The following is a 56,029-nucleotide window of genomic DNA, read 5'->3' as shown; positions in this document are numbered from 1 at the left end:
TCAGCAATCCGTCGAGATAGCCGGTGCGGATGCGCGCCTCCGCCGAAAGTTCAACCAGCGAGCGGCCGCCCGTCGGCACGCCGGCGTCGTTGAGCGGGCCGATCTGGCGATAGCCGTAACCGCGCACCGATCCGCCCCCGCCGGCATACAGCCTGCGCGATGGCGCGATCTCGTTCACATCGACACCCGGAATGCTGGCGAGCCGCGTCCGCCCCGCCAGCACGACGTTCTCGCTGACCCGCTGATAGTAGGAGGCATCGACCTGATTGCGGACGTAGAAACTCTGCGTCGCAAGATCGTTGTTGCGCGAAATCTCGGGAGAAATCCTGGCCGAGACGCGGAAGCCCTCGGTCGGGTCGAGCAGATCGTTCGATTCGTCGATCTGGGCATAGAGCGGCAGCGCGGCGATGAAATAGGTCTGCCGATCGAGCGTGTTGCCGTCGATGTCGCGCTCGCTCTCCTGCGTGGCGACCAGTTCCAGCCCCGCCGACCAGCTGAATTCCTTCTGGTAGAGAAGCGTGCTCTTCTTCTCGAACGTGCCGATCGCACTGATCGTGCGGGCATCGTAGAGGTCGTAGTCGATGGTGCTGGCATAGGCGTCCAGCGTCAGCACCCGGTCGCGACCGGTGAAATTGTTCTTGCGGAAGGTGACTCCCGCAAGCTGTTCCTGCGTGCCGAGAATGCCGCGGACCCGCAGCAGGCCCTCGGGCGGGAACAGGTTGCGGTGCTCCCACGATCCTTCGATGCGGATGCCCTCTTCCGTGCCGAAGCCGATGCCGGCGGTGATCGTGCGCAGCGGCGCCTTGGTCAGGTCCGCACGGATATCCACCACGCCCGGTTCGCCCGCGGTCGGTTCCTCGACCACCACCGGCGTAAGCTCGACCGAACCCACCAGGCCCGTGGCCAGGATCGCGCGGCGCAGGTCCATCTCGTCCGAGCGCATGTAGAGATCGCCCTCGTCCCAGCGTGCGATCATCGAGAGATGCTCGCTCGAGAGGAAATCCGGCAGGGTCGAGACGACCGAGCCGAAATTGTACTTGCCCCCCGGCTCCACCGGCATCGTCACGTCGCCTTCGTCGCGGGCGTGATCGACCAGCAGGCTGGGCGCCTCGATCGCGGCGAAGGGATAGCCGCTCTCGCCCAGCGCCTCGTCGAGATCGAACTGCTCGTTCTCGATCGCGTCGAGCGAGATCAGGTCGCCGGGAAATACCTCGTAGGTGGCGCGCAGCTCGTCGTAGTCGGACCCGGTTGCCGCGAGATTGCCGAGGTCGACAGCGCCGATGGTGTAGCGCGGACCGGGAATGATGTCGAAGCGTACCGCCGGCACGTCCAGCTCCGCGTCGGACGCCGCATCGACGTCGCCTACCGAGCGGATGATCTGCGAATCGAAATAGCCGTAGACGCGCAGCAGGCGTTGCAGCAATTCCTCGTCGGTCCGCGCCTGGGCGGCGAGACGCGCGATGTTGTTGTCGTCGTCCAGCTCCTCGATGGTCGACAGGCCCTCGAACCGCTCGAGGAATTCGTCGCGCACGGGAAACAGCGATTCATCCGACGGGAAGACCAGCACGAGTTCGTCCGACAGGCGGTTGTCGCTGCCCATCTCGACCTGCGGCACGTCCTCGTCGAAGGTGACGAACTCGACCGGCGGGTCGTCCGGTTCCAGCGGCTGGATATCGGTTAGCTCGATATCCTCCGGCCAGGGAATGGTGACGAGGGGCATCTCGGCCAGCGGGGCGTCCGCCTCGAGGGCCGGCTGGGCCGTGTCGTCAACCGTGTCGGAAGGCACCCCGCGCGAAGCCCAGTCCTCCGGATTCTCGACCGCCTCGTCGGGGATCAGATCCTCCAGCCTCGGCGTGTCCTGCGTCTCGCCCTGCTCCTGCGCCATCGCGGCGAAGGGCTGCGCACCGAGCGACAGCACCGCGGCGAGCGCGGTGGCGGCGCGCAGGCTTCGCTTGGGCAGGTTTCGTCGAAAAAGGGCGATGCGGTCAGACGAGCTTGTATTCGCGTTGCAGCCCCGGGGTGTTGTCCTTCGATCCACCGTCGACCGCGGGAGCGCGGTCGTGCCCGGCGGCTGCGACGCGCTCGATATGGGCGCGTTGCTCCTCGTCGGACATGCGGTGCCAGCCATCGGGACCGAGCCGCTCGAGCGGGCGGAAACGGACCTTGTACTGCATGCGCTCAGAACCCTCGACCCAATAGCCGAGATAGACGAAAGGCAAGCCTTCGTCCGCCGCCCGCGCGATATGGTGGAGAATGACATAGTTCCCTAGACCCGAACGTCCTTCGTGCTCCGGGTCGTAGAAGCTGTAGATCATCGACAACCCGTCACCCTGCCTATCGGTTAGGCAAGCGGCGACCAATCGTCCAGCTTTTCCGTTGTTTGCGGGTTCGCGGTACTCGGTTACGACGGTGGTGACGCTGGTGTGTTCGACCATGTCGGCATAGTCCACCTCGTCCATCGCAGCCATGCCCCCGCCGGGATGGCGATGCTCCAGATATCGTTGCAGCAGCTCGAACTGCTCGGCCGTCGCCCAGGGACGGCATTCGGTGACGACGAGGTCGCGATTGCGCTTTGCGATCCGCTTCTGCGATGAGGACGGACAAAATTCGTCCGCCACGACGCGCACGGATACGCAGGCGCGGCAATCGGCACATGACGGGCGGTAGGCGACGGTCTGGCTGCGCCGGAAACCGATGCGACCCAGCGCATCGTTGAGCTGTTCGGCATGCGGCCCCTTCAGCTCTGTGAACACCTTGCGCTCCGTCCGGCCGGGCAGATAGGGGCACGGCGCGGGGCTGGTCACGAAAAAGCGGGGGAAGCGTACCGGAGCCGTCACGTAAGTTCTGCCAGTCCTTCTTGTTCAAGATCGGTTCGCGCCTGGGCGCTTCCCGCTGCGCCCACATCTATGGACCCGGGATTCGCCCGATGTGAATCATGTTAACCACAAATCTTGGGCAACGTGGAATTATTTTCCACAGGCCTGCCGTTCCCGAGTCGCAATCGCCCCGAATCGGGGCAGGCCAGACCGGGGAACCCCTCAGTCGAGTGCGACGGAGCTTACCGAATAGCCCTTCTGCGTCAGCGAACGGACGAGGTCCTCGATCTGGCTGCGGTCGCGCGCCTCGCATTCGATGTCGGTCACGAGGCCTTTCGCCGGAAGGCTGGTGAAGATGCGCTGGTGGTAGATCTCGATGATGTTGACATTGTGCGCCTCGAACTCGCCCATCACCCTGGACAGGGCGCCGGGGCGGTCCTGCAACGTGATCCGCAGGCGTGCCAGGCGGCCGGACCGCGCGAGATCGCGCAGCAGCACGTTGGCGAGCAGGCGGGTGTCGATGTTGCCGCCGCACAGGACCAGGCCGATCGTCTGCCCGGCGAAGCGTTCCGGGTAGGACAGGACCGCGGCCAGCCCCGCGGCGCCCGCGCCCTCGACCACCGATTTCTCGATCTGCAGCAGGAGAGCGACCGCCTCCTCGAGATGGGCCTCGTCCACCAGCAGGATGTCGTCCACCAGCCGGTCTATCACGCTCTGCGTGAACGTGCCGGGCTGCTTGACCGCGATGCCTTCGGCCAGCGTGTCGCCCCCGCACGGCATCGCCTCGCCCTTGCGGGCATTGTAGCTGGAAGGATAGAGCCGCGCCTCCGCGCCGATCACGGAAATGTCGCGTCCCGAAGCCTTGGCGACGGTCGACATCCCGCTGATCAGCCCGCCGCCACCTATGGGCACGACCAGCGTCTCGATGTCGGGCGCGTCTTCCAGCATTTCCAGCGCGACGGTGCCCGCGCCGGCGGCGACGCGGGGATCGTCGAAGGGGTGAACGAAGGTCAGGCCCATTTCCTCTTCGAGCCGGCGGGCGTGGGCATAGGCATCGTCGAAGGTTTCACCCTCCAGCACGACCCTGCCGCCCACGCTCTCGGTCTGCATCACCTTCACCGTCGGCGTGGTTCGCGGCATGACGATGGTGACGGGCACGCCCAGCCGGGTGCCGTGATAGCTCAGCCCCTGCGAATGATTGCCCGCACTCGCCGCGATCACGCCGCGCTCGCGCTGTTCGTCCGTCAACTGCAGCAGGGCGTTCAGGGCACCCCGCTCCTTGTAGGCGGCGGTGAACTGGAGGTTCTCGAACTTGAGGTAGATCCGCGCCCCGGCGATCTTGGACAGCGTGATCGAGTGCATGGTGGGCGTGCGCACCACCTGTCCGGCGATCCGCTCCGCGGCGGTGCGAACGTCATCGATGGAGAGGGTGGCGGGATCGGCTGTCGTGCTCATGGCAGCCGCGCCTATAGCAATCGCGCGGGCAAGGGAATTGGCGATCGGCCTTTCGCCACGCGGCCATTGCCTTGCGCCGCGCGAGCGGGCATCGCGCGAGGCCATGAGCACTATCGCATTTCTCGGCCTCGGCGTCATGGGCGCACCGATGGCCGCACACCTTGCGCGGGCGGGTCACCGCGTCACCGCCTATAACCGCACCGCCGCCAGGGCCGAGGAGTGGAAGGCCGCCCTCTCGCGGGAGGGGTTGGAGGTCGCCACCGCCCCCACCCCTGCCGAAGCGGCGCACGGCAAGGATGCGGTGCTCGCCTGCCTCGGCAACGACGACGACCTCGCGCAGGTCGTGCTCGGCGATGGCGGCGCGCTTGCCGCCATGCGCGACGGCGCGCTGTTCGTCGATCACACGACCGTGTCCCCGGCCCTTGCCAAGCGCGTCGCCGCGCGCGCGCAGGAGCTTGGTCTTCTCGCCGTCGACGCGCCGGTTTCGGGCGGACAGGCGGGGGCCGAGAACGGCAGGCTCGCGATCATGTGCGGCGGCGGCCAGCCGGCGATGGCCGCCGCTACCCCGGTGATGGAAGCCTACGCGGCGCGGATCGTCCATGTTGGCGAGGCCGGCGCCGGGCAGGCGTGCAAGGCCGTCAACCAGGTCTGCATCGCCGGCACGTTGGCGGGCCTGTCGGAAGGTGTGCGGCTGGCGCAGGCGAGCGGTATCGACACCGGCAAGGTGCTCGAGGCCATATCGGGCGGGGCCGCGCAGAGCTGGCAGATGGACAACAGATGGGAGACGATGGTGCGGGGAGAGTTCGATTTCGGGTTCGCGATAGACTGGATGCGCAAGGATCTGGCCATTGCCCTCGCGCAGGCGAAGGAGGCCGGCGCCTCGCTCCCCGTCGCCGCGCTCGTCGATCAACTCTACGCGCAGGTCCAGAACGACGGCGGCGCGCGGCAGGATACCAGCGCCCTTGTCCGCCACCTGCCCGAGGTGAAGCCATGATCCGCCGCCTGCTGGGGAGCGCCGCGCTGGCCGCGCTGACTGTCGCCGCGCCAGCCGCGGCCGATACGCTGGTCGACAACGTGCAGGGTATTTCCGTCAATCGCGACGGCACCATCGATCGCTTCACCGGCATGGTGATCGACCCCGACGGGCGTATCTCCGAACTGCTCGACAGCGGCGACCGGGCCACGCGCGACATCGATTACCGGATCGACGGCAAGGGCCGCACGCTGGTTCCCGGCTTCGTCGACGGGCATCTGCACATAATGGAACTCGGCCTCGGCACGCTGACCCTGGACCTGACGGATACGCAAAGCCTGGAAGAGGCGCTGGCGCGCATCGCCGACTACGCCCGCCAATATCCCGATCGCCCCTGGCTGATCGGTCGCGGCTGGAACCAGGAGCAATGGGGGCTGGGCCGCTTTCCCACGTCGGAGGAGCTCGATGCCGTGGTGCCCGACCGTCCGGTGTGGATGGTGCGGGTCGACAACCACGCCGCCTGGGGCAACAGCCTCGCGCTGGCGGCGGGTAACGTCACCGCCGAGACGGCCGATCCCGAGGGCGGCCGCATCGAGCGCCTCGCCGGATCGCGCGAACCGGCGGGCGTTCTGGTGGACGGGGCGCAGGCCTTGGTGGCGAACGAAATTCCGCCGCCCCTGCCGGAAGACCGCGACATCGCCTTCTACAACGCCCAGCAGATCCTCCTCAGCCACGGCGTCACCGCCGCCGCCGACATGGGCACCAGCGTCGATGACTGGATGACCTTCCGCAGGGCGGGGGATGCCGGCCGGTTGCAGATGCGGATCATGACCTACGCCCTATCCGTAGAGGCCATGCTGACCATCGGCGGGCCGGGCCCGACGCCCTGGCTGTATGACGACCGGCTGCGGCTGAACGGCCTGAAGATCTATCTCGACGGGGCACTCGGCTCGCGCGGGGCGTGGCTGCTGGAAGACTATTCCGACGATGCCGGCAATCGCGGACTGCCGCTGCTGAACGGCACGCAGCTGCGCAACCTGATGAGCCGCGCCGCGCTCGACGATTTTCAGGTGGCGATCCATGCCATCGGCGATGCCGCCAATCGTGAGGCGCTCGATGCGATCGACGAGTTGTCGGACGATTATCCGGGCGACCGGCGGTGGCGTATCGAACATGCACAGATCGTCGCTCCGGTCGATATCGCGCGCTTCGGGGCGCACGGGATCGTCGCGTCCATGCAGCCGGTTCACCAGACCTCCGATCGCCTGATGGCTCAGGCGCGGCTGGGCGAGGATCGGCTGACCGGCGCCTATGCGTGGAAATCCATGCTCGGCGCGGATGCGACGCTCGCCTTCGGCACCGATGCCCCCGTGGAGCCGGTCGATCCGCTGCCCGGCCTCGCCGCCGCCATCAGCCGCACCGATGCGCAAGGCCAGCCGTTCGGCGGCTGGCACCCGGAGCAGACGATCAGCCGCGAACAGGCGCTCGCCGCCTATACCGCCGGTTCCGCCTATGCCGGTTTCGCGGAAGGACGCTTCGGCAGCCTGAGACCCGGCGAACGCGCCGATTTCGTCTTCCTTTCCGGCGACCCGCTGATGGCCAACCCGCAGGAGATGCGCGATATCCGCGTTCTGGAAACATGGGTGGCCGGTTATCGCGTCTACGATGCGGCACAGGGCCGCCAGGACATGCGACAGGCGAGCGAGGGGCGATAGCGGTCTTGTGTCTAGCCCGTTGTCTCGCCTTTGTCATCCGCCCGGATTAGCGTCGCGAACACAACCCGCAAGGAAGGTCCGCCGGCCCATGTTCAGCCGAGTTCTCGATGCGACGCTCGCCGTCAGCATCCTTGCCGCGGTGCCCGCATCGGCCAGGGTGGCCGCCGCCGGGCGCGCGCCGGCACCTGTCTCGCACGAGGTCGAGGGGGTCGGCGGCGGCGGGGTGATCGTTGGCCTTATCGCGCTCGCGCTGATCGCGGCCGCGGTGGTCGTCGCGCTTGACGGGGACGGCGACGCCGACCTGCCGACCAGCCCCTGACCGCGCGCGGGCCAACAGCCGGTGGGCTAGTCGCCCTTCGCCTCGACCGCCTCGCCCGGTTCGCCTGCCCCTTCGGCCTCGCGCCGCGCGGTGTCGCGCTTCTCCGTGAACCGCATCAGCATCAGCGACCCCTCGAACAGCAACAGCAGCGGGACGGCGAGCAGCAGTTGCGACCCGGGATCGGGCGGGGTGATGATTGCCGCCAGCGTCACCACCGCCACGATGACGTAACGGCGCGCACCGACCAGCTGCGCCCGCGTGACGATGCCGGCCCGGTTGAGCAGCATCAGCAGCACCGGCAGCAGGAAACTGATGCCGAAGGCGAGAATGAAGCGCATCACCAGGTCGAGATAGTCGCCCGCCGCCGGCAGCGCCTCGATCGCGACGCCCCCGGCCGAACCCTCGAACCCCAGGAACCATCGGAACGCGGTCGGCATGACCACGAAATACGCCAGGGCCGCACCTGACAGGAACAGGATGGGCGTGGCGATCAGGAAGGGCAGGAAGGCCTTCTTCTCGCGCGCGTAGAGACCGGGCGCGACGAATGCCCAGAGCTGGTTGGCGATGATCGGAAAGCTGAGCATGAAGCCGGCGAACAGCGCCACCTTCAGTTCGACGAAGAACACTTCGTAAAGCTTGGTGAAGATCAGCCGCCCCTGTCCTTCGGGAAAGGCATCGTAGAGCGGCCGCACGAGGAAGCCGAGGATGTCGTCGGCGAAATAGAGGCAGATGCAGAACGCGACCGCCAGCGCGAGGATCGCCTTCACCAGTCGCCCGCGCAGTTCGATCAGGTGATCGAGCAGCGGTGCCTGCGTTTCGTCGAGATCGCTGATGCGAAACGCCATCGGCTCAACCTTCCCGCCGGGCGTCGGGGGCAGAACCCTGCGCGCGGTCCACCTCGCCTTCGGTCACACCGGGAATGTTGCCGGTCGTACTCCGCGGCGGGGCATCGACGGGCCGGGCGGCGCTTTCGGCGCCGCTGCCGGAGAGGGTCGACTGCTCGTCGGTCAGTCGTTTCATCTCGACCTGCTTCGCGGGCGGGTAGGCGCCGGTCGGCTCCATGTGGGCGGGGCCGCCGTCGGGATGGTCGCGCATCACCTTCTCGTTCTGCGCTTTCCACTTCTTCTCCATGTCCTCCAGCTCGGCCTCGCGCACCATCGCGTCGATGCCCGCGCGGAAATGGCCGGTAAGCCGGCGGATCTTGCCGATCCAGCGGCCCGCGGTCCGCATGGCGAGCGGCATGTCCTTCGGGCCGATCACCACCACCGCGACGATCACGATGACGAGCAGTTCGGTCGCGCCGACGTCGAACATGGATTACCCCTGTGCCGGCCGGGGGGCAGCCTCAGCCATTGGTGGTATCGCGCGCCTTGTCGGCGTTGCTCTCGACAGTCTCGCCGGCGGGTTTCGCCGGGTGAGAGGGGCCCTCGATACGCGCGCTCGGGGCGGGGGCGGCCGGGGAATGGCGATCCGCCTCGGCTTCCTCGTTCATCCCCTTCTTGAAGCTGGAAATGCCCTTTCCGAAATCGCCCATCATTTCGGAAATGCGCCCGCGTCCGAACAGGACGAGGATAATGACGGCAATGATGAGAAGTTGGACGGGACCGAGACTCATGATCGAAATTCCACAAATTGAACTGCGATCAATCTAGGCGTTTCCGGTCGGATTTTCCAGCGCTTCCCCATCGGGGCCGGCGGTTTCCCCATTATCGCCCGGATCGCCCCTTCCCTCGCCCTCCTCGTCCCTTTCCTGTCCGTCGCCGCCCATCAGGTCGTCATAGGCGTCATCGACCGGATCGAGCAGGCCGGCGGCCTTCAATTCGTCGATCCCGGGCAGGTCGCGTCGCGATTCGAGGCCGAAATGGCTGAGGAAATCGGGCGTCGTCGCGTAGATCACCGGCCGCCCCGGAACCTCCCGCCGGCCGGCTACCCGCACCCACCCCGCTTCCATCAGCACGTCGAGCGTCCCCCCACTGGTCTGCACCCCGCGGATCGCCTCGATCTCCGCCCGGCTTACGGGCTCGTGATAGGCAACGATCGCCAGGACCTCGGTCGCGGCGCGCGAAAGCCTGCGCGACTGCTCCTTCTCGCGGCGCAGGAGATGCGCGAGATCGGGTGCGGTCTGGAACTGCCAGCGCTTCCCGCGCTCGACCAGGTGGACGCCGCGCCCGGCGTAGAATTCCGCCAGATCGGCGAGCGCCTGCCGCACGTCGACACCCTGAAGATGCTCGGAAATCTGCTCCCGCGTCATCGGCTCCTCGGCGGCGAACAGCGTCGCCTCGACCGCGCGCGCAAGGTCGTCCGTCATGCGGTGATGCGCCGCAGGTGCAGCGGTCCGAACGTTTCTTCCTGCCGGATTTCCGCCTTGCCGCGCTTCGCCAGTTCGAGAGCCGCCACGAAACTGCTGGCGAGTGCGGAGCGTTGCAGCCGCGGTTCGGCATCGCCCGGCAGGAAACTGCGGATCTCCAGCCATTCCAGCGTCACGCCGAGCATGGCCGAAACACGGTCCAGCGCCGATTCGAGCGTCATGACTGGTCGCTGCGCAACCATGTGAACCACAGGTTCGGTCCGTAGCTTCATCTGCCCGTAGGCGTGGACGAGGCTGTACCAGTCGCACTTCCAGGCGTTCGTTCTCAGCACCTTGAGACCTTCGGGCGCGCCGCGTGCGAAAACGTCGCGACCCAGCCGGTCGCGCGCCAGCAACCGCGCCGCCGCCTCGCGCATCGCGCCAAGGCGTTGCAGGCGCAATTGCAGCCGCAGCGCCAGTTCCTCCGGCGAGGGGTTCTCCTGCTCCTCCCTCGGCAACAGCAGCGCGGATTTCAGGTAGGCGAGCCACGCCGCCATCACCAGGTAATCGGCGGCAATCTCCAGCTTCAGCGCCTCTGCCCGCTCGATATAGGCGATGTACTGGTCGACCAGTGCCAGGATCGAGATGCTCTTGAGATCGACCTTCTGCCGCCGCGCGAGGTCGAGCAGGAGATCGAGCGGCCCTTCCCAGTCATCGAGTTCGAGATAGAGGGCATCCTCGTCCGACTGTGCGCTCGCGGGGGCCGACCAGTCTGCGGCGTCCTCGTCCGCGGACCGTCCCTCGAACAGGGCCGCGCCCTCGATCATGCCTGCCGCGCGAGCTCGAGGAGGCTGTCGCGCTGGGCCAGTAACTCGGCACGCGGGGTATCGTCCGTCGTCCCGGCATAGGCCAGCGCCCGGTCGAGCCGCTGGCTCGCCTCGTCCGCAAGCGGGGGAAGGGCGTCGGCGATGCCGATCATGTCGTCCATCCTGCCCCAGCAGTTGAGCACGATGTCGCAACCCGCCGCGATCGCACGTCGCGAGCGGTCGGGGACCGTTCCGGACAGCGCCTCCATGTCGATGTCGTCGGACAGCAGCAGCCCGGAAAAACCGATCCGCCCCCGGATGATGTCCTCGATGACCGCGCAAGACTGCGTGGCCGGATGCTCCGCATCCCAGGCGGTATAGCGTATGTGCGCGCTCATCGCCATCGGCGCATCGGCGAGCGTGACGAAAGGCGCGATGTCCGTTTCGAGCTCCTCCGCACTCGCCTCCACGACCGGCAGGTCCTTGTGACTGTCGACCGTGGCGCGGCCGTGCCCGGGCATGTGCTTGACGCAGCCGATGACCCCGCCACGGGCCAACCCGTCGAGCGTGGCACGCCCCAGCGCCGCCACCTGCATCGGATCCGTTCCCAGGGCCCGGTCGCCGATCACGTCATGCGCGCCTGTCACCGGCACGTCGAGCAGCGGCAGATAATCGACGGTGATGCCGACCTCGGCAAGGTCCATGGCCAGCAATTGCGCATTGGCGCGGATCGCCTGGATGGCGCTCGCCGGTGCGGTGTCGTAAAGCGCGGCGAAGGCGCCGGGCGCGGGATAGGCATCCCATTCCGGCGGTTTCATGCGGGAAACGCGCCCGCCCTCCTGGTCTATCGAGATCAGCAGGCGTTCGCGCCCCTGGATCGCGCGCAGATCCTCGACCAGTGCGCGAAGCTGGTCACGATTTTCGATGTTGCGACCGAACAGGATGTAGCCGGCAGGATCGCTGTCACGAAAGAAGGCGCGTTCATCGTCGGTCAGGCCGGTGCCGGAAAAGCTGAATATGGCTGGCGTCATCGGACGATGGGGAATCGCACCAAAGATGTCGGCAAAGCAAGTAATTCCGCGCCTTTCGCGGGGGAAAACGCCCACGGCGCTCAATTGCGCAGGTAGCAGTCCCCGCCATTGTCGCGGATGGCGCGGCACGTTGCCTCCCCGCTTGCCCGGTCTCCGGTGATCGCCTGCAGACGGTAGACGGTCGCGCCATTCACCGTTCCCTGAGCGACACGGTGGCTCTTGCCAGACAGAACCTCGTAACGCCGCACCGCCTCGCCCCAGGCCGAATCGGCATCCGCCCGGGAGGTATAGGCACCGATCTGGACATAGACGGCGTTCGCGGGAGCGGGCTGATCCTCGCCTTCGTCCTCGCCGCCCGAAGCCGATGCGGCGCCCGCCTGCTCGCGGTCGATGCTGGGGCGCGGCGTGCCATCGTCGCTTTCGGCAATGCGGCCCCGGCGCGACTGGCCCTCGGCGACCTCGTAGGCGGTGTCGCCCGTGCCCGCGACCTCGCTGCCGCCGGGATCGTCCGGACGCTGCTTGTAGGGCGTGGCCGGCGCCTCGATCGTGCTGCCGTCGGCCACCACGTCGCCGCTTTCCCCATCGTCGCGCGCGAGCCACCAGCCGCCGACCAGCAGGGCGGCTACCACCAGCAGCCCGACCACCGCGAGACCCACGATGCGCATGTCGACGCCTCGATTGTCCTCGTAATCGTCCTCGGATTCGAGCCAGGGCAGACGCTCGTCCTCGTCGGCCAGGGCGAGCTGCTCCTCCTCGATCGGATGGGGTGCCTCGCGCGGTTCGCCGTATTCGTCCTCGTTTTCGGGATGATTCATGCGCCCTCGCCCTTCACCTGCCGTCCGCCCTACAATTCCTCGACGGCCTCGACCCCCAGTATCGCAAGACCGTTACGAATTACCTGCCCGATTTGCGCGCTCAGGAACAGCCTCGCGGAGGTGACATCGGGCGAATGCGCCAGCATGATACGCTTTTCCGGGTTGTCGATGCCAAGGTTCCAGTAGGCATGGAAGGCGGCGGCGAGGTCGTAGAGGTAGAAGGCGATGCGATGCGGTTCGCGCGCCCGGGCGGCCGCCTCGACCTCGCGCGGGAATTGCGCGGCCTGCTTGACCAGCGCCAGATCGTCCGCGTCCAGTGCCCCCGGGTGATCGCCGGACGGCGCGAAGCCCTCAGCCTTGGCCTTGCGGAGAATGGAGCAGATACGGGCGTGGGCGTACTGCACGTAGAAGACCGGATTGTCCTTCGACTGCTCGACCACGCGGGCGAAGTCGAAATCCATCTGCGCCTCGGGCTTGCGGGTCAGCATGGTGAAGCGAACCACGTCCTTGCCGACCTCGTCCACCATCTCGGCGATGGTGACGAAATTGCCCGAGCGCTTGGACATCTTGGCCGGTTCGCCGTCGCGCAGCAGCTGCACCATCTGCACCAGCTTGACGTCGAACGGCAGCGCTTCGCCCTGCCCCTGCGACAGCGCCGCGACGGCGGCCTTGATCCGCTTGACCGTGCCGGCATGGTCCGCACCCCAGATGTCGATCAGCGCATCGGCCTGTTCGGCCTTCTGCATGTGATAGGCGAGATCGGCACCGAAATAGGTCCATTTGCCATCCGACTTCCTGATCGGACGATCCTGGTCATCGCCGAACCTGGTGGAGCGGAACAGCGGCAGCTCGACCGGCTCCCAGTCTTCGGGCGGCGCCTTGCCCTTGGGCGCTTCGAGGACGCCGTCATAGACGAAATCGTGCTCGCGCAGCCAGGCTTCCGCCTGTTCCGGCTTTCCGGCGCGCTGCAATTCGGCTTCCGAGGCAAAGACGTCGTGCGCGATACCGAGCTGCGCGAGATCGGCGCGGATCATGTCCATCATCGCGGCAACGCTGCGTTCGCGGAACGGGGCGAGCCATTCGCTTTCCGGCGCGTCGCGATACCGTTCGCCGAATTCCTCCGCCAGCTTCGCGCCCACGGGTTTCAGGTAGTCGCCGGGATAAAGGCCCGCCGGAATCGCCCCGATATCCTCGCCCAGCGCCTCGCGATAGCGCAGATGGGCGGAGCGGGCGAGCGTATCGACCTGGCCGCCGGCATCGTTGACGTAATATTCGCGCGTGACCGCGTGGCCCGCCGCCTCGAGCAGGTTGGCCAGCGCATCGCCCACCACCGCACCGCGGCAATGGCCCATATGCATCGGTCCTGTCGGATTGGCGGAGACGTATTCGACGTTCACCCTTCTGCCCTCGCCCAAGCCGGATTTGCCGTAACCGGCGCCCAGGTGGGCGATGGCGGCAAGCTCGTCGGTCCAGTTCACGGCGGTCAGGCGCAGGTTGATGAAGCCCGGCCCCGCGATCTCGGCGCGTTCGATCAGCGGATCCTTCTCGAGGTGAGCGACGATCTTCTCGGCCAGCGCCCGAGGATTGGTTCGAGCGGGTTTTGCCAGCACCATCGCGGCATTCGTGGACAGATCGCCATGCGCCGGATCGCGCGGCGGCTCCACGCTGACATTCGCGCGCGGCGTATCGGGCGGCAGCGCGCCTTCCATCTCCAGCGCGGAAAGGACGGCGTCGATCCGCTCCTGAAAGGCGGAATACAGCGTATGGATCTCGGTCATGCCGGCGCCGTTAGCCTGTTTGCCGGAAGCCGGAAAGCCCGCGATCAGCGTGTCGCGTTGTAAGCCAGCTGATCCTCGGTAAGCTGGAAGCCGACCAGCAGTTCGAACGTCGCGCGGGCGACGGCTGCGCGCACGTCGGGCTCGGTCAGCGGGTCGATCGCCGCCGACTGGTCGCCGGCACGGCGGCGGCGGGTGATGCGGTCGCGGATATCTTCGGGAAGGGTGGCGGCCGCACGGTCGACATAGGCGCCGGCGCGCGCCTGCGCCTGCGCCCGGTACTCGCCGTCCGCGAAATCGATCCGCACCGTGCCCAGCCGCTTCGCGACGACGGCGTTGCCACCGCGCATGACGGTCGAGAAATAGGGCAGCTCTATGCTGCGCGCACCCGCCGGGTCGCGGCGCTGCGCATAGACGTCGAAGGTCGCCTCGGTATAGACCTGGTCGCCGGTGTCGTTGCAGGTGCTGCGCACGTTGGTGATCGCCGCGCTGACGTCCAGCGCGTCGGCGGTGCGCGAGGTTCCCGGCGCGAAGGTCGTGATGTCGCCGGTATAGTCGGGAACGCCCACCGCCGGGCATACCGAACGCAGCGCCGTGATGCCCACGCCCTGCGCCACCACCAGATCCCCTTCCTTGCTGCATCCGGCGAGTGCCGTCGCGGCAAGAGCCAGTACCGGAAGCGCGAAACGTGCGTGCATCGTCAATCCTTACAAAACATGCGTGGCCTTGTGCGCTGGGTCGTCCGACGCCACCTTGGCCCAGCCCCTAGCCCTTTCGCCGGGGAGCGACAACCGCTAGAGATGCCGACATGAACGCCCCCTTTCATCAGAACGACGCGCAGCAGGCCAAACTTTCGCTCACCGTGCTCATCGCCGCGCCCCGCGGGTTTTGCGCCGGCGTCGATCGCGCGATAGAGATCGTCGAGCGCGCCCTCGAACGCTACGGCGCGCCCGTCTACGTCCGGCACGAGATCGTGCATAACCGCTACGTGGTCGATGGCCTGCGGGCAAAGGGCGCGATCTTCGTGGAGGAACTGGACGAGGTGCCTGACGATGCGCCGGTCGTCTTCAGCGCGCATGGCGTACCCAAGACCGTGCCGGCGGAGGCGGAGCGGCGGGAGATGATCTATGTCGATGCCACGTGCCCGCTCGTCAGCAAGGTGCATCGTCAGGCCGAACGGCAGATCGAGAAGGGTCAGCACATCATCTTCATCGGCCATGAGGGCCACCCAGAGGTGATCGGAACGATGGGTCAGGTGCCGGCCGGACGCATGACGCTGGTGGAAACGGTCGAAGACGTCGCCGACCTGCCCTTCGGTCCGCAGGACGATCTGTCGTTCCTTACCCAGACCACGCTCTCGGTTGACGACACGGCGCAGATCGTGGACGCGCTGAAGCAGCGCTTTCCGCATATCGTCGCCCCCAAGGCGGAAGACATCTGCTACGCCACGTCCAACCGGCAGGCGGCCGTGAAGGAAATCGCTCCCGCCGCCGATCTGGTGCTGGTGATCGGCGCCCCCAATTCTTCCAATTCCGTCCGGCTCGTCGAGGTTTCCGAGCGTTGCGGCACCGATGCCCGGCTGATCCAGCGCGCCAGCGACATCGACCCCGCCTGGCTCGATGGCGTTGGCACGCTTGGCCTCACCGCCGGGGCTTCCGCCCCGGAAAGGCTCGTGCGTGAAGTGGTGGACCAGCTTGCCCAGTGGCGTTCGATCGAGGAGCGCAAGATCCGCACCGCGGAAGAAAAGATGGTCTTCAAACTGCCCCGCCAGCTGGTCGACTAGGGTTCGCCCGGGGGCGTGGCGGTCTACACGCAGCTTTCGGCGGGCACGCTGGGCGACCTCGTCGCGCAATACGACGTCGGGCAGCTTGTTTCGGCCAAGGGCATTGCCGAAGGCGTGTCCAACTCGAACTGGCTGATCGAGACGACCGGCGCGGGCGCGGCGGGAGACACGCGCTTCATCCTCACGATGTACGAACGGCGCATCGATCGGGGCGACCTGCCGTTCTTTCTCGATCTGCTGGATTTCCTCTCCGCCCGAGGCCTGCCCGTGCCGCGCACGATCCATGACCGGACGGGCGCGTCCTTTCGCCTGCTGGACGGGAAGGCGGTGGCGCTGATCGAGTTTCTGCCGGGCGTGTCCGTCGATTCGCCGACGGCAGAACAGGCGCACGATCTCGGCGCGGTGCTGGCCCGAATGCATCTCGCCGCACAGGGGTTTTCCGGCACGCGCCGAAACGATCTCGGCCCCGCCACCTCGTCCCGCGTGCTGGCAGAGTGCGGAGCCGATGCCCTTGCCGCGATCGATCCGGCCCTGCCCCGCGCGATCCGGCTCGCCCGCGAGGTCGCAGAACGGTGGCCGGCCGACCTTCCGCAATCCGTGATCCATTCCGATCTCTTCCCGGACAACGTGCTGATGCTGGGAAGCGCGGTCGCCGGTCTCATCGATTTCTACTTCGCCTGTACCGATGCGATGGCGTACGATCTTGCAGTCACGCACGCCGCCTGGTGCTTCGGCGAGGGCGGAAAGGATTTCCGCCACGACATCGGGCACGCGCTGATCGTCGGCTATGAAAGCGTTCGGCCGCTGCTCGGGCCAGAGCGCGCCGCACTGCCGCTGCTGGCGCAGGGGGCGGCGCTGCGCTTCGTCTCCAGCCGGGCCTTCGACTGGATCGATACGCCAGCGGGCGCGATGGTCACGCGCAAGGACCCGATGGATTTCATGGCGCGTCTGGAATTCTACCGCGAAGCGGGCGATAGGGCCTTTGCATGAAGAAGGTCGAGATTTTCACCGATGGCGCGTGCAAGGGCAATCCCGGGCCCGGCGGCTGGGGCGTGCTGCTGAGAATGGGCGCGCACGAGAAGGAGATGTCGGGTCACGATCCCGACACGACCAACAACCGCATGGAAATGACCGCGGTGATACGCGGACTCTCGGCGTTGATCGAACCGTGCGAAGTCACGCTTGTCACCGATAGCAAATACGTCATCGACGGCATGACCAAATGGGTTGCCGGGTGGAAGAAGCGCGGCTGGGTCAACGCCAGCAAGAAGCCCGTCCGCAACGCCGATCTGTGGCACGATCTGATCGAAGCCGCGGGGCGGCACAAGGTTCACTGGCAATGGGTCCGGGGCCATGACGGCCATGCGGAAAACGAACGGGTGGACCGGCTCGCCAGCGACGCGGCGACCGCTCCCCGGGAAACCTAGCCGGGGCGATCGGCGAACCGCTCCGGAGCGTAAAGCGCGGCGTCGAGTTCGCCGGTCATCGCATCGCGTTCCCGGCCCAGCAGCAATTGCGCGCCGAGCCTTGCCGCGGCCGGTGCGGTCTGAATACCGTAACCGCCCTGCCCGGCGAACCAGAAGAAGCCCTCGACCCGCGGATCGTAGCCATAGACGGGCAGGCGGTCGGGCGAGAAGCTCCGCAGTCCGGCCCATTTCCGCTCGACCGCCTCGATGTGCCAGTCGACCACCTCGCCCAGTCGGTCGAGCGCGAGTGCGACGTCGATCTCCTCGGGCGCGGCGTCGCACGGGCCGGAGGGGATTTCGTCATGCGGGCTGAGCCACAACCGCCCGCTTTCGGGCTTGAAATAGAACCCGCCCGTCAGATCGAGGACGAGCGGCATGTCGGCGGGCGGCCCGGGGTCGGTCCGCACCTGCGCGACCGTGCGCCGCAGCGGCTCGATGCCGAGCGGCGTCGCCCCGCACATTGTCGCCACCGGATCGGCCCACGCGCCGGCGGCATCGACCAGCGTCGCGGCGCTCAGCGTCCCGGCCTGGCCGAAATCGAGCCGCCACGCCCCTCCTGTCCTCTCCGCGCTCAGCAGGCGGTGCCGCACGCGCAGGTCGACGCCTGCAGCGCGGGCTTTCGCAAGATAGTGCTGATGCAGCGCGGCGACGTCGATATCGGCGCAGTTCGGCTGGAACAGCGCGTGGTCCCAACCGGCGCGCAGGCCCGGAACGATCGACGCCAGCCGATCGCGGCCGAGCCGTTCGATCGTCACCCCGGCATCGGCGAACCGATCAAGAAAGGCGGTTGTCTCCGCTTCCTGCCCGCGCCGCGCGACGTAGAGCGCGCCGCGCCGGGAAAGATATCCACCCTCGCGCAGATAGCCGCCCGAGGCGAGGGTCAGCGGCACCAGTTCGGGGCCGCCGTAACATTCCTCGTAGAACGCGGCCGAGCGCCCGGTCGTATGGTAGCCCGGATGATCTTCCGCCTCCGCCAGCAGCACGCGGGCATGGGGGGCGCATTCCGCGGCGATGCTCGCCCCCGCCATTCCGGCCCCGATCACGGCGATATCGAAGCGTTCGGTCATGAAGGCGGCGCGGCGTCCAGCTTGCGCGCGAGGAAATCGTCGATGGCGGCGAGCGCGCGGTCGCGCACGGGGTCCACCTCGCGCAGGATTTCGTGCCGCGCCTCCTTGCCGAAGAACACGCCTTCGGCATCGGGGATGCGGGCGAAGGCGGCGCGCGTCGCAGCGGGGCTGACAAGCTTGTCGGCATCGGTCGCCACGATGAGCGTAGGCACCGCGACGCTTTCGAGCGCACCGCGCCGATGGATGCGCGCGATCGAATCGGCCGCACCGCGAACCCAGCCCCAGCTGCCAGCGCCGAGCTTCAGTTCGGGCCGCGTTTCGCGCCACCATTCCTCGTCGGCATAGCGATCGTGGTCGTGGGTCAGGAACCGGCGCCGCGCACTGACCAGCGTGATCGGCTTCTCCTTGCTGCCCCAGGCCGGACGGCGCGGATCGCCCACGCTCGTCATGATCCGCGCCATCGCCCGCTTGGCAAAGGTCGGCAGGTGTTCGGGAAAGACATCGAGCATGGGCGCGGACAGCACCAGCGCATCGGGCCTGGGATCGAGCACCTGTTCGATCACCGCGCGCAGGACCAGATGCCCGCCCATCGAATGCCCCATCAGCACCAGCGGCCCTTCGCGGCTGTCGGCCCAGTCCGCCCATAACAGCGCGAGGTCGGCGATCCAGAGCGCGAAGTCGTCGATATGGCCGGTGCTGTCGTCCGCGCCCAGCCGGCCCGATCCGCCCTGCCCACGCCAGTCCGCCGCGCTGACCCGCCAGCCGCGCTGCCGCCAGTGCTCGAAGCTTTCGAGATACTTCTCATACGCATCGCCGCGCCCGGACATGAACAGGATGCTTCCGCGAGCATGCGTATCGTCCGTGGGCGGGGTCCAGTCGATCCGGCGGATCAGGTGCCCGTCGCCCGCCGCCCACATGCTTTCCCGCGCCCCGCCCGGGATCGCGCGCCGGTCGAAGGTCGGGGGGACGGTTTCCCCTGGAAGAGCGTGATGAATACCGGCCTCCTGCCTGTGGTTACTTTTTGGTAAGTCATGCGCGCTAGCACACGCTTCGAGGGATTTACCGGGGGCTTCATGCTAGACGATCCGATCAAGTACGGTCTGCTTGCCGCATTGGCAATCGCACTGCTGGTGGCAGCGTTCACCGATCTCAAGAGCCGCCGTATCGCCAACTGGCTGAACCTCGCCATCGCAGCGGGCGCGCCTGTCTTCTGGATCGCCAGCGGCATGGAACTTTGGCCCGACATCGCCATCCAGTTCGGTCTGGCGCTCGGCACCTTCGCCGTCCTTTCCGTGCTTTTCGCCCTGCGCGCCATGGGCGGCGGAGACGTGAAGCTGCTCACGGCGCTCGCGCTGTGGATCGAACCGTCGCTGTTCCTGAAGCTCGTCATCATGATGGCGCTGCTCGGCGGCCTGCTGACACTGGGTTTCGGTGCCTGGCACATCATGCGCCGGCAGAAGGACAGGATCGCCATCCCCTACGGCGTCGCCATCGCGATGGCCGGCCTGTGGGTGATCGCCAGCTTCTACATGCCGGCCTCGGCCATGGCCGGGACGACGCACTGAACCGGCGAGACTGGTCGCAGTGAACCCGATTTTAACCATTCCCGCCGTATCCGGCACGAACCTTATCGCAAGGACCATTGAGGGGGCTTGACGCACCATGGACAAGAAGAAGCTTTTTCTGCTTTTGGGAGCGCTGATCATCGCGGTCGGCACGGCGCTTGCCGCCAGAAGCATGTTCGCAGGCGCGGCGGCTCCCGAAGCCGAAGCCGCCCAGGTCGAACCGCAGGGGCCCAAGGTGCTCGTCGCCAAGCGCAGCCTGCCGGTCGGCACGATCATCACGGCAGATGCGGTCGCCTATCAGCTGTGGCCGCAGGAACTGGTGCAGGACGCTTACTTCATCGACGGCGAGGCCGACATGGAGCAGCTGCTGGGCACCGTGGTGCGTCACAACATCACCGCCGGTGAACCGGTCACGCAAGGCTCGCTCGTCGCGCCCGGCGATCGCGGCTTCCTCGCCGCGGCGCTCGGCCCGGGCATGCGCGCCGTCACGGTCCCCGTATCCGCCCGCACCGGCGTTGCCGGCTTCGTCTTCCCGGGCGACCGCGTCGACCTGGTGCTGACCCAGACGGTCAGCGGCAGCGAGGGTCAGGAGCTGCGTGCTTCCGAAACGATCCTCACCAACCTGCGGGTGCTCGCCACCGACCAGTCGACCGAATCCACCACGACCGAGGACGGCCGCACCGTGGTCCGCGCGTTCCGTACGGTGACGCTCGAAGTGACGCCCCGGATCGGCGAGAAGATCGCCGTCGCGCAGACCATCGGCACGCTGTCGCTGTCGCTGCGCTCCATCGCCGACAACCAGGCCGAACTCGAACGCGCCATCGCCGCGGGCGAGATCGAACTGCCGGACAACGCCACGACCGAACAGGAAGAAGCGCTGCTGCGCGCCGCCGTCGCCCGTCCGGGCGAAGGGGCCACCACCTTCCAGACCGGCGGGGACGTGTCGCGCTTCCAGCGTCGCACCATGCCGCCGCAGAACACCGGCCGCAGCAACGATCCCGCCCCCTCGGGTGCGCCGGAACAGCAGGTGATCGTGCAGAACTCGCCCGGCGCCTCCGCTCCGGCCCTGCCCAGCGGTCCGACCGTCCGCGTCAGCCGCGGCAAGAACACCACCGTCGAATCGGTCGGCCGCGGCGCGGGTGCGCTGCTCGACCGGGGCCGGTGAGCGCCATGACCACGAACAACGTTACGACCCCGAGCCAGCCCGAAACTGGACATCCGAAAGGCAGGACGATGACCAATCGCCTACTTAAGACCGTGCTGAGCGCCGCGTGCGCCATCGCACCCCTGGCACTCGTGCCCGCCATGCCGGCCACGGCCCAGGCGCAGACCGTCGCTCCGGCGCAGGACATCGTCCTGTCCATCGGCCGCGGCGAACTGGTGACGGTGCCGCAGACGATGGCCGATATCTTCGTCTCGAACGAAAGCGTGGCCGACGTCCAGGTGAAGTCGCAACGCCAGCTCTACGTCTTCGGACTGTCAGGCGGAGAGACCACGATCTACGCCAGCAACGCAGCCGGCGACATCGTCTGGTCGGCCAATGTGCGGGTCGGATCTAACATCGATTCGATCGACCAAATGCTCGCTCTGGCCATGCCTGAAGCGAACATCTCCGTCGCCACGATGGGCAGCAACACCGTCCTTCTGACCGGCACCGTCGCGGCGCCGGAAGACGCGGCGGAGGCCGAACGGCTGGTGTCCGCCTTTGTGGGCGATGCCACCAACGTCATCGCCCGGCTGCGCATGGCGACGCCGTTGCAGGTCAATCTGCGCGTCCGCTTCGCCGAGGTCAGCCGCTCGCTGGTGCGCAACCTGGGCGTCAACCTGACGACCGTGGACACGACCGGGGGCTTCCAGTTCGGCATCCAGCAGGGCCGGGCCAACGGTGTCACGATCAACAATGACGGCACCGCCGAATTCACGGGCATTTCGCCGGGCACGACCATCGCCGGTTTCGGCGAGCTGCTGGGCCTCGACCTTGCTGCCGCCCTCGACGCGGGCGAACGGCGCGGTCTCGTGACCACGCTGTCGCAGCCGAACCTGACCGCGCTGTCGGGCGAGACGGCGGAATTCCTCGCCGGCGGCGAGTTTCCGATCCCGCTCAGCCAGGGCCTCGGCACCACCACGGTCGAATACAAGAACTACGGCGTCAGCCTCGCCTATTCGCCGACCGTGCTGGCCAACGGGCGGATTTCCATCCGCGTACGGCCCGAAGTGTCCGAACTCTCGAGCCAGGGGGCGGTGACGCTCAACGGCTTCCAGATCCCCGCCCTCACCATCCGCCGCGCGGAAACGACGGTGGAACTGGGTTCGGGCGAGAGCTTCATGATCGCCGGCCTGCTTTCCAACAACGCGCAGAACACCATCGATCAGGCACCGGGCGTGGGTGACATCCCGATCCTGGGCAACCTGTTCCGCAGCACCGAATTCCGGCGCGGCGAGACGGAGCTGGTCATCGTGGTGACGCCGTATCTGGTGCAGCCGGTCAATGATCGCGACATCCGCCTGCCGACCGACGGTTTCGCGGTGCCCAACGCCGCCGAGCAGTTCCTGCTCGGCCGGGAAACGGCCGGGACGTCCGGCGGAAACCGCCCGATGCCGCGCGCCGCCGCGCCGGCCGCGGGTCAGGAACCCGCGGTCCCCGCCATCAGCGCGAACCAGCAGGACGCCGTGCAGCCCGAAGCGGCACCCGCCCAGACCGCCCAGGCCGCAACGCCGGGCTTCAGCTTCGCCAACGGAGAGTGATTGCCATGACCAACAGCATCAAACGTGCATCCGCCTCGGCACTCGCCCTCGCGCTGGGTCTGGGTCTCGCCGCCTGCAGCTCCGGTCCGCAGGAAGCGAACTACTCGCTCAACAGCGTCAACCAGCCGGTCGTCGAACGCGCCAACTACGCGCTCGACGTCGCGACCGGTCCGTCCGGGCTCTCCGTGCCCGAGCAGCAGCGTCTGGTCGACTGGTTCGACATGCTCGACCTGCAATATGGCGACCGCATCGCCATCGACGATCCCGCCGCCAGCGCCGCCGTTCGCGAGGACGTGGCCGCCGCCGCCAGCCGCTACGGCCTGCTGCTGTCCGACGGAGCGCCGGTGACGCAGGGCTATGTCGATCCGGGCAGCGCCCGCATCGTCGTCACCCGTACCGTCGCCTACGTGCCGGGCTGCCCGAACTGGTCCGACGAATACGGCTTCCAGGTCGGCAACGCCACGTCCGACGGCTTCGGTTGCTCGGTCAACGGCAACCTCGCCGCGATGGTGGCCGATCCCGAGCATCTTCTCGAAGGCGCGCACGGCACCGGTGAAACGGTCGTGATGACCTCGAACCGGGCGATCGTCACCTATCGCAACCAGGAACCGACCGGCGCAGGCAGCCTGCCCGAAGTCTCCAGCCAGGGAGGAGGAAGCTAATGTCTTCGCAGTGGAAATCCGGCCCGATGGGCAATCGCGAGCCGTTCTCGGCCTTCATCTGCGACGACAGCGCGCTCGACGTGCTGCGTCCGGTGGTCATCGAGATGGGCTGGCAGCCTGAAAAGTGCAACAAGGGCGGTCTTCGCAACGCGATCCAGTCGCTGTCCATTTCCGCCAGCCCGGCCATCCTGATGGTCGATCTGTCGGAAAGCGGCGATCCGCTGAACGACATCAACGCGCTGGCCGAGGTCTGCGAACCCGGCACGGTCGTGATCGCGGTCGGCCAGGTCAACGACGTGCGGCTCTATCGCGATCTGTTGTCGAGCGGCATCCACGACTACTTGCTCAAGCCGCTATCCGCGAGCCAGTTGCGCGATGCCCTGACGCAGGCGCAGGCGGTCTTCGCCAGCCCCCGCAATGCCGAGGGCGAGGGCGACCGCGAGCATGTGGCCACGGCCGTCGTCGGCACGCGCGGCGGCGTGGGCGCATCGACGCTGGCCACCTCGCTGGCCTGGCTGTTCGCGTCCGAGCATCAGCGCTCGACCGCGCTGCTCGATCTCGACGTCCATTTCGGCACCGGCGCGCTGGCGCTCGATCTGGAACCGGGCCGCGGCCTGACCGACGCGATCGAGAACCCCAGCCGTATCGACGGCCTGTTCATTGAACGGGCCATGATCCGGGCGAACGACAACCTCGCGATCCTGTCGGCCGAGGCGCCGATCAATTCCCCGCTGATGACCGACGGCACCGCCTTCGTGCAGCTGGAGGAGGAGTTTCGCCAGGCGTTCGACATGACGGTGATCGACCTGCCGCGCAACATGCTGATCAACTTCCCGCACCTGCTGAACGAGGTGAACGTGGTGACGCTCGTCACCGAGCTCACCCTCGCCAGCGCGCGCGATACGATCCGCATCCTGTCGTGGCTGAAGGCCAACGCGCCCGGCGCCCATCCGATGATCGTCTGCAACCGCATGCAGACCGGCGCGGCGGAGATCAGCAAGGCCGATTTCGAGGCCTCGATCGAGCGCAAGATCAACTTCCAGGTGCCCTTCGACCAGAAGGCCGCGGCCAACGCCGCCAAGCTGGGCCAGACCTTCATCGAGGCCAACAAGGGTTCGAAGACCGTCGCCCCCTTGCGGGATATCGCCAAGACCATCGTCGGCGTGGCCGAGGACGACGGCGCCTCGCTGGACGAGGCGGGCAAGCAGGGCTCGATGCTGGGCAAGTTCGATCTGAAGTCGTTCCTCGGAGCGGCGAAGAAGGACAAGGCCGCGGCCGAACCGGCCGAATGACCGATGCCGCGGGGAAAGGGGCGGACGGGCAACCGCTCCCCTTTCCCCGGACGTCACGCACGCAAATCAGGATTAGGAAGGGCCAGACATGAACATCATCCAGCTACTGCTCGTAGGTGGCGGCCTGATGGGCCTGATGATCCTGGGCTACGTGCTGGTGAACGGCAAGTCCCCGGCAAAGGAAGGGCAGCGGCGCCTGGAGGCGCTGCGCTACCGCCATTCCGAAAGCACCAAGGACAAGGTCGAGAGCCAGCTCAAGAAGGCGATCGCCGCGCGCAAGCCCTCGCAGTTCGTGAAGGCCGGCTCCGGCTCGCGCATCCAGGCGCTCGCGGTACGGCTGGACCGGTCGGGCCGGGCATGGACCATCACCCAGTACATGTACGCCTCCGTCGGTCTCGCGATCGCTATCGCAGCCCTCGTCTATCTGCAGACGGGCGCGGCGCTGCTGGCGCTCGGCATCGGCGTGCTGGTCGGCGCGGGTCTGCCGCACATGGTCGTCAGCTTCTTCATCAAGAAGCGCACCAACGACTTCAACGCCAAGTTTCCGGACGGCATCGAATTGCTGGTCCGCGGACTTCGGTCCGGTCTGCCCGTCGCGGAAACGCTGGCCGTCGTCGCGCAGGAAGTCCCCGGCCCGGTCGGCGCCGAATTCCGCGCCGTCGTGGAGCGCATCAAGATCGGTCGCACGATGGAAGAAGCGCTGCAGGAAACGGCCGACAAGCTGGGCACCGCGGAATTCCAGTTCTTCGTCATCACCCTCGCCATTCAGCGCGAGACGGGCGGCAACCTCGCCGAAACGCTGTCGAACCTTGCCGACGTGCTGCGCAAGCGCGCGCAGATGAAGCTGAAGATCAAGGCGATGAGCTCCGAATCCAAGGCCTCCGCCTATATCGTGGGCGCCCTGCCCTTCATCGTGTTCGGCATGATCTACTGGATCAACCCCAGCTACATCGGTGGCTTCTTCACCGACGACCGGCTCATCATCACCGGCCTGGGCGGGCTCGTGTGGATGAGCATTGGCGCCTTCATCATGGCCAAGATGGTCAGCTTCGAGATCTGAGCGAGGAAACGAGACAATGCTTGACCTTCTCATGACCGCTTCCGCGCCCGGACCGACCCTTCTGGGCGTCGACGTCATCCTCGTCGGCACGATCCTTGCCGGGATCGCCGCCCTGGCCACCGTCTTTGCCATCTACGCGGCGGTGACGGTGAAGGATCCGATGGCGAAGCGGGTGAAGGCGCTGAACGCGCGCCGCTCCGAACTGAAGACCGGGATGCTGACCCAGTCGGCCCGCAAGCGCCAGTCGCTGGTGCGCAAGACCGACACGACAGAGAAGATGAAGGACACGCTGCAGGGCATGAAAGTCCTGCAGGAAAGCCAGGTCAAGCTGATCCAGCAGAAGCTGGCGCAGGCGGGCTTCCGCAACAAGGAAATGGCGATCGTCGTCATCTTCGCGCGCATGGTGCTGCCCGTCGTGCTCGGCCTGCTCGGCATCGTCGTGTTCTACTGGACCGACACCTTCCCCGAATGGGGCAGTTTCAAGCGTTTCATGGGTTTCGCCGCGCTGGTTGTCGCGGGTTACAAGGGACCGGAAACCTATCTCAAGAACATCGCCAACAAGCGCACAAAGGCCATCCAGAAGGGGCTGCCGGACGCGCTCGACCTGCTGGTGATCTGTGCCGAGGCGGGCCTGACCGTCGACGCCGCCTTCAACCGCGTCGCCAAGGAACTGGGCCGCGCCTACCCGGAACTGGGGGACGAATTCGCCCTGACCGCGATCGAACTGTCCTTCCTCACCGAACGGCGCCAGGCGTTCGAAAACCTCGCCTACCGGGTCGATCTCGATGCGGTGCGCGGGGTGGTGACGACGATGATCCAGACAGAACGCTACGGCACCCCGCTCGCCAGCGCGTTGCGCGTCCTGTCCGCCGAATTCCGCAACGAGCGCATGATGCGCGCCGAGGAAAAGGCCGCGCGCCTGCCCGCGATCATGACCGTGCCGCTGATCCTGTTCATCCTGCCGGTGCTGTTCATCGTCATCCTCGGCCCGGCCGCCTGCTCCATCGCCGACGCCTTCTCCGGCGACGGCCCCGGCAGTCACTAGGGCGAAGGCCGGCCGGTCCGCAACGAAAAGCCCCGCCCGGTGCGACCCGGGCGGGGCTTTTTCCTGCGTGTCGCCAGCCCTACCGCTACTTCACGCCGAAGGCTTCTCCATCCGCCGCGTCCTGGTCCAGCTCGTCTCCCAGCAGATCCTCGGATCGCTGGCGCGCCCGTTGCAGGAGGGACCGGAACAGGTCGAGCTCGTCGCTCGAAAAGCCGTCGAACAACTGCCGCTCCATCGCGAGCGCCAGCGGCATGATCTCGTCATGCATGGCCCGGCCCGCTGGCGTCAGGTCCAGCAGGTGGGATCGGCCGTCCTGTTCGTTGGGTGTGCGATGCGCCAGATCGCGTTCCTCCAGCCCCTTGCACGCGCGATTCACGGCCACCTTGTCCATCAGCGTGCGCCGGGTGAGATCGCGCTGCGTCAGGGCGCCGCAATCCCCCAGAACCGCCATGACCCGCCACTCCGGTATTCCCAGCCCCCAGCGGTTGCGATATTCCAGCGCGATGCGACCGCTCACCGCGTTCGAGGCAAGGGAGAGCTGGTAGGGGAGAAAATCGGCAAGGGGCGTGTTCGGTTGCATATGCAACAAGCTTGCGGGATTTCGCCCGGTTTGGCAAGTTTACGTCGCCCGCGTCAGCCCTTTGCGCGAGGAAACCGCTCGATCAGTCGCCCCGCGACGGCATCCAGGCGGGTGGTGGCGGCCACGTCCCAGCGTTCCCGTGGGGTCACGATGGCGGTATCGAGGCCCGTGTCGATCGGGCTGGCGGAGCGGGTCTTCGGCAGGATGGTCGCGAACTCGCCCAGCATGGCGCGGGCGGTCTCGGCATTGGCGCGCATGGTTTCCAGGATGTCCGCCACGTCAACGTCGCTGTTCTCCCGCCAGCAATCGTAATCCGTAACCATGCCCACCAGCGCGTAGGGCAGCTCAGCCTCCCGCGCGAGCCGCGCTTCGGGCATGGCGGTCATGCCGATGACCTGCGCGCCCCACTGCCGGTAGAGCAGGCTTTCCGCGCGGGTCGAGAATTGCGGTCCCTCTATCGCGACATAGGTTCCGCCGTCATGCACGGCGGCGCCGGCCTTTTTCGCCGCCTTGAGCGCGTGGCGCGACAGGCGCGGGCAGACCGGATCGGCGAGCGGGACGTGGGCGACCATGCCTTCCCCGAAGAAACTTCGCTCGCGCCCCGTCGTCCGGTCGATCAGCTGGTCGATGACGACGAACGCCCCGGGCGCGATCTCTTCCGCCAGGCTGCCGATAGCCGAAACGGCGAGAATGTCGGTCACGCCGCAGCGCTTGAGCACGTCGATATTGGCGCGGTAATTCACGTGCGAGGGCGACAGGCGGTGGCCCGCACCGTGGCGGGCGATGAAGGTGAAGCGCACGCCGCCGAGCATGCCGGTCACGACGGGGCCGGACGGCTCCCCGAAGGCGGACCCGACCGCGATTTCCTGCATCTCGTCCAGCGCGCCGGGCTCGTAGAGACCCGAGCCGCCGATGACGCCGATATGCCAGGGCGCGCCGGCCTTCGCCATGTCAGCGCGGACCCATGCGGATCGCACCGTCGAGCCGCACCGTGGCGGCATTCATGTAGATGGTCTCGATCAGGAAGGTGGCGAGTTGCGCGTACTCGCCGGCCCGCCCCAGGCGCTTGGGAAAGGGAATGCTCTCGGCCAGCGAGGCCTGCGCCTTCTCGGGCAGGCCGGCCATCATCGGCGTTTCGAAGATGCCGGGCAGAATGGTGTTGATGCGAATACCCTCGCCCATCAGATCCCGCGCGATCGGCAGGGTCATTCCGGCGACGCCCGCCTTCGAGGCGGAATAGGAAACCTGGCCGATCTGCCCGTCCTGCGCCGCCACGGAAGCGGTGCACACGATCGCGCCGCGCTCCCCGTCCTCGCGCGGTTCGAGCGCCATCATCCCCGCCGCCGCCTTCGCAATGCAGGTGAAGGTGCCGAGCAGGTTGATGGTCACGGTCTTGCGGAAGACGTCGATGTCGAGATGGGAGATCTCTCCGGTATCGCGATCGCGGCGGGCGGTCTTCCCGACCGTGGCGATGCCGGCGCAGCAAACCAGGATGCGCGCCTCGCCATGCTCTTCGCGCGCCCGGGTAAAGCCCGCCTCGACCGATGCCTCGTCAGCGACGTCGACCTTGCAGAAGATACCGCCGAGTTCCCTGGCGACGCTTTCGCCGCGCTCCTCGTTGAGATCGAACAGCGCCACCTTCGCACCCCTCTCGGCAAGCGCGCGGGCGGTCGCCTCGCCCAGGCCCGAAGCACCCCCGGTGACGATGGCGGGGGTCGAACTGTCGATCTGCATGAAGAAGCCTCTCGATGGATGGAACGGCGCAAACGGGAGGCCTTGCTCTTAGTCCCCCTCCCCCGGCGGTCAAGCGAAGCGGTAGGCAACCGCCCTTAAGAAAAGGGGCCCCGCGACCGAAGTCGCGGAGCCCCCGTTTCCCTTTCGGGATCGCTTGTCTTTCAGGATCAGAAGCGAACGCTGATCGATCCGAAATACTCGCGACCATCGAAGTCATAGCCGTTGCCGATCGGGGTGTTCGAGATACCGAACACTTCGTCGGTGTCGATCAGCGGCGGCTTCTTGTCGAACACGTTGGTCACACCGGCACGCAGCGTGATGTCGTCGTTGAACTCGTAGCGCAGCGACACGGTGTGGACGAAGTAGTCGTCCGCGAAGCCGACGTCGCGGCAGAACCGTCCGTCGCCCTCGACCACGCCGTTCGGCGATCCGCCGCCGGTGCAGGTGTCGCTGATGAAGCCGGTCGGCTCACCATCCGGACCGTTGCCGAACGCATCCGAGAACGCGTCCACGCCGGCCGGATCCTGAGCGACTTCGCCGATGTAGCGGGTCTGCCAGCTCAGGGTGAGGTCCTTGTAGCCGATCGTCGCGGTCGCCCGGCCCGTCCAGGACGGGAAGCCGAATTCGCCGGCAACGTCGTCGAACACCGCGTTGCCCTGATCGTCCAGCAGCGTGCTGCTACGCTCGATCAGGTGGTTCGCCCGGATGTTGAGGCCGAGATCGACGATTTCCCCGCCGAAGCCGAGATCGTACCCGAAGTTCGCGTTAAGATCGATGCCCTTCACGTTCTCTTCGTTGATGTTCACGAAGCCCGCGAACACGTCGGTGATGAGCTGGCGGCTGGCCGGATCGGTGTCGTAGTCGATCGAGTCGCAGTAGTTGCTGCGGACGCCGTCGTCGCGCAGGAAGCACTGGTTGACCACGAACTGACCGGTCGGCTCCGCGATGGCACCTTCAACCTGGATGTCGAAATAGTTGAAGTTGAACGCGAAGTCGAAATTGCCGTAGCTCTCGCTGACGGCGACGCCGGCGGTAAGCGAGGTCGAGGTTTCCGGATCGAGATCGAGGCTACCGCCCGAGGTAATCTCGACGCTGGGAACCTGAACCGTGTTCGAGCCACCCGAGTCGATACCCACGCGGGTCGGGTCGCGACCCTCGCGGCGGCAGTTTTCCAGAACCTGCTGGTCGCGGTTATCATCGGCCGCGCTGTAACCGCCACCGAGCGGGAAGAACGCATCCGACGGCACGGCGCAGGGATCGGTGAGGCCACCGAAGCCCGACTGACCGGCCAGGAAGTTCTCACGCAGGTTCGGAGCGCGGAACGACGTGCCGTAGCTGATCTTCAGCAGCACGGCCGGAACCGGACGCCAGCCGCCCTTGAGCGAATAGGTCTCGTTCGTGCCGTAGTACTCGTCCTTACTGATGCGGCCCGAGGCGTTAACCTCGAAATCGCCCAGGAAGTCGTTGGAGAAGACCGGCAGGTTCACCTCGCCGAACCCTTCGAGGATGTACTTGTTACCCTCGCCGCCCTGGTCTGCGAAGTAGCCGAAGAACAGACCCTGAGCCGCGACGGCATCGGGCTGGGAGTCCAGCTTGTCGTAGCGGTATTCACCGCCGACCACGACCGAAAGCGGTCCGGCCGGAAGCTCGACGATGTCGCCCGTGGTGTAGGCGGAGATGACCGTCTGTTCGTAGACCGTGTCGAAGTCACGCGAATCGAACAGGTAGTCACGCTCGGCCTGCGTGGCGAAGTCGCCCACGGCCTGATCGTACAGCGACGGGGCGAACAGGTTCACCGGAACACAGCCGTCGACCACGTCGGGCTGCAGGATGTCCGGGTTCTGGAAGCCGCTGGTAGCGCACGCACCGCCCGGGAGGACGACGGGGCTGGCCGCATTCACGCCCTGCGCCGAAGTCGGGTCGATGCCGAGAGCGAGCGCCAGGCGATCGCCGCGGATACCGGCACGCGAGGACTTGCCGATCGAGCGCGAATAGACGCCCGAAACCTCGAAGGTCCAGCTGTCATTGATGAACGGCAGGTCGCCGCGCACGCCAAGGACACCGCGGTACTGTTCGAGAGTGGTCTCGACGAAGCTGCGATCGCCACGGACCGATACCACCGGTCGCACGACGTAACGCACGCCCTCGGGCAGCGCGTAATCACCGCCGGCATAGGTATCAAGGCCGTCGAACTGGTTCTGTGCCGCGGCGCAATCGACACCGTTGGGGTTGTCGATGAAGTTACACGGGTTGAACTGGTTGTTCGCCGGAACGTAGGGGAACAGCTGCGGCACGGTGCTGCGCGCAGACACTTCGGACCGGCTGTAATTGGCCTCGAAGAACGGGGTGATGTTCAGGCTCGTGCCGAGTTCGTACTCGCCATACGCCATGACGTTGTACAGATCCTGGGGACTGATGAACGACGGCGTCAGGTCGGTGCCGTTGCGCGAGACCTGGGTGAAGTCGACATCGAGGAAGCCGTCACCGTTGCGGTCGACCGGATCACCGAACGCGTCGAACGCATCGCTGAAGCCCGGAATGCCGGTGTTGCCGGCCTGACCGGTCGAATCGTAGACGGTCGGATCGGCGTAGATCGAGCCGAAGAACAGGTTGCCGCCCGGAATGATGCGACGAACCGCGGCCTCGATCTTGCAGGGCGTGGTGCGCTCCTGAATCGTGCCGCCGCTGTCGGCCAGGGTGTTGGCGTTGTCGGCGACGCCGACCGTGTAGATGTTGCCGTCCTGGTCGATTTCGTAGTTGGTGTTGCAACCCGACAGGAAGTCGCGGTCGCCGATGCGGACCTCGTCACGCTTCGAATATTCGAAACCGATGCCGAAGAAGCCGCGATCGAAGGTCTTACCGTAGGCAGCCGAGAGCGTGTAGTCGTCGCCGCCGCCCTGCTCGTTGATGTTGCCGCTGGCGAACAGTTCGACACCGTCGATATCGGTGCGCAGGATGATGTTACCCACGCCCGCAACCGCGTCCGAACCGTAGACCGAGGACGCACCGTCGAGCAGCAGGTCGTAGCGCGCCACGAGCGACGCCGGGATCAGGTTGATCGACGGGTTGGTCGGCGCGCCTTCCACGCCGGCCGGCGCCAGGCGGCGGCCGTTGACGAGCAGCAGCGTGCGGTCGGCACCCAGGCCACGAAGGTCGAGCGTCTGCGAACCCGGACCGTTGTTCAGCACGAAGCCCTGGAAGGTCGCATCGATCTGCGTACCGGCGGCCGCTTCGGAACGCTGCAGGATCTGCGCGGCATCGAAGTTACCGACGTCGCGCTCGGCTTCGGTCGAGAGGACCTGGAGCGGCGAAATGCTGCTGTAGGTGTCCTGGCGGATACGCGAACCCGTGACGACGATCGCGCCGTCATTGTTGACTTCGCCATAGGCGCCCGGATTCGAATCGACCACGGGCGTGAGATCGCCGGCATCGTCGGATACCACGCCGTCGGCGCGGACCGGCTGTTCGCAATCCTCGTCAGCCTGGCCCTGCGCGTTGACCTCGCACTCGTCGTCGGTGTCCTGCGCATAGGCGGGCGCACCCGCGACCATGGCCATCGCGGATACGGAAACCGCGAGACCCGTCAGATACTTGGTATGTACTTTTTTCATGTTAGCTCCAGCCCCATCACGTTGGGGATCGAAGCTCTCGTGCGACCCGGCATGATCAGATTCCGGCCAACCGGCTCGAATCAAGCGGCAATTTACGAAGAGTCCCCGATCCTTTGCGGATGAACCTTGACTGCATGACACGGGGCCGCCCTGTCAAACGCGGTTTATTCGTTTTGTAACAGATGTGACCAAAATCACACAGTTGGTCGAAAGCTAGGAGCCGTTGGTCGAATTGTCGGGAACCCCGACGCCCGGCCGGGGCGCGGCGGGCCGGTGTCCTAACCGACCCGCATCCGCAGTTCGCCGTCACCCTCGTCGACATGGACCGTGCTGCCGTCGGGCACCTCGCCGCCGAGCAGCAACTCGGCCAGCGGATCCTGGAGATAGCGCTGCACCGCCCGCTTGAGCGGGCGTGCGCCATAGACCGGATCGTAGCCCACCCGGCCCAGCCAGCGGCGCGCCGCATCGGTCAGGTCGAGGGTGATCTTGCGATCGCGAAGCAGCTTCTGCACCCGGCCCACCTGGATATCGACGATCGGCGCCATGTGTTCGGCGGCAAGCCGGTGGAACAGGATGATCTCGTCCAGCCGGTTGAGAAATTCGGGGCGGAAATGACCGCGCACGACTTCCATCACCTGATCCTCGACATCGCTGACGGTCTGCTCGTCCGTCAGGTTGGACAGGTACTGGCTGCCCAGGTTGCTGGTCAGGATGATGAGCGTGTTGGAAAAGTCCACCTGCCGCCCCTGCCCGTCGGTCAGTCGCCCGTCGTCGAGCACCTGCAACAGCACGTTGAAGACATCGCCGTGGGCCTTCTCGACCTCGTCGAACAGCACCACCTGGTAGGGCCGGCGGCGCACCGCCTCGGTCAGGACCCCGCCTTCCTCGTACCCGACATATCCCGGCGGCGCGCCGATCAGGCGGGCCACGGCGTGCTTTTCCATGAACTCGCTCATGTCGATGCGGACCATCGCCTGGTCGTCGTCGAACAGGAAGGCGGCGAGCGCCTTGGTCAGCTCCGTCTTGCCGACGCCGGTGGGGCCGAGGAACAGGAAGCTGCCGAGCGGCCGGTGCGGATCCTGCAGTCCGGCGCGCGCGCGGCGCACGGCGCGGGACACGGCCTTCACCGCGTCCTCCTGCCCGATCACGCGCCGGCCGAGCGCGTCCTCCATCTTGAGCAGTTTCTCCCGCTCGCCCTCCAGCATCTTTTCCATCGGCACGCCGGTCCAGCGGCTGACGACGGAGGCGATGTCGTCCTCGGTCACTTCCTCCCGCAGCAGCGCCCCCTCGGTCAGCGAGCCGGCCTCCGACAGCTGCTTTTCGAGCGCCGGGATGCGGCCGTATGACAACTCGCCCGCCCGGGCGAGGTCGCCGGCGCGCTGGGCCTGCTCCAGTTCGATGCGTGCCTGGTCGAGTTCCTCCTTGATCCGCGCCTCGGCATGGATCTTGTCGCGCTCGTTCTGCCAGCGGGTCGTCAGTTCGGCGGAGCGGTCCTCCAGATCGGCGAGATCCTTGCGGATCGATTCGAGCCGGTCCTTCGATGCCGCATCGCTTTCCTTCGCCAGCGCCGATTCCTCGATCTTGAGCTGGATGATACGCCGGTCGAGCTTCTCGATTTCCTCGGGCTTGCTCTCCACCTCCATGCGGATGCGGCTGGCGGCCTCGTCCATCAGGTCGATCGCCTTGTCGGGCAGGAAGCGGTCGGAAATGTAGCGTTCGGAAAGCTGCGCGGCGGCGACCAGCGCGGTGTCGGTGATCCGCACGCCGTGGTGCAGCTCGTACTTCTCCTTCAGCCCGCGCAGGATGGAGATGGTGTCCTCCACGCTCGGCTCGTCCACGAAGACGGGCTGGAAGCGGCGTTGGAGCGCGGCGTCCCTCTCGACGTATTTCTGATACTCGTCGAGCGTGGTCGCGCCGATGCAGTGCAGCTCGCCGCGCGCCAGCGCCGGCTTGAGCAGGTTGCCGGCATCCATGCTGCCTTCCGAAGCGCCCGCGCCGATCAGCGTGTGCATCTCGTCGATGAACAGGATGATGTGGCCTTCGGCGCCCTTCACCTCGTCGAGCACGGCCTTCAGCCGCTCCTCGAACTCGCCGCGATATTTCGCGCCCGCGATCAGCGCGCCCATGTCGAGCGCCATCAGCGTGCGATCCTTGAGCGAATCGGGCACGTCGCCATTGGCGATGCGCAGCGCCAGCCCTTCGGCAATGGCGGTCTTGCCGGTGCCGGGCTCGCCGATCAGCACGGGGTTGTTCTTGGTCCGCCGGGCGAGGATCTGCACCGTGCGGCGGATTTCCTCGTCGCGCCCGATGACAGGGTCGAGCTTGCCCGCCTTGGCCGCCTCGGTCAGGTCGCGGGCGTATTTCTTCATCGCGTCGTAGGCGTTCTCGGCGCTCGCGGTATCCGCCGTGCGTCCGCCGCGCAGATCGTTGATCGCACCGTTCAGCTTTTCCGGCGTGACCCCGGCATCGGCCAGCGCCCTGCCCGCCTTGCCCTGCTTCGCCAGCGCGAGGGCGAGCAACAGGCGCTCCACGGTCACGTAGCTGTCACCCGCCTTCTCCGCGACCTGTTCCGCCTGGTCCAGGATGCGCACGGCATCGTTGTCGAGACCCGGCGTCTGCTGCGCGCCCGAGCCGCTGACCGAGGGCACCTTGGCGAGCAGCGCGTCGACCGCCTCGACCGCCTGTGCCGGGTCGCCCCCGGCACGCTGGATCAGGCCGGACGCCATGCCCTCTTCATCCTCCAGCAGGGCCTTCAGGATGTGTTCGGGGCTGATGCGCTGGTGCGAGTTGCGGATGGCGACGGTCTGCGCGCTCTGGAGGAAGCCGCGCGCCCGGTCGGTGAACTTGTCCAGATTCATGTCGTGACCTCGTCTGTCGAAATCCGTTGTCAGATAGTGTTGCACATGGGCAACACAAGCGTCGCCGGACCGAAATTTTCATGCGCCTGTCGAATGCAACGATGCAACCGGGCAGGAGCGGTTCACCTCCCGATTTCGCCCCGCGCCATGGACGAAACGGCTTTCGTCCGCGGCAAAGCGTGCTATCGGTTGCATATGAAAACAAAAGTCGCGCTTCGTTCGCTCTTCCTGTCCGCCGCCGCCCTGTCGCTCGCCGCGTGTGCGTCGACCCGGACGATGGAGCCGATCTCGGCGACCGCCACTCCGCTCCCGGCCGCGGCAGAGCCCGCGCCGCTTGCCGAACTGATCGACGCGGTCGACATTCCGTACGAGACGTTCACGCTCGACAACGGCCTGACCACCATCGTCCATACCGATCGCAAGGCTCCGATCGTGGGCGTCACCGTCTACTACCGCGTCGGGTCGAAGAACGAGCCGCGCGGCCGCACCGGCTTTGCTCACCTGTTCGAACACCTGATGTTCGGCGGCAGCGAGAATGTCGACAATTTCGACAAGCCGCTCGTCAATGCCGGGTCCACGCCCACCAACGGCTCCACCTATTACGACCGCACCAATTACGTGGAGACGGTGCCGACCGGCGCGCTCGACCTGGCGCTGATGATGGAAAGCGACCGCATGGGACACCTGCTCGGCGCGGTCACGCAGGAGGGGCTGGATAACCAGCGCTCCGTCGTCCAGAACGAGAAACGGCAGGGCGACAACCAGCCCTACGGCCTGACGCGCTACGCCATCGCCGAAGGGCTGCTGCCCGTCGGCCATCCCTACCGCCATTCCACGATCGGTTCGATGGCCGATCTCGACGCCGCCTCGCTGGCCGACGTGCGCAGCTGGTTCGCCGACAATTACGGGCCCAACAACGTGGTGCTGGCGCTCGCCGGCGACATCGACGTCGCCACCGCGCGCGAAAAGGTGCAGCGCTGGTTCGGCGACATTCCGCGCGGGCCGGACGTGGAACAGTACGAAGCCGATCCGGTGACGCTGGCCGCGCCGGTGACGCAGGTGATGACCGACCAGGTGCCGCAGACGGTGATCTACCAGGCGTGGACCGGACCGGGCATGACCCATCCCGACGCCACCGCGCTGCAGGTCGGCATGTACATCCTCGGCGGCCTTGCCAGTAGCCGGCTCGACAACGAACTGGTGCGCGGCGAAGAGGTGGCGACCAGCGTATCGGCCTATTCCAACCAGCAGGAGCAGATCAGCTTCCTGCAGAGCCAGGTCAGCGTGAAGCCCGATGGCGACGTCGCCGAGGCGCGCGCGCTGCTCGAACGCGAAACCGCACGCCTGCTGGCCGAAGGGCCGACGCAGGACGAGCTGGACCGCGCCACCACGCAGATCGCGTCGGGCACCATCGGCTCGCTGGAGCGGGTCGGCGGATTCGGCGGCAAGGGCATGATCCTGGCCGAAGGGCTGCTCTATACCGGCGATGCCGACTACTACCGCGAGGAACTGGAGCGCATGGCCGCCCTGACGCCGGCAGACGTGCAGGCGGCGATGCGGCGCTGGCTGGGTCGCCCGGCCTTCACGCTGGTGGTCGAGCCGGGGGAACGCACGCTGGACGGCGGCACCATGGGTGGCTGGGGGGACGAGGCAAGCGTCGCCTCTCCGCAACCCGATGCGGGCGGTCCCGCACAGGCCACCGCCGCGCCGCGCGACGGGCCGGAACGCCCGCTGCCCGATGTCGCCCCGGTCGGCGACCTGACCTTCCCCGCCGTCCAGACCGCGACCCTGTCCAACGGCATCGAGGTGCGACTGGCGCGGCGCGAGGCCATTCCCAAGGTTTCGGTCGCGATGACCTTCGATGCCGGTTCCGTCGTCGATCCGGCTGACCGGGCCGGAACGCACGAGACGATGGTCGACCTGCTGACGGAGGGGACGACCTCGCGCAGCGCGCTCGACATCGCCACCCAGCAGGAAAAGCTGGGCGCCTCGATCAACACGAGCGCGGGAACCGAAGTCACCACCGCCTACGTCACGGCGCTGACGGAAAATCTCGTTCCCTCGCTCGAGCTGTTCGCCGACGTGGTTCGCAACCCCTCCTTCGCGCCCGACGCGGTGGCGCGGGTGAAGAGCCAGCGCGCCAGTGAGATCGCCAACCAGCTGACCTCGCCCGGCGGGCTGGCGAGCCGCGCCTTCGGCCAGCTCGTCTATGGCGAAAGCCACCCCTACGCCCACGCGATGACGGCGGGCGATGCCGATGTGGTCGCCAGCCTCACGCCGGCGGACATGGCGGCCGAACACGATGAATGGATACGCCCCGACCTCGCCGCCATCACCGTCGTGGGGGACGTGTCGATGGACGATCTGCTGCCCGCGCTGGAGCGGACCTTCGGCGACTGGCAGGCACCGGCCACGCCCGCACCCGCGCGCGATATCGACAGGGTCACGCCCGCTCCGCGCCCCCGGCTCGTGGTGGTCGATCGCCCGAACTCGCCGTCGAGCTACCTCATGCTCGGTCGCCTCACCCCGCTAAAGGGGTACGAGCCGGGCATGGAACGCATCGACCTCGCCAATGAGGTCATCGGCAGCGGCTTCCTGTCGCGGCTGATGCAGGACCTGCGCGAGACGAAGGGCTGGACCTACGGGATCGGCTCGGGGATCGCGACCTTGCAGGGCCAGCGCTTCTTCCGCGTGCAGACGCAGGTACAGGCCGACCGGACCGCCGATTCGATCCGCGCGATCCTCGATCAGATGCGTGCCTTCCCGTCGGCCCGGCCGGTGACGGCGGAAGAGGTGCGGCGCGTGACTGATGGCAATGTGCGTGGCCTGCCCAACGAGTTCGAGACCAACGGACAGGTTCTCGGGGCGCTGTTGCAGAACCGCCTGCTCGGCCGCGACGACCGCTACCAGGCGCGCCTGCCGCAAATCTATCGCGGCATCGACGCGGCCCAGATCGACGCGGCGGCGCGCGAGTATCTGAGCCCAGAGAACTTCACCATCGTGGTGGTGGGCGATCGCGATACGATCGAGCCGCAGCTCGAAACGCTCGACATGCCGATCACCTGGCTCTCGCCCGACGATCTCTGACGGCGGGGCGTGCGTGCCCCGCCTGATCGCCTTCAACAAGCCGATGGGTGTGCTGTCGCAGTTCACCGACCGCGGCTCTCCCACCACGCGCGCGACGCTGTCGGATTTCATCGCCTGCCCCGGCGTCTATCCGGCCGGCCGGCTCGACCGTGACAGCGAGGGGTTGTTGCTGCTGACCGACGACGGCCGGTTGCAGGCGCGCATTGCCGATCCGCGCTTCAAGCTGCCCAAGACCTATCTGGTGCAGGTGGAAGGCGAACCCGGTGCCCGCGCGCTCGGCGAATTGCGTGGCGGGGTGACGCTGAAGGATGGTCCCACCCGCCCCGCCCTCGTCGAACGGATCGCGCCGCCCGACCTCTGGCCGCGCGATCCGCCGGTCCGTTTCCGCAAGAGCGTACCCGACAGCTGGCTGCGGCTCACGATCCGGGAAGGGCGCAACCGGCAGGTGCGCCGGATGACCGCCGCCGTGGGCCATCCGACGCTCCGGCTGGTGCGCTGGTCCGTCGGCGACTGGACGCTCGACGGCTTGCCGAGCGGCGAGTGGCGCGCCATTTCGTACTGACGGCCCGTTGCCCTGCGCTGCCAAACCGCTAGCAGGGCAGCTTGGCAATCGCAGGAGAATCCAGATGGCAGTCGCCGGCAAATACGATTTCGTCGCCTCCACCCCGATGGGCGAGCAGAGCGGCACCTTTACCGTCGTGCCCGGCGATGACGGGGAAAGCTTCACCGGATCGCTGGAAGGCGGCATGGGTTCGATGGACGTGGAGGACGGCACCATAGACGGCGACGTCCTGCGCTGGACCATGAAGATGGGCATGCCGATGCCGATGACGCTGGAAGGCGAGGCGGTAATCGCCGGGGATACGGTCAGCGGCACGATCAAGGCGGGCATGATGGGGACCATGCCCTTCACCGCCGAGCGGCAGGCCTGATCGCGCGCCACGGGAACGAAGCGGCGCGCGGCCCGCTTTCCCCGGCAGACCCCATGCCGGACCCCTTCGCGCCATGAACGACGACGATGACGATCGGCCGGACCGGCGCGAACGCCGCGTGCCGAGCAGCCGCGCCGGTCGCCTCGGCGCGTTCGGGCGGCTGGCGGGCGGCGTCGCGGGCGGCATGCTGGCCGAGGGCGCGCGGCGTGTGGCACGCGGCGAACGCCCGCGGCTGCGCGACGCGATCCTGACGCCCGCAAACGCCATGCGACTGGCGGACCGGCTATCGCATCTGCGCGGCGCGGCGATGAAGCTGGGGCAGATGATCAGCATGGATGCCGGTGACATGCTGCCCCCCGACCTCGCCGCGATCCTCGCCCGCGTGCGGGAGCAGGCCGACAGGATGCCGCCGGGACAGCTGCGCGACGTTCTCGATGCCGAATGGGGCAAGGGCTGGCTCGGCCGCTTCGAGCGTTTCGACGTGCGCCCCATCGCCGCCGCAAGCATCGGCCAGGTCCACCGCGCGGTGACGAAGGATGGGCGCGAACTGGCGATCAAGGTGCAGTATCCGGGCGTGCGGGAGAGTATCGACGCCGACGTCGACAATGTCGCCACGCTGCTGCGCGTGTCGAACCTGCTGCCGCGCGAACTCGACATTTCCCCGCTGCTGGCCGAGGCCAAGCGCCAGTTGCACGAGGAGGCCGACTACGTGCGCGAGGGCGAACAGCTGATGCGCTATCGCGAACGGCTGGCGGGCGAGGAGGCCTTCGTCGTGCCCGCCGTCGCCGCCGATTTCTCCACCGCGCGCGTGCTGGCGATGGACTTCGTGCCCGGTCGCCCGATAGAGGAGCTGGAGAGCGCCCCGCAGGACGAACGCGACCGGGTGACGCGCGCCATCATCGCGCTGGTGCTGCGCGAACTGTTCGAGTTCGGGGTGATGCAGACCGATCCCAATTTCGCCAATTATCGCTATCAGCCCGACAGCGGCAGGTTGGTGCTGCTCGATTTCGGGGCCACGCGCGCGGTCGATGCGGACGTGGCGGAGAGTTATCGCAGGCTGCTGGCCGCCGGCATGGCCAAAGATCGCGATGGGGTGCGGCAGGCGGCGCTGGGCGCCGGGTTCGTCGGAGACGGCGTCCTGGCCGGGCACGGCGAACGGTTCGACCGGATGATCGACATCATCATCGCCGAGATGCACCGCGACGGCCCCTTCGATTTCGGCGACCGCGCCTTTGTTGCCGTGCTCCGCGACGAAGGGCTGGAGATGGCGCAGGACCGTGCCACCTGGCACATTCCCCCGGTCGAGACGCTGTTCGTCCAGCGCAAGATCAGCGGAACGGCCCTGCTCGGCGCGCGGCTGAGGGCGAAGGTGGACGTGCGCGCGCTGGTGGCGCCCTATGTCGCGGATGACCCGCGCAGCGCCTGATAGGCCACCGCCGTGACGGTGTTCGCCAGATTGAGCGAGCGCACATGCTCCGAGCGCATCGGCAGGTGGAACATCCGGTCATCGAGAGCGGCGGCGATGGCGTGCGGCAATCCCGCCGTCTCGCGCCCGAAGACCAGATAGGCATCGGCCGGATACTCGGCGTCGTAGAAGGACCGCGCGCCGTATTCCTCGAAAGCGAACACCTGTTCGCGGCGCGGTTGCCGCTCGCCCAGAAAGGCATCCCAGCTGTCGAACTCGGCCAGCCGCACGTGCTGCCAGTAATCCAGCCCGGCGCGCTTCAGCAGCTTGTCCGACAGCACGAAACCGTAGGGCCGGATCAGCACCAGTTCCATGTCCAGCGCCACGCAGGTGCGCCCGATGGCGCCGGTATTGTGCGGGATTTCCGGGTGGACGAGTACGATGGCGGTCACCTGTCGCGGCGCGGTTCAGCGACCGGCGCGAAGATCGATTTGCCCGCCCTGCGCATCATAACCGAACACGCCATCCATCGCGGTAACGCGCGTCGGAATGGCAGCGCGCCAGTTCGGCAAGTCCGCGACCGGAGTGAATTGCGCCATCGTCACCCCACCGGCTGCGATCTTCGTGCGCCACAGATCGCTTGTCGGGTGCCCGACCTCGATGGCGCGAAAGGCGAAATGGTCCGTCTCGCTGCGTCCACGCGGCACTTCGTTCAGCCTGTTGCCGATCGCGACGGTGTCGCCGTTCCTGTCGAGCACGGCGGTTTCGACGCGCACTGCCGTCACGGTGCCGGGTTCCACCGCGAAGCTGACCGACCCCATGCAGGCGCAATCGATATCGTTGGGCGTGTAGAGCCACGTGATGTTCGACACGAAATATTCGCCCGCCGGAATCTCGTAGAGCCAGAGCGAGACATCGCCTTCGTTCGCGAGCCGGTTCTCGCGCGGAATCTCGATATAGCCGCTGGCCGCGAATGGCGTGGCGCTTCCCGCACGCACGAAGGTGATGAGCGGGCGACGGTTGCGCGATTCCACCAGGAGGTAAGCCTTGCCCGCTTCCGGTACGAACAGGCCGCGCGGCGAAATACGCTCCATCGACAGCTCTTCCAGCCGATCCTGCGCGGGCACAGCGTGCGAAACGATGCCCAGCGCGAGAGCGGGGAGGATCGCCCACGACTTCACAGCCCCAGCTCCGCGCCTGCCGGTTGCGGCCCGGAGGCGAGCCGCGCCTGTTGCGCCAGCATCCTCTGCATCGCCTCTTCGCCCAGATCGCCGCCGTCGCGCGCGAAGTTGAAGCTCTCCCACATATCCTTGCCGACCCCGTACCGACCATAGCCCTTGAAGAACATGCAGCGTCTAAGCGTTGCACGGCGGGCAAGTCGGTCCTGCGCCGGACCGAAGATCAGCGCCTGCGCCGCGCCCCCCACGAGGCCGTAGGGCGTTGAGAAATTCTCGTCGTTCGAAGCCGCCGCCGAAGCGACCCGCCAAAATCCGCGCGCCCGCGCATCGCATTCGCGAATGTCGGTCAATGCTTGGGCGAAACCGGTATCGGCGCGGTGGAAGTAGAAATACTTGTCGAAATCGTCGGCTTCGTCGGGACGTGTGCCGCCAGCCACGTCGACGAGCGCGATCTCGGCAGGGTCGGGCTGCCAGGCGCGCCATTCCTCATCCGACCGTTCGGCCTGTGCCCAAGCGCATGCAGGCCAGGCAAGCGCGGCCACGGCCACCAGCAAAGCTTTCATCCCGCATCCCTTTTTCGCGAAGTTGCGACGCGCGTGATTTACTCCCGCCCGCAACCAGCGACAAGCGAATTAGGCCAGCTTTGCCTTCAGGATTTGGTTCACCACCGCCGGGTTGGCCTTACCCTGCATCGCCTTCATCGTCTGACCCACGAAGAATCCGAACAGCTTGTCCTTGCCGCCGCGATACTGTTCCACCTTGTCCGCATTCGCGGCGAGGATGGCGTCGACCTCGGCTTCGATCGCGCCGGTGTCGCTGACCTGCTTCAGCCCCTCGGTCCCGGCGATCTCGTCCGGCTCGCGGCCTTCCTTCAGCACGATCTCGTAGATTTCCTTGGCCTGCCCGCCGCTGATCTCGCCGGCATCCTGCATCCTGAGGATCGCCGCCTGCCGCGCGGCGGTGGCGTGGGCGGGATCGGCCTCGTCGCCCAGCGCCTTCATGACCCCCGGTGCGACGGAGAGCGACCAGTTGGCGACCTGCGTCGCGACATCCCTTTCCGCCTTGCCCAGCGCACCGGCGGTTTCGGCCAGCAGCGTCTCGAACCGGGCGAAGGTTTCCACCTCCGCCGTCAGCTCGCGCGCGTTGTAGTCGCTAAGGCCCAGCTCTCCGGTATAGCGCGCGCGCTTGGCGTCGGGCAGTTCCGGAAGGCTGGCGCGGCATTCGTCGAGGAACGCCTGGTCCAGTTCCACCGGCAGCAGGTCGGGATCGGGGAAATAGCGGTAATCGTGCGCGTCTTCCTTCGATCGCATGGTGCGCGTGGTGCCGGTGCCGGGATCGAACAGGCGGGTTTCCTGGTTTACCGTGCCGCCCGATTCCAGCACGTCCACCTGCCGGTTCGCCTCGAACTCGATCACCTGCATGACGAAGCGCACGGAATTGACGTTCTTCGTCTCGGTCCGCGTGCCGAACTCCTCGCCCGGACGGCGCACGCTGACGTTGACGTCCGCGCGCATCGAGCCTTCCTCCATATTGCCATCGCAGCTTCCGACATAGCGCAGGATGCTCCGCAGCTTGCGCACATAGGCGCCCGCTTCGGCGGGGCTGCGCATGTCGGGCCGGCTGACGATCTCCATCAGCGCGACGCCCGTGCGGTTCAGATCGACATAGGACATGGTGGGATGCTGGTCGTGCATCAGCTTGCCCGCATCCTGCTCGACATGGATGCGCTCGACCCCGATGATCTTGTCCTCGGGGATGCCCGCCTTCTCGTCCGCCTCGATCGTAAGCTGACCCTCGCCCACGATGGGGTGGTAGAGCTGGCTTATCTGGTAGCCCTGCGGCAGGTCGGCGTAGAAGTAGTTCTTGCGGTCGAAGCGGCTCCACGCGTTGATCTGCGCGTCGATCGCCATGCCGGTCCGCACCGCCTGGCGCAGGCATTCGCGGTTGGGCACGGGCAGCATGCCGGGCATCGCCGCGTCGATCAGGGAAACCTGCGTGTTCGGCTCCGCCCCGAAGGCGGTGCTGGCGCCGGAGAACAGCTTGGCGTTGCTGGTGACCTGCGCATGGACCTCGAGGCCGATCACGACCTCCCACTCACCCGTCGCGCCCTGAATGCGATAGTCACTCATCGTCGATCACCTTGCCGGTCTTGCTGTCGAAACGCGCCTCGCCATGCTTCACGCGGCGACGGATCAGCGCGGGTATCAGGAGAACGGCGGCAACCGCCACACCGGCGATCAGGTCGATGACCGCGATGCTCACCACCACCGCTCCGGCACGGCGTCGAAGCCGCTGCGCTGTTCTATCGCCAGTCCTGCGTCCAGCACGCCCTGCTCGTCCATCGGCTTGCCGACGATCTGGAGGCCCAGCGGCAGACCGTCGCCGTTGAGCATGGCGGGCACGCTCATCGCCGGCAGCCCCGCCAGCGAAGCGGGGACGGCGAACACGTCGTTCAGATACATGGCCAGCGGATCGGCCTGCATCTCGCCCAGCGGGAAGGCGGCGTTGGGCGATGTCGGCGCCAGGATCATGTCGCACTGGCCGAAGGCATCGGTGAAATCGCGCTGCACCAGCGTGCGGACCTTTTGCGCCTGCGTGTAATAGGCGTCGTAGAAGCCTGCGCTGAGCACGTAGGTGCCGATCAGGATGCGCCGCTTCACCTCGTCGCCGAACCCCTCGGCGCGCGTGGCGGCGTACATGTCCTGCAATCCCGCGCCCTCGGGCAGATCGCGCAGGCCGTAGCGCACGCCGTCATAGCGCGCGAGGTTGCTGGAGGCTTCGGCAGGCGCGATGATGTAATAGGCGGGCAGCGCGTATTTCGTGTGCGGCAGCGACACGTCGACGATCTCCGCGCCCGCATCGCGCAGCCATTCCTTGCCGCGTTCCCAGCTGTCGAGGATCGACTGGTCGGTCCCCTCCATCCGGTATTCGCGCGGGATTCCCACGCGCTTGCCTTTCAGGTCAGCGTTCAGCGACCCCGCCCAGTCGGGGACCGGCGCGTCGAGGCTGGTCGAATCCTTGGGATCGAAGCCCGCCATCGCGCCCAGCATGATCGCGCAATCGTCCACGCTGCGCGCCATCGGCCCGGCCTGGTCGAGGCTGCTGGCGAACGCCACCACGCCCCAGCGCGAGCAGCGGCCATAGGTCGGCTTGATGCCGGTGATGCCCGTCACGGCGGCGGGCTGGCGGATGGAGCCGCCGGTATCGGTGCCGGTCGCCGCCGGGCACAACCGCGCGGCGACGGCGGCGGACGATCCGCCCGACGAACCACCCGGCGTCAGCGCGGCATTGCTGCCGTCCTTGCGCCACGGGCTCTTCACGTCGCCGAAATAGCTCGTCTCGTTGGACGAGCCCATGGCGAACTGGTCCATGTTGAGCTTGCCCAGCATTCCGCAACCCGCATTCCACAGGTTCTGCGACACGGTGCTTTCGTATTCGGGCACGAAGCCTTCGAGGATGTGGCTGGCCGCGCTGGACTGGACGCCGCGCGTGCAGAACAGATCCTTCATCCCGATGGGCACGCCGGCCATCGCCGGCAGATCCCTGCCGGCGGCGCGATCGGCATCGACAAGATCGGCGTGCCGCAGCGCCAGTTCGGGCGTCGGCGTGATGAAGGCGTTGAGCGCGCTCGCCCCCTCGACCGCGGCGTTGAACGCCTCGGCCACTTCGCGCGCGGTGAAATCGCCGCCGGCCACGCCGTCGCGAATGGCGCGCACGCCCAGCTGCGTAAGATCGCCTATCATCACTCGATCACCTTGGGAACGCCGAAGAAGCCGTGCTCCGCCACCGGCGCGTTGGCGAGGATCGCCTCGCGCCGGCCGCCGCCGGTCAGCGGGTCGGCATCGACCACGTCTTCGCGCAGGCGCAGCGCCTGCGGGATCACCGCCGTCATCGGCTCGACCGTGGAGGTATCCACCTCGCCCAGCTGCTCGACCCAGGCGAGGATGTTGTTCAATTCGGGCACCATGCGATCGAGCGCGGCATCGTCCATGTCGATGCGCGCCAGCGAGGCGATCTTGGCCACTTGTTCTCGAGAAACTGACATGGCGCCTGCGTTAGCGACGCTCGCGCACCGCTTCAAGCGGGCGCGAGCGGCTTTTCGCCCGCCCTTGCACGCCTATTGCGGAGGCACGCCCTCGGGCAGATCCTGCGCGCCCGCTGCATCCGGGTCGCCCGCGCCGCCGGCCCCGCCCGGCGCACCGGGGAAGCCGCCCATCTGCTGCACCCGCTGTTGCAGCAATTGCACACGCTGCTCGAATTCGGGGCGGGACATGAACCCCATGACCTCGACATCGAAGCTGAGATCGGCATCGGGCGGGATCGGGCCGCCCGGCGGCACCTGGTCGCCATAGCCGGATTCGGACGGGATGAAGATCTCGTACTGGCCGCCCTCGCGCGTCTGCACCAGCGCCTCGCGGAAGCCGGGTATCATGTCGGACAGCGGCAGCGGCGTGCCTTCCGGGAAGATACCCTGAACAGGGATCGGCAGCGGCTGCGATTGATCGAACACGGTGCCGTCGGCCAGCTTCCCGGTATATTTCACGAACACCACGTCGTCCGCTGCGGGATGCGGGCCCTGCCCCTCCCGCACCACATCCACCGTCACGCCCTCGGGCATGGCCGCCCAGGCCGCGCCGCCGGCCAGCAGCAGGGCGGCGATCACGGCCAGCCACAGCTTCGTGAGCGAGCCCTTGGCAATCGGCTGAAGAGGTACGCGGGTAACTTCGGTCATGTGGTGTCGATCCCAATACGAAAAGGGCGCGGAGTTGTCTCCACGCCCCTTTGGCTTAGCTGTCTGCGGCTTTCAAGCGCGGCGGCGCCTTCGCGTCAGCCGTCGCGTTCGGCGCGCTTGCGCTCGAGCTTGCGGGCGCGGCGCACGGCGGCGGCCTTTTCCCGGGCGCGCTTCTCGCTCGGCTTCTCGTAATGGCGGCGCAGCTTCATCTCGCGATAGACGCCCTCGCGCTGCAGCTTCTTCTTGAGCGCGCGCAGGGCCTGTTCGACGTTGTTATCGCGGACGATGATCTGCATAAACTTAAGCCACCTGTTCTGATCGAAAGTGCGTATCTGGCCCGCCCTGCAGGCGCGCGCGGTGCACCGGATGTGAATATAACGAAAAACGCGCCGAATCCGTTCCGGATCGGCTGTTCGGAGCGGCGGATAAGCGAATCGCGGCACAAAAGCAAGCGCGAAGCGCCTTTGCGGGTTCCGCAGCCGCATCCCGGTCGCTATGTGGGGCGCCATGTCGCAAGCCACACCTCAATTCTACGCCTCGCTCTCGGTGGCGCTGGGCGGCGGCCTCGGCGCGTTCCTGCGCTACCAGGCCGGCCGCGCGGTGACTGCCTGGCTGGGGGCGCCGGCCGTCACCTTCTTCCCCTGGGCGACGCTGACCGTGAATACCGTGGGCAGCGTGCTCATGGGCGTGCTCGCCGGCTGGCTGGTGCGGAGCGGCGGCGCCAATTCGGATCAGCTGCGGCTGCTGCTGGGCGTCGGTCTGCTGGGCGGCTTCACCACCTTTTCCGCCTTCAGCCTGGAAATGGCGCTGCTGATCCAGCGCGGGCAGGTGCTGATCGCGGCGCTCTACGTCATGCTCTCCATCGGACTGGGCGTTACCGGGCTGATCTTCGGCCTGTCGCTGACGCGCCTGTTCTCATGAGCAGGACCGGGGCCTCCGACGATGTGCGCCAGTTCACCGTCGCGGCCGACGACGAGGGCGTGCGGCTCGATCGCTGGTTCAAGCGGCACCTGCCCAAGATCGGCTTCGGCACCGTCTCGCGCTGGGCGCGCACCGGGCAGTTGCGGGTGGACGGCAAGCGCGCCCGGCCCGAGGATCGCCTCGCCGCCGGACAGGTCCTGCGCGTGCCGCCGGGCGGAGAGGAGACGGGCAAGGCCCCGCGCCAGCGCCGCGAACTGACGGCGGAGGAGGAAGCGCTGGCCGAGGCGATGCTCGTCAGGCGCACCGATGCCGCGCTGGTGCTGAACAAGCCCCCCGGCCTCGCCACCCAGGGCGGGACCAGGACCAATCGCCATGTCGACGGCCTGCTCGATGCCTATGCCGGCGAGGACGATTCCCGCCCGCGCCTCGTCCACCGGCTCGACAAGGATACGTCGGGCGTGCTGCTGATCGCCCGTACGCCGGGCAGCGCGGCGTTCTTCTCGAAGCGGTTTTCGGGACGCAGCGCGAGGAAGATCTACTGGGCGCTGGTGGTCGGCGTACCCGACGTGCACGAGGGCACGATCGACGCGCCGCTCGCCAAGCAGCCCGGCTCGGGCGGCGAGAAGATGCATGTCGACATGGAGGGCGGCCAGCCGGCGCGCACCGTGTACCGGGTGGTGGAACGGGCCGGCAACGCCGCCGCCTGGGTCGAACTGCAACCCTTCACCGGGCGCACCCACCAGCTGCGCGTCCACCTGGCGGCGATCGGCCACCCCATCGTCGGCGACGGGAAATACGGCGGATCCGGCGCCTTCCTGACCGGCTCGATCAGTCGCAAGATGCACCTCCATGCCCGCCGCCTCATCATCGACGCGCCCAAGGGGCAGACGCTGGACGTCACCGCCGACCTGCCCGAACATTTCGCCGCCAGCATGGAACAGCTCGGGTTCGACCCTGCGCTCAGCGACGCCGGCCCGATCGCCGCGCCTCCGCCCGAACGCACGAAAGGCGAGAAGAAGCAGGCGGCGAAGGCCCACGCCAAACAATATCGCAAGGCCCGGCGCGGCGAACGCAAGGATCGCGGCAAGCCTGGCGGCAAGAAGCGCGGTTCGAAGAAGCCCGCCGCGCGCAAGGGGCGCTGATGCACCCCAACCCGCATTTCCGCTCCGGGGACGCCGCGGCGCTCGACGCGGTGGCACGATCCATCGGCTTTGGCATGATCTTCCTGACCACGCCGGACGGGCCGCGCGTCGCGCACACGCCGCTGTTGCTCGACGACGATGGCACGATCCGCTTCCACCTGGCGCGGGCCAACGCCGTTACCCCCCATCTGGACGGTGCGCGGGCGCTGGCCTGCATCAACGGACCCGATGCCTATGTCTCGGCGCGCTGGTATGCGTCGCCAGGCGAAGTGCCGACGTGGAACTACGTCGCGCTGGAATACGAAGGTCCGGTGCGACGGCTGGACGATGCCGGCCTCATGGCCGTGCTGCACGATATCGCCACGCGCGAGGAGAACCGCGTCGCATCGGGCGGCAGGCCGTGGTCGATGGACACGGTGGCGGCCCCGGTGCTGCGCGGGATGATGCGCGCCATCGCCGGTTTCGCGCTTACCGTCGAGGATCGGCGCGAGACGGTCAAACTCGCGCAGCACAAGTCCCCCGGCGAAGTGGCGCGCCTTGCCAGCGGGGTAGAGGCCGAGGGCCGTCACGCGATGGCCCGCCTGATGCGCGAGGGACTGCCGGCGTGAACGCGCTGCGCCTCGCCGTGTTCGATTGCGACGGCACGTTGTGCGACGGGCAGGCGGGCGTGGTCGCGGCGATGGAGACCGCCTTCGCCGAAACCGGCCTGCCCGCGCCCGGACGGCATCAAATCCGCCGCATCGTGGGGCTGAGCCTGCCGCAGGCGATCCGCCTGCTCGCCCCCGACGCCACCTCCGAGAGCCAGCGCGAGGCGGTCGAGGCCTACAAACGCGCCTTTCGCCGGTCGCGCGAGGACGGCAGCCTGCGCGAACCGCTGTTCGAAGGGATCGCGCCGCTGCTAGAGCGCCTGCGGGCGAGCGAGTGGACGCTCGGCGTCGCCACCGGCAAGTCGGACCGCGGCCTCGCCAGCACGCTCGCCGCGCATGGCCTCACCGATCTGTTCGCGACGCTGCAAACCGCCGACCGCCACCCCTCCAAGCCCGATCCCGGCATGCTCGACGCCGCGATGGAGGACGTGCTCGCCGCGCCCTGGCAGACGGTGATGATCGGCGATACCGCCTACGATATCGAGATGGCCCGCAATGCCGAGGTGCGCGCCATCGGCGTCGCCTGGGGGTATCACGAACCGGCCGAACTGCTCGAAGCGGGCGCCGAAATCGTGGCCGGGAGCGTGCGCGAACTGGAGGACATCCTGCATGGCTGATCCCGATACGAGAGCGCGCAATCGCTTCCTGGCGTTGGTCATGACCCGGCTCGGCGGGGCGATGCTGGCGATATTCGGACTGCTGGCGCTGAACGGCAAGCTGGCGGTCCCCGCCGCGCTCGGCTGGATCGCCCTGGTCGCCGGCGTCCTCGCCTTTCTCGTCGTGCCGCTGATGATGGCGCGGCGCTGGCGGACACCGCGCGGGTGAGGCGCTTCTACACCGAAGTCGCACTCGAGGCGGCGGGAGATGGCTGGCGCGTCATGCTGGATGGGCGAGCGATCAGGACGCAGATGGGCTCGGCGCAGATCGTGCCGACCCGCGCGGCGGCGGAGTTGCTGGCCGGCGAATGGCGCGCGCAGGGTGAGGAGATCGACCCGAAAACCTTCGTCCATCGCGACCTGACCGACTACGCAATCGACGTGGTGCGCGCCGATCGCGGCGCGGCGATCGACAAGCTGCTGTCCTACGCCGGCACCGACACGCTGTGCTACCGCGCCGATCCGGGCGATGCGCTCTGGGCGCGGCAGGAGGAGGTGTGGGAGCCGCTCGTCGCCGCGTTCGAGGACGCGCACGGCGTGCGGATGGAGCGGGTCAGCGGCATCGTTCATCGTGCCCAGCCCGAAGCGAGCATCGCCCGCCTGCGCGCCCGGCTGGAGCAGGAGGACGACTTCACCCTCGCCGCGCTGCTGACCCTCGCCTCGCTCGCGGCATCGCTGATCGTGGCGCTGGCGGCGCTGGAGGACGATGCCGATGCGCAGGCGCTGTTCGCCGCCGCGAATTGCGAGGAAGACTGGCAGGCCCAGCTTTGGGGCCGGGATGCCGAAGCGGACAGGGCGCGGTCCGCGCGGGAGGAAGCCTTCGCCCGGGCGATGGCCTTCGCCCGCGCCGTGCGAAGCTAGGTCAGGGCCGCCTCAGCCGACCCATTCGGCAACCTGGTCGGCGACCGAGTTGGCTGCCTCGTTCAACGCCGCGCCGACCGGCACGGCTTCGGGCGCGATACCCGGAACGCTGGCTTCGAACCGGCGGGTGATGATGCGCCCGCCCTCCAGCCGCAGGATCGCGTCGTAGCGGACGACGACGCTGCCGGTGACGGCATCGTAGCCCATATCGACCAGTTCGCCCGACAATTGCGTCTGCGCTACGTAGTCCAGCTCTCCACCGCCGATGACCATGCGGTTGCCCTTGGCGCGGATGGTGTCGGACAGCAGATCGCGGAACAGTTCGGCCGGCTTTTCCACCCATACCGCATCCTGCAGATAGGCGAGCGAGCTGTCGCTGGTCATCACCGGGACGCGGGTGACGTTCAGCCGCTGGGAAACGGCGGGCGTCTGCACCGCGAGCGCGCTTTCCGCGCTGCCATCGGCGGATGCGCCGGCGGGAATGGTCGCGTTCGGCGTCAGCGTCAGCAGCTGGTCGGGCGCGTCGGGGCCGAAGCTGATGCAACCCGACAGGGCGGCGCAGGCGGCCAGCGCGCCGAGGATGGATGTGCGTATCGTCATTGCGTGTGCTCCCCGCCTCATTCCGGCTCGTAATCGGGCAGCGGCGGTCCGCCCAGCAAGGATGTCGCGCCCTCGGTCTCGATCCGCTCCGTCACCATGCGCAGGTTCTCGCTGGTGCGGCGAAGGTCGCGCAGCGTGGCGTTGGCCGCGGGCAGCGTGTCCTGCGACAATTGCCGCGTCACCGGCTCCACGTTGCCCATCGCGTCTTCGAGCGAGGCGGCGGCCTGCCGCGCGGAGGCCAGCGTCTCGCGCAGGTCGGCGGCGATGGCCTGGCCCTCGTTCTCGAGCAGGCCGTCGGTCGAATCGAGCGTATCCTCGAACGCGGCGAGCGTCTGGGTGGATTGCGCCAGCGTGGATTGCAGTTCCACCAGCGTCGCGTCGATCTGCGGCGCGGTGGAGGTGAGGTCGCGGCTGATCTGGTCGGTGTTGCGCAGGATGCCGGCGATGGACGCCTGGTTGTCGTCGTCCAGCACGCGGGTCAGCCGGTCGGTCAGCGTCGCCAGCCGCTCCAGCAGCAGCGGCGCGCTCGCCAGGATCTCGCCCACCGCGCCCGGCGCCGGCGGTATGACGGGCACGCCTTCGGGGCAGTCGGTCGTCTCGCAACTGATCGGCGGCTGGTCGCTGCGCCCGCCCGACAGGCTGATGTTGGATGTGCCGGTGAAGCTAGCCGAAACGCTGGCGGTGGTGCCGACCAGGATCGGGGCATCGCCGTCCACCTCGATACGAACGCGCACGAATTCGGGATCCTTGTCCCAGATGGCGATGTTCGTCACCTGGCCGATGGGCACGCCCGAATAGGTGACGGTCGAGCCCTTCGCGACGCCCCCCACGGACTGTTCGTAGAAGATGTCGTATTCCTTGTTGTCGCGGTTGCCCAGCTGCGCCAGCCACACGAAGAACACGGCGGCCGCGGCCAGCAGCAGCAGGGTTATGGCCCCGACCCAGACGTAATTGGCACGTGTTTCCATTTATCCGGCCCTATGCCTTCCTGTCCGCGCCGTTGTCCAACGCTTTCCCCCGCGCGTTCGTCTCGGCGGCGGCGCGCGATCGCGGTCCGTTGAAATATTCCTGTATCCACGGATGCTCTGTCTCGAGCAGTTCGGGGATGGTGCCGACCGCGATCACCTTCCGGTCCGCCAGTACCGCCACCCGGTCGCAGATGGCGTAGAGCGTATCGAGGTCGTGGGTGATGAGGAACACGGTCAGCCCCAGGGTATCGGCCAGCTCGCGGGTCAGGTCGTCGAACTTGGCCGCGCCGATGGGGTCGAGGCCGGCGGTCGGCTCGTCCAGGAACAGCAGCTCCGGATCGAGCGCCAGCGCGCGGGCGAGACCGGCGCGCTTCTTCATGCCGCCGGAAAGCTCCGAGGGATACTTGCTCGCCGCTTCCTCGGGCAGACCGGTCAGCACCACTTTGTAGCGGGCGATCTCGTCGAGCAGCTGCTGCTCCAGCTCGGGATAGAACTGCTTGAGCGGCACCTGCACGTTTTCCGCCACCGTCAGCGTCGAGAACAGCGCGCCGCCCTGGAACAGCACGCCCCAGCGGTTGCGAACGCCTATCTCCTCGTCGGGTTCGGCCTCGGTGATGTCCCTGCCGAACACCTCGATGCAGCCTTCGTCCGGCTCCTGCAGACCGATGATGGAACGCATCAGGACCGACTTGCCCGTGCCCGATCCGCCGACCACGCCCAGGATTTCCCCGCTCCTGACGTCGAGGTCCAGGTTATCGTGGATGACGGTGTCGCCGAAACTGTTGCGCAGCCCCTCGATGCGGATGGGAAATTCGCCCTCGAAGCGCTCGGGCGCGTCGCCGTGCGCCTGGTCGTCCACCCGGTCGCCATGCTGGAAGATGCCGCCGTCGTCGTGCCGGTCGGGAACGCCGGCGGCAGAGCGCAGCGCGTCGGTCTCGCGGGGATCGGGTCCGGTCTCGCTCATGCCCAGCCCACCTGGGTGAAGAACACCGCGAAGAACGCGTCGAGCACGATCACGAGGAAGATTGCCTGCACCACCGCCATCGTGGTGCGCAGGCCCACCTCCTCCGCATTGCCCTTGACCTGCATCCCCTGGTAGCAGCCCGACATGGCGATGATGATGCCGAACACCGGCGCTTTCACCGTCCCGACCCAGAAATCGTAGGTCGGCACCACTTCCTGGATGCGCGCGAGGAAGGTGAGGAAGGGAATGTCGAGCAGGATGTCGCCCACCACGGCGCCGCCGATCACCGCCATCACGCAGGCGTAGAAGCCAAGCAGCGGCATCATCAGCACCGCCGCCAGGATGCGCGGGATGATCAGCGCCTCGGCCGGGGAGACGCCGATGGTGCGCATCGCGTCGATCTCCTCGGTCAGGTTCATGGTGCCGAGCTGCGCGGCAAAGGCGCTGCCCGAGCGGCCCGCCACCATGATCGCCGTCATCAGCACGCCCAGTTCGCGCAGGGTGATCCGGCCGACCAGGTTGATGGTCAGCGTCTCGGCCCCGAACTGCTGCAACTGGACCGCGCCCTGCTGCGCGATCACGATGCCGATGAGAAAGCTCATCAACCCGATGATCGGCAGCGACGACACGCCCACCAGCTCCATCTGCCGGACCAGCGCCTTCATGCGGAAGCGGCGCGGATGCATGAGCAGATTGCCCATCGCCATCATGACCATGCCGAGAAAGCCGATGTTCCGGCGCACGCCCATCACGAACTGGACGACCAGCTCGCCGACATGCTCGACCACGCGCTTGACCGTCCTGGGCCGTTCGGGCTTGATCCGGGCGCTGCTTTCGGCCCGCTCCACCGCGTCGAGCAGCACCTCGGCCTGCTCGCTTCCGCCGATGATCTCGGCATGGTGATCGCGGGCGAAGCGATAGACGATCCACGCGCCGACGGTATCGACCCGCCCGGCGCCCGACAGATCGACGAACTGAACCGATTCGTCGTCCATCTCGCGCAGGGCGGGATCGAGCTTGCCGACCGACGCGACGGTCAGCGGCCCGGTGATCGTCACCGTCGCCCTGCCCCCCGCTTCGTCGACGCTGTGTTGTGCCCATTCGCGCATCGCCGGTCGCTATGCGAGGAAATCCGGCGCCCCGCAAGCGCCGTGGCACCTGCCGCACGCGCCAGCGAAGCCATTGCCCTTGCGCGGGGGCGCTGGCAAAGCGCGGCGCATGACACGCGAGCTGCCCAAGACATTCGACCCCGCCGAGCTGGAAGCCAGATGGTACGCGCACTGGGAGGACAATGGCTGCTTCCGGCCGGAGCGGCCCGGCGCAGCGCCCTTCACCATCGTCAACCCGCCACCCAACGTGACCGGTTCGCTGCACATCGGCCACGCGCTCGACAACACCTTGCAGGACATCGTCATCCGCTACGAACGGATGCGCGGCAAGGATGCGCTGTGGGTGGTCGGCACCGACCATGCCGGTATCGCCACGCAGATGGTGGTGGAACGCCAGCTAGAAGCGCGGCAGGACAAGCGCACCAACCATTCGCGCGAGGACTTCGTGCAGAAGGTGTGGGAGTGGAAGGAGGAAAGCGGCGGCACCATCACCCGCCAGCTGCGCCGCCTGGGCTGTTCGATGGATTGGAGCCGCGAGCAGTTCACGATGGATCCGCATTTCACCCGCGCCGTCACCAGGGTGTTCGTCGACCTTTACGACAAGGGGCTGATCTACCGCGACAAGCGGCTGGTGAACTGGGATCCCCGGCTGAAGACCGCGATTTCGGACCTGGAGGTGGAAACGCGCGAGGTGCGGGGCCATTTCTGGACGTTCCGCTATCCGCTCGCCGATGGCAGCGGCGACATCCGCGTGTCCACCACCCGGCCCGAAACCATGCTGGCCGACATGGCCGTCGCGGTTCATCCGGAGGACGAGCGTTACACGGAACTGGTGGCGCGCGGGGCCAAGGTGCGCCTGCCGCTCACGGGCCGCGAGATACCCATCGTGGCGGACGAACACGCCGATCCGGAACTGGGCAGCGGCGCGGTGAAGATCACGCCGGGGCACGATTTCAACGATTTCGAGGTGGGAAAACGCGCCGGCATCGCGCCCGCCGACATGCTCAACATGCTCGATGCCGATGCGGCGGTCTGCCAGACGGCGGACGGACTGGTGCCCGAAGAGCTGGTCGGCCTCGACCGGTTCGATGCGCGCGCGCGCGTGGTCGCGATGCTGAAGGATAGCGGCCACCTTGTCCCCCACGTGACGAAGGACAAGGACGGCGAGGAAACGCAGGCCGACGCCGAACCGCGCACCATCGCCACGCCGTTCGGCGATCGCGGCGGCGTGGTCATCGAACCCTGGCTGACCGATCAGTGGTACGTGAACGCCGAAGAACTGGCGAAGGCCCCGATCGAGGCGGTTCGCAAGGGCGAGGTCGAGATCGTGCCCAAGAGCTGGGAAAAGACCTTCTTCAACTGGATGG

At 67.3% G+C, this 56,029-nt stretch carries 56 protein-coding genes (2 of these 56 cut by a window edge); 24 read left to right on the top strand and 32 right to left on the bottom strand.

The window, feature by feature from the left end:
• The 3 genes from EG799_RS10720 to EG799_RS10710 all read right to left on the bottom strand — a co-directional run.
• Positions 1-2,038, bottom strand: partial view of an autotransporter assembly complex protein TamA gene (locus tag EG799_RS10720; protein WP_234029125.1) — the 5' portion only. It extends 200 nt beyond the left edge of the window; the window shows 2,038 of its 2,238 coding nt (coding positions 1-2,038); it begins with the start codon at positions 2,036-2,038; its stop codon lies beyond the left edge, outside the window.
• Positions 1,986-2,837: an arginyltransferase gene (locus EG799_RS10715; protein ID WP_123881044.1), complete on the bottom strand. Its 852-nt coding sequence runs from the start codon at positions 2,835-2,837 to the stop codon at positions 1,986-1,988. Before EG799_RS10715 ends, EG799_RS10720 begins: the two co-directional genes overlap by 53 nt.
• Before the next feature lie 201 nt (positions 2,838-3,038).
• Positions 3,039-4,271: a threonine ammonia-lyase gene (locus tag EG799_RS10710; RefSeq protein WP_123881042.1), complete on the bottom strand. Its 1,233-nt coding sequence runs from the start codon at positions 4,269-4,271 to the stop codon at positions 3,039-3,041.
• 103 nt (positions 4,272-4,374) lie between these two features.
• Here EG799_RS10710 and EG799_RS10705 point away from each other — a divergent pair, with 103 nt between their 5' ends.
• The 3 genes from EG799_RS10705 to EG799_RS10695 all read left to right on the top strand — a co-directional run bounded on the left by EG799_RS10705 (position 4,375) and on the right by EG799_RS10695 (position 7,278).
• Complete coding sequence (locus EG799_RS10705) at positions 4,375-5,265, top strand: NAD(P)-dependent oxidoreductase (protein WP_123881040.1); 891 nt, start codon at positions 4,375-4,377, stop codon at positions 5,263-5,265.
• The gene (locus tag EG799_RS10700) at positions 5,262-6,959 is read left to right on the top strand and encodes an amidohydrolase (protein ID WP_123881038.1); all 1,698 of its coding nucleotides are present in this window, start codon (positions 5,262-5,264) and stop codon (positions 6,957-6,959) included. Before EG799_RS10705 ends, EG799_RS10700 begins: the two co-directional genes overlap by 4 nt.
• A gap of 88 nt (positions 6,960-7,047) precedes the next feature.
• Positions 7,048-7,278 carry a hypothetical protein gene (locus EG799_RS10695; protein ID WP_123881036.1) on the top strand — a complete coding sequence of 77 codons (231 nt, stop codon included), beginning with the start codon at positions 7,048-7,050 and terminating at the stop codon, positions 7,276-7,278.
• A gap of 26 nt (positions 7,279-7,304) precedes the next feature.
• Here EG799_RS10695 and tatC read toward each other — a convergent pair whose 3' ends face one another.
• The 9 genes from tatC to EG799_RS10650 all read right to left on the bottom strand — a co-directional run bounded on the left by tatC (position 7,305) and on the right by EG799_RS10650 (position 14,690).
• Positions 7,305-8,123 carry a twin-arginine translocase subunit TatC gene (tatC, locus tag EG799_RS10690; protein ID WP_123881034.1) on the bottom strand — a complete coding sequence of 273 codons (819 nt, stop codon included), beginning with the start codon at positions 8,121-8,123 and terminating at the stop codon, positions 7,305-7,307.
• Between the two features lie 4 nt (positions 8,124-8,127).
• Positions 8,128-8,592 carry a Sec-independent protein translocase protein TatB gene (gene tatB / locus EG799_RS10685; protein ID WP_123881032.1) on the bottom strand — a complete coding sequence of 155 codons (465 nt, stop codon included), beginning with the start codon at positions 8,590-8,592 and terminating at the stop codon, positions 8,128-8,130.
• Between the two features lie 31 nt (positions 8,593-8,623).
• Complete coding sequence (gene tatA, locus EG799_RS10680; protein WP_123881030.1) at positions 8,624-8,893, bottom strand: twin-arginine translocase TatA/TatE family subunit; 270 nt, start codon at positions 8,891-8,893, stop codon at positions 8,624-8,626.
• 33 nt (positions 8,894-8,926) lie between these two features.
• The gene (gene scpB, locus EG799_RS10675; RefSeq protein WP_123881028.1) at positions 8,927-9,586 is read right to left on the bottom strand and encodes an SMC-Scp complex subunit ScpB; all 660 of its coding nucleotides are present in this window, start codon (positions 9,584-9,586) and stop codon (positions 8,927-8,929) included.
• Complete coding sequence (locus EG799_RS10670; RefSeq protein ID WP_123881026.1) at positions 9,583-10,392, bottom strand: segregation and condensation protein A; 810 nt, start codon at positions 10,390-10,392, stop codon at positions 9,583-9,585. Before EG799_RS10670 ends, scpB begins: the two co-directional genes overlap by 4 nt.
• The gene (gene nagZ, locus EG799_RS10665; protein ID WP_123881024.1) at positions 10,389-11,402 is read right to left on the bottom strand and encodes a beta-N-acetylhexosaminidase; all 1,014 of its coding nucleotides are present in this window, start codon (positions 11,400-11,402) and stop codon (positions 10,389-10,391) included. Before nagZ ends, EG799_RS10670 begins: the two co-directional genes overlap by 4 nt.
• A gap of 80 nt (positions 11,403-11,482) precedes the next feature.
• Positions 11,483-12,217, bottom strand: coding sequence for an SPOR domain-containing protein (locus tag EG799_RS10660; RefSeq protein WP_123881022.1), 735 nt, complete (start codon positions 12,215-12,217; stop codon positions 11,483-11,485).
• A gap of 29 nt (positions 12,218-12,246) precedes the next feature.
• Positions 12,247-13,995, bottom strand: a complete 1,749-nt coding sequence (gene argS, locus EG799_RS10655) for an arginine--tRNA ligase (RefSeq protein WP_123881020.1) — start codon at positions 13,993-13,995, stop codon at positions 12,247-12,249.
• Positions 13,996-14,039: 44 nt separating this feature from the next.
• The gene (locus tag EG799_RS10650; RefSeq protein ID WP_123881018.1) at positions 14,040-14,690 is read right to left on the bottom strand and encodes a hypothetical protein; all 651 of its coding nucleotides are present in this window, start codon (positions 14,688-14,690) and stop codon (positions 14,040-14,042) included.
• Between the two features lie 110 nt (positions 14,691-14,800).
• On the opposite strand from EG799_RS10650, the gene ispH reads away from it, so the two are divergent.
• From ispH to rnhA, 3 genes are read left to right on the top strand one after another with little or no spacing between them, the layout of a single operon-like run.
• Positions 14,801-15,775, top strand: a complete 975-nt coding sequence (ispH, locus tag EG799_RS10645; protein ID WP_123881016.1) for a 4-hydroxy-3-methylbut-2-enyl diphosphate reductase — start codon at positions 14,801-14,803, stop codon at positions 15,773-15,775.
• 15 nt (positions 15,776-15,790) lie between these two features.
• Entirely contained in the window at positions 15,791-16,765 is a 975-nt protein-coding gene (gene thrB / locus EG799_RS10640; protein WP_123881014.1) for a homoserine kinase, read from the top strand.
• Entirely contained in the window at positions 16,762-17,202 is a 441-nt protein-coding gene (rnhA, locus tag EG799_RS10635) for a ribonuclease HI (protein WP_123881012.1), read from the top strand. Before thrB ends, rnhA begins: the two co-directional genes overlap by 4 nt.
• Here the strand turns inward: rnhA and EG799_RS10630 are convergent.
• Positions 17,199-18,308: an NAD(P)/FAD-dependent oxidoreductase gene (locus EG799_RS10630; protein WP_123881010.1), complete on the bottom strand. Its 1,110-nt coding sequence runs from the start codon at positions 18,306-18,308 to the stop codon at positions 17,199-17,201. The genes rnhA and EG799_RS10630 overlap by 4 nt on opposite strands.
• On the bottom strand, positions 18,305-19,225 hold the full coding sequence (locus tag EG799_RS10625; RefSeq protein WP_123881008.1) for an alpha/beta fold hydrolase: 921 nt from the start codon (positions 19,223-19,225) through the stop codon (positions 18,305-18,307). Before EG799_RS10625 ends, EG799_RS10630 begins: the two co-directional genes overlap by 4 nt.
• A gap of 156 nt (positions 19,226-19,381) precedes the next feature.
• Here EG799_RS10625 and EG799_RS10620 point away from each other — a divergent pair, with 156 nt between their 5' ends.
• The 7 genes from EG799_RS10620 (at position 19,382) to EG799_RS10590 (ending at position 26,677) form a co-directional block, all read left to right on the top strand.
• Positions 19,382-19,873, top strand: coding sequence for an A24 family peptidase (locus EG799_RS10620; RefSeq protein ID WP_123883058.1), 492 nt, complete (start codon positions 19,382-19,384; stop codon positions 19,871-19,873).
• Positions 19,874-19,970: 97 nt separating this feature from the next.
• Positions 19,971-21,038, top strand: coding sequence for a Flp pilus assembly protein CpaB (gene cpaB, locus EG799_RS10615; protein WP_123881006.1), 1,068 nt, complete (start codon positions 19,971-19,973; stop codon positions 21,036-21,038).
• A gap of 68 nt (positions 21,039-21,106) precedes the next feature.
• Positions 21,107-22,618 (top strand): type II and III secretion system protein family protein, encoded by a 1,512-nt coding sequence (locus tag EG799_RS10610; RefSeq protein ID WP_123881004.1) that lies wholly within the window; start codon positions 21,107-21,109, stop codon positions 22,616-22,618.
• A 5-nt stretch (positions 22,619-22,623) separates the two neighbouring features.
• Entirely contained in the window at positions 22,624-23,280 is a 657-nt protein-coding gene (locus EG799_RS10605) for a CpaD family pilus assembly protein (protein ID WP_123881002.1), read from the top strand.
• A complete protein-coding gene (locus EG799_RS10600) occupies positions 23,280-24,572 on the top strand; it encodes a pilus assembly protein CpaE (protein ID WP_123881000.1) in 1,293 nt (430 codons plus the stop codon). Before EG799_RS10605 ends, EG799_RS10600 begins: the two co-directional genes overlap by 1 nt.
• 88 nt (positions 24,573-24,660) lie before the next feature.
• Positions 24,661-25,632 (top strand): type II secretion system F family protein, encoded by a 972-nt coding sequence (locus tag EG799_RS10595; protein ID WP_123880998.1) that lies wholly within the window; start codon positions 24,661-24,663, stop codon positions 25,630-25,632.
• A gap of 31 nt (positions 25,633-25,663) precedes the next feature.
• A complete protein-coding gene (locus tag EG799_RS10590) occupies positions 25,664-26,677 on the top strand; it encodes a type II secretion system F family protein (RefSeq protein WP_123883056.1) in 1,014 nt (337 codons plus the stop codon).
• Positions 26,678-26,762: 85 nt separating this feature from the next.
• On the opposite strand, the gene EG799_RS10585 is transcribed toward EG799_RS10590, so the two are convergent.
• The 5 genes from EG799_RS10585 to clpB form a co-directional block, all read right to left on the bottom strand.
• Positions 26,763-27,257, bottom strand: coding sequence for a MarR family winged helix-turn-helix transcriptional regulator (locus tag EG799_RS10585; RefSeq protein ID WP_123880996.1), 495 nt, complete (start codon positions 27,255-27,257; stop codon positions 26,763-26,765).
• 53 nt (positions 27,258-27,310) lie between these two features.
• Entirely contained in the window at positions 27,311-28,207 is an 897-nt protein-coding gene (gene mtnP / locus EG799_RS10580) for an S-methyl-5'-thioadenosine phosphorylase (RefSeq protein ID WP_123880994.1), read from the bottom strand.
• A gap of 1 nt (position 28,208) precedes the next feature.
• Entirely contained in the window at positions 28,209-28,991 is a 783-nt protein-coding gene (locus EG799_RS10575; protein ID WP_123880992.1) for an SDR family NAD(P)-dependent oxidoreductase, read from the bottom strand.
• Between the two features lie 167 nt (positions 28,992-29,158).
• A complete protein-coding gene (locus EG799_RS10570) occupies positions 29,159-32,602 on the bottom strand; it encodes a TonB-dependent receptor domain-containing protein (RefSeq protein ID WP_123880990.1) in 3,444 nt (1,147 codons plus the stop codon).
• A 278-nt stretch (positions 32,603-32,880) separates the two neighbouring features.
• On the bottom strand, positions 32,881-35,460 hold the full coding sequence (clpB, locus tag EG799_RS10565; protein ID WP_123880988.1) for an ATP-dependent chaperone ClpB: 2,580 nt from the start codon (positions 35,458-35,460) through the stop codon (positions 32,881-32,883).
• 195 nt (positions 35,461-35,655) lie between these two features.
• Between clpB and EG799_RS10560 the strand changes: the two genes are divergently transcribed.
• From EG799_RS10560 to EG799_RS10545, 4 genes are all read left to right on the top strand, one after another.
• Complete coding sequence (locus EG799_RS10560; RefSeq protein ID WP_158611063.1) at positions 35,656-38,547, top strand: M16 family metallopeptidase; 2,892 nt, start codon at positions 35,656-35,658, stop codon at positions 38,545-38,547.
• A 13-nt stretch (positions 38,548-38,560) separates the two neighbouring features.
• Complete coding sequence (locus EG799_RS10555) at positions 38,561-39,109, top strand: pseudouridine synthase (protein ID WP_123880984.1); 549 nt, start codon at positions 38,561-38,563, stop codon at positions 39,107-39,109.
• Positions 39,110-39,173: 64 nt separating this feature from the next.
• The gene (locus tag EG799_RS10550) at positions 39,174-39,479 is read left to right on the top strand and encodes a hypothetical protein (protein WP_123880982.1); all 306 of its coding nucleotides are present in this window, start codon (positions 39,174-39,176) and stop codon (positions 39,477-39,479) included.
• 73 nt (positions 39,480-39,552) lie between these two features.
• The gene (locus EG799_RS10545; protein ID WP_123880980.1) at positions 39,553-40,905 is read left to right on the top strand and encodes an ABC1 kinase family protein; all 1,353 of its coding nucleotides are present in this window, start codon (positions 39,553-39,555) and stop codon (positions 40,903-40,905) included.
• Here EG799_RS10545 and EG799_RS10540 read toward each other — a convergent pair.
• The 9 genes from EG799_RS10540 to rpsU all read right to left on the bottom strand — a co-directional run bounded on the left by EG799_RS10540 (position 40,875) and on the right by rpsU (position 47,090).
• Entirely contained in the window at positions 40,875-41,336 is a 462-nt protein-coding gene (locus EG799_RS10540) for a tRNA (cytidine(34)-2'-O)-methyltransferase (protein ID WP_123880979.1), read from the bottom strand. The two genes, EG799_RS10545 and EG799_RS10540, sit on opposite strands and share 31 nt — an antisense overlap.
• Before the next feature lie 15 nt (positions 41,337-41,351).
• Entirely contained in the window at positions 41,352-42,065 is a 714-nt protein-coding gene (locus tag EG799_RS10535; protein WP_123880977.1) for a hypothetical protein, read from the bottom strand.
• Entirely contained in the window at positions 42,062-42,625 is a 564-nt protein-coding gene (locus EG799_RS10530) for a hypothetical protein (protein WP_123880975.1), read from the bottom strand. The genes EG799_RS10535 and EG799_RS10530 overlap by 4 nt, the downstream gene beginning before the upstream one ends.
• 69 nt (positions 42,626-42,694) lie before the next feature.
• A complete protein-coding gene (gene gatB / locus EG799_RS10525) occupies positions 42,695-44,191 on the bottom strand; it encodes an Asp-tRNA(Asn)/Glu-tRNA(Gln) amidotransferase subunit GatB (protein ID WP_123880973.1) in 1,497 nt (498 codons plus the stop codon).
• Positions 44,184-44,324 carry a hypothetical protein gene (locus EG799_RS14025; protein ID WP_158611062.1) on the bottom strand — a complete coding sequence of 47 codons (141 nt, stop codon included), beginning with the start codon at positions 44,322-44,324 and terminating at the stop codon, positions 44,184-44,186. The genes gatB and EG799_RS14025 overlap by 8 nt, the downstream gene beginning before the upstream one ends.
• Entirely contained in the window at positions 44,321-45,802 is a 1,482-nt protein-coding gene (gene gatA, locus EG799_RS10520; RefSeq protein WP_123883054.1) for an Asp-tRNA(Asn)/Glu-tRNA(Gln) amidotransferase subunit GatA, read from the bottom strand. Before gatA ends, EG799_RS14025 begins: the two co-directional genes overlap by 4 nt.
• A gap of 2 nt (positions 45,803-45,804) precedes the next feature.
• Positions 45,805-46,107 (bottom strand): Asp-tRNA(Asn)/Glu-tRNA(Gln) amidotransferase subunit GatC, encoded by a 303-nt coding sequence (gene gatC, locus EG799_RS10515; protein WP_123880971.1) that lies wholly within the window; start codon positions 46,105-46,107, stop codon positions 45,805-45,807.
• Positions 46,108-46,179: 72 nt separating this feature from the next.
• On the bottom strand, positions 46,180-46,794 hold the full coding sequence (locus tag EG799_RS10510; protein ID WP_123880969.1) for an FKBP-type peptidyl-prolyl cis-trans isomerase: 615 nt from the start codon (positions 46,792-46,794) through the stop codon (positions 46,180-46,182).
• Positions 46,795-46,889: 95 nt separating this feature from the next.
• Entirely contained in the window at positions 46,890-47,090 is a 201-nt protein-coding gene (gene rpsU, locus EG799_RS10505; protein ID WP_123880967.1) for a 30S ribosomal protein S21, read from the bottom strand.
• A 211-nt stretch (positions 47,091-47,301) separates the two neighbouring features.
• On the opposite strand from rpsU, the gene crcB reads away from it, so the two are divergent.
• The 6 genes from crcB to EG799_RS10475 are packed head-to-tail and all read left to right on the top strand — an operon-like array spanning position 47,302 to position 51,021.
• Complete coding sequence (gene crcB, locus EG799_RS10500) at positions 47,302-47,715, top strand: fluoride efflux transporter CrcB (RefSeq protein ID WP_123880965.1); 414 nt, start codon at positions 47,302-47,304, stop codon at positions 47,713-47,715.
• The gene (locus EG799_RS10495; RefSeq protein WP_123880963.1) at positions 47,712-48,857 is read left to right on the top strand and encodes an RluA family pseudouridine synthase; all 1,146 of its coding nucleotides are present in this window, start codon (positions 47,712-47,714) and stop codon (positions 48,855-48,857) included. The genes crcB and EG799_RS10495 overlap by 4 nt, the downstream gene beginning before the upstream one ends.
• The gene (locus EG799_RS10490; protein ID WP_123880961.1) at positions 48,857-49,465 is read left to right on the top strand and encodes an FMN-binding negative transcriptional regulator; all 609 of its coding nucleotides are present in this window, start codon (positions 48,857-48,859) and stop codon (positions 49,463-49,465) included. Before EG799_RS10495 ends, EG799_RS10490 begins: the two co-directional genes overlap by 1 nt.
• A 5-nt stretch (positions 49,466-49,470) precedes the next feature.
• Positions 49,471-50,121, top strand: coding sequence for an HAD-IA family hydrolase (locus tag EG799_RS10485; RefSeq protein ID WP_123883052.1), 651 nt, complete (start codon positions 49,471-49,473; stop codon positions 50,119-50,121).
• Complete coding sequence (locus tag EG799_RS10480) at positions 50,114-50,329, top strand: hypothetical protein (protein WP_123880959.1); 216 nt, start codon at positions 50,114-50,116, stop codon at positions 50,327-50,329. The genes EG799_RS10485 and EG799_RS10480 overlap by 8 nt, the downstream gene beginning before the upstream one ends.
• Positions 50,326-51,021, top strand: coding sequence for an ATP12 family protein (locus tag EG799_RS10475; protein WP_123880957.1), 696 nt, complete (start codon positions 50,326-50,328; stop codon positions 51,019-51,021). Before EG799_RS10480 ends, EG799_RS10475 begins: the two co-directional genes overlap by 4 nt.
• 12 nt (positions 51,022-51,033) lie before the next feature.
• On the opposite strand, the gene EG799_RS10470 is transcribed toward EG799_RS10475, so the two are convergent.
• From EG799_RS10470 to EG799_RS10455, 4 genes are read right to left on the bottom strand one after another with little or no spacing between them, the layout of a single operon-like run.
• Entirely contained in the window at positions 51,034-51,621 is a 588-nt protein-coding gene (locus EG799_RS10470; RefSeq protein WP_234029124.1) for an ABC-type transport auxiliary lipoprotein family protein, read from the bottom strand.
• Between the two features lie 17 nt (positions 51,622-51,638).
• The gene (locus EG799_RS10465) at positions 51,639-52,589 is read right to left on the bottom strand and encodes an MlaD family protein (RefSeq protein WP_123880953.1); all 951 of its coding nucleotides are present in this window, start codon (positions 52,587-52,589) and stop codon (positions 51,639-51,641) included.
• Positions 52,590-52,599: 10 nt separating this feature from the next.
• A complete protein-coding gene (locus EG799_RS10460; protein ID WP_123880951.1) occupies positions 52,600-53,553 on the bottom strand; it encodes an ABC transporter ATP-binding protein in 954 nt (317 codons plus the stop codon).
• Positions 53,550-54,662: an ABC transporter permease gene (locus EG799_RS10455; protein WP_123880949.1), complete on the bottom strand. Its 1,113-nt coding sequence runs from the start codon at positions 54,660-54,662 to the stop codon at positions 53,550-53,552. The genes EG799_RS10460 and EG799_RS10455 overlap by 4 nt, the downstream gene beginning before the upstream one ends.
• 109 nt (positions 54,663-54,771) lie before the next feature.
• On the opposite strand from EG799_RS10455, the gene EG799_RS10450 reads away from it, so the two are divergent.
• A protein-coding gene (locus EG799_RS10450; RefSeq protein ID WP_123880947.1) for a valine--tRNA ligase crosses the window boundary here: on the top strand, positions 54,772-56,029 show its start. Its footprint extends 1,454 nt past the window's final position; the window shows 1,258 of its 2,712 coding nt (coding positions 1-1,258); the start codon lies at positions 54,772-54,774; its stop codon lies beyond the right edge, outside the window.

Source organism: Aurantiacibacter spongiae, from assembly GCF_003815535.1.
Classification (GTDB): domain Bacteria; phylum Pseudomonadota; class Alphaproteobacteria; order Sphingomonadales; family Sphingomonadaceae; genus Alteraurantiacibacter; species Alteraurantiacibacter spongiae.
This window is presented reverse-complemented; position numbering and strand designations above follow the sequence as displayed.

Excerpts from the sequence above, each read along its gene's own strand:
- EG799_RS10710 (WP_123881042.1), bottom strand. The coding sequence starts at position 4,271 with ATGAGCACGACAGCCGATCCCGCCACCCTCTCCATCGATGACGTTCGC.
- EG799_RS10705 (WP_123881040.1), top strand. The coding sequence starts at position 4,375 with ATGAGCACTATCGCATTTCTCGGCCTCGGCGTCATGGGCGCACCGATG.
- EG799_RS10700 (WP_123881038.1), top strand. The coding sequence starts at position 5,262 with ATGATCCGCCGCCTGCTGGGGAGCGCCGCGCTGGCCGCGCTGACTGTC.
- EG799_RS10695 (WP_123881036.1), top strand. The coding sequence starts at position 7,048 with ATGTTCAGCCGAGTTCTCGATGCGACGCTCGCCGTCAGCATCCTTGCC.
- tatC (WP_123881034.1), bottom strand. The coding sequence starts at position 8,123 with ATGGCGTTTCGCATCAGCGATCTCGACGAAACGCAGGCACCGCTGCTC.
- tatB (WP_123881032.1), bottom strand. The coding sequence starts at position 8,592 with ATGTTCGACGTCGGCGCGACCGAACTGCTCGTCATCGTGATCGTCGCG.
- tatA (WP_123881030.1), bottom strand. The coding sequence starts at position 8,893 with ATGAGTCTCGGTCCCGTCCAACTTCTCATCATTGCCGTCATTATCCTC.
- scpB (WP_123881028.1), bottom strand. The coding sequence starts at position 9,586 with ATGACGGACGACCTTGCGCGCGCGGTCGAGGCGACGCTGTTCGCCGCC.
- EG799_RS10670 (WP_123881026.1), bottom strand. The coding sequence starts at position 10,392 with ATGATCGAGGGCGCGGCCCTGTTCGAGGGACGGTCCGCGGACGAGGAC.
- nagZ (WP_123881024.1), bottom strand. The coding sequence starts at position 11,402 with ATGACGCCAGCCATATTCAGCTTTTCCGGCACCGGCCTGACCGACGAT.
- EG799_RS10660 (WP_123881022.1), bottom strand. The coding sequence starts at position 12,217 with ATGAATCATCCCGAAAACGAGGACGAATACGGCGAACCGCGCGAGGCA.
- argS (WP_123881020.1), bottom strand. The coding sequence starts at position 13,995 with ATGACCGAGATCCATACGCTGTATTCCGCCTTTCAGGAGCGGATCGAC.
- EG799_RS10650 (WP_123881018.1), bottom strand. The coding sequence starts at position 14,690 with ATGCACGCACGTTTCGCGCTTCCGGTACTGGCTCTTGCCGCGACGGCA.
- ispH (WP_123881016.1), top strand. The coding sequence starts at position 14,801 with ATGAACGCCCCCTTTCATCAGAACGACGCGCAGCAGGCCAAACTTTCG.
- rnhA (WP_123881012.1), top strand. The coding sequence starts at position 16,762 with ATGAAGAAGGTCGAGATTTTCACCGATGGCGCGTGCAAGGGCAATCCC.
- EG799_RS10630 (WP_123881010.1), bottom strand. The coding sequence starts at position 18,308 with ATGACCGAACGCTTCGATATCGCCGTGATCGGGGCCGGAATGGCGGGG.
- EG799_RS10625 (WP_123881008.1), bottom strand. The coding sequence starts at position 19,225 with ATGTGGGCGGCGGGCGACGGGCACCTGATCCGCCGGATCGACTGGACC.
- EG799_RS10620 (WP_123883058.1), top strand. The coding sequence starts at position 19,382 with ATGCTAGACGATCCGATCAAGTACGGTCTGCTTGCCGCATTGGCAATC.
- cpaB (WP_123881006.1), top strand. The coding sequence starts at position 19,971 with ATGGACAAGAAGAAGCTTTTTCTGCTTTTGGGAGCGCTGATCATCGCG.
- EG799_RS10610 (WP_123881004.1), top strand. The coding sequence starts at position 21,107 with ATGACCAATCGCCTACTTAAGACCGTGCTGAGCGCCGCGTGCGCCATC.
- EG799_RS10605 (WP_123881002.1), top strand. The coding sequence starts at position 22,624 with ATGACCAACAGCATCAAACGTGCATCCGCCTCGGCACTCGCCCTCGCG.
- EG799_RS10600 (WP_123881000.1), top strand. The coding sequence starts at position 23,280 with ATGTCTTCGCAGTGGAAATCCGGCCCGATGGGCAATCGCGAGCCGTTC.
- EG799_RS10595 (WP_123880998.1), top strand. The coding sequence starts at position 24,661 with ATGAACATCATCCAGCTACTGCTCGTAGGTGGCGGCCTGATGGGCCTG.
- EG799_RS10590 (WP_123883056.1), top strand. The coding sequence starts at position 25,664 with ATGACCGCTTCCGCGCCCGGACCGACCCTTCTGGGCGTCGACGTCATC.
- EG799_RS10585 (WP_123880996.1), bottom strand. The coding sequence starts at position 27,257 with ATGCAACCGAACACGCCCCTTGCCGATTTTCTCCCCTACCAGCTCTCC.
- mtnP (WP_123880994.1), bottom strand. The coding sequence starts at position 28,207 with ATGGCGAAGGCCGGCGCGCCCTGGCATATCGGCGTCATCGGCGGCTCG.
- EG799_RS10575 (WP_123880992.1), bottom strand. The coding sequence starts at position 28,991 with ATGCAGATCGACAGTTCGACCCCCGCCATCGTCACCGGGGGTGCTTCG.
- EG799_RS10570 (WP_123880990.1), bottom strand. The coding sequence starts at position 32,602 with ATGAAAAAAGTACATACCAAGTATCTGACGGGTCTCGCGGTTTCCGTA.
- clpB (WP_123880988.1), bottom strand. The coding sequence starts at position 35,460 with ATGAATCTGGACAAGTTCACCGACCGGGCGCGCGGCTTCCTCCAGAGC.
- EG799_RS10560 (WP_158611063.1), top strand. The coding sequence starts at position 35,656 with ATGAAAACAAAAGTCGCGCTTCGTTCGCTCTTCCTGTCCGCCGCCGCC.
- EG799_RS10550 (WP_123880982.1), top strand. The coding sequence starts at position 39,174 with ATGGCAGTCGCCGGCAAATACGATTTCGTCGCCTCCACCCCGATGGGC.
- EG799_RS10545 (WP_123880980.1), top strand. The coding sequence starts at position 39,553 with ATGAACGACGACGATGACGATCGGCCGGACCGGCGCGAACGCCGCGTG.
- EG799_RS10530 (WP_123880975.1), bottom strand. The coding sequence starts at position 42,625 with ATGAAAGCTTTGCTGGTGGCCGTGGCCGCGCTTGCCTGGCCTGCATGC.
- gatB (WP_123880973.1), bottom strand. The coding sequence starts at position 44,191 with ATGAGTGACTATCGCATTCAGGGCGCGACGGGTGAGTGGGAGGTCGTG.
- gatC (WP_123880971.1), bottom strand. The coding sequence starts at position 46,107 with ATGTCAGTTTCTCGAGAACAAGTGGCCAAGATCGCCTCGCTGGCGCGC.
- EG799_RS10510 (WP_123880969.1), bottom strand. The coding sequence starts at position 46,794 with ATGACCGAAGTTACCCGCGTACCTCTTCAGCCGATTGCCAAGGGCTCG.
- rpsU (WP_123880967.1), bottom strand. The coding sequence starts at position 47,090 with ATGCAGATCATCGTCCGCGATAACAACGTCGAACAGGCCCTGCGCGCG.
- crcB (WP_123880965.1), top strand. The coding sequence starts at position 47,302 with ATGTCGCAAGCCACACCTCAATTCTACGCCTCGCTCTCGGTGGCGCTG.
- EG799_RS10495 (WP_123880963.1), top strand. The coding sequence starts at position 47,712 with ATGAGCAGGACCGGGGCCTCCGACGATGTGCGCCAGTTCACCGTCGCG.
- EG799_RS10490 (WP_123880961.1), top strand. The coding sequence starts at position 48,857 with ATGCACCCCAACCCGCATTTCCGCTCCGGGGACGCCGCGGCGCTCGAC.
- EG799_RS10480 (WP_123880959.1), top strand. The coding sequence starts at position 50,114 with ATGGCTGATCCCGATACGAGAGCGCGCAATCGCTTCCTGGCGTTGGTC.
- EG799_RS10470 (WP_234029124.1), bottom strand. The coding sequence starts at position 51,621 with ATGACGATACGCACATCCATCCTCGGCGCGCTGGCCGCCTGCGCCGCC.
- EG799_RS10465 (WP_123880953.1), bottom strand. The coding sequence starts at position 52,589 with ATGGAAACACGTGCCAATTACGTCTGGGTCGGGGCCATAACCCTGCTG.
- EG799_RS10460 (WP_123880951.1), bottom strand. The coding sequence starts at position 53,553 with ATGAGCGAGACCGGACCCGATCCCCGCGAGACCGACGCGCTGCGCTCT.
- EG799_RS10455 (WP_123880949.1), bottom strand. The coding sequence starts at position 54,662 with ATGCGCGAATGGGCACAACACAGCGTCGACGAAGCGGGGGGCAGGGCG.